The organism is Afipia sp. MLSD5-FHT05B12 (assembly GCF_058793355.1).
Window position 1 is genome coordinate 1 of record NZ_JBXAFS010000028.1, and the last position, 43338, is coordinate 43338.

The window sequence follows — 43338 nt, forward strand, 5'->3', positions numbered from 1 at the left end:
CCGCAGGCCCTGGTCAGGCCCGCGCCGCGCTCCCATGTTCGCATCACGATATGCTCGCGATCGACGATGTGCGCGAGCGTGATGTTGGCGCGCTCCGGGAAAACCGGATGGTTTTCAAGCAGCGGGCCGACCCGTTCGAGGTCATAGGCCTCGATGTCGTCCACCCAGAAGATCGCGTGGGGATTGCCCATGCTGACGACCGACGGCGAATGCAGGATCGGCGCGTCGATCGGCCCGATCTGCAATTCGATGTAACGCGTGTCGCGGAATTCCTCGGCCAGCGGAATGTCCTGCCAGCCGAACTTCGGCACGCCCATGTCGACGGTATAGAGACCGGGCGACGGCCCCTGCCAGCAATTCAACAGGCCCGCACGGGTCTCGAAGGTCAGCGCGGTCTTGCCGGTTTCCTCGAGCACCTGCCGCGCGACACAGCGCATGCCGTTGCCGCAGGCCGCGGCCTCCGAGCCGTCATTGTTGTAAATGCGGATGAAGGCGCTGGTGCCCTGGACGCGCGGCGGATGCAGCACCATCAACTGGTCGTAAGGCACGCCCGCAGGCGACGCGACCGCACGGGCCTCATCGGGCGTGACGGTCGCGGCAGAATCGCGCAGGTCGACAACGACGATCTCGTTGCCGATGCCGTTCATCTTGGCAAAGCCATGGTTGGCGAGTGTGCTCATTGTCCCCGCCTATATGGCGAATGCGGAGCGACTTGACCAGAGCGGCCGCCTGCCTCGCGATTGCCCAGTTTGGAACGCATGCCAGTTCCGAGCGGTTCGTGGTAACCTAGTGTCCTGCATCCGCTGTTCGCTTCATTTTGCGGCACTTCCCGAGCGAACGGCGGATGCGAAAGGACACTGGCAAATCATGATTCTAGTGATCCTTAGGTTCTGACATTCGTAAAAGATGCCTGCTGAGATTAAGATACGAATGTCAGAACCGGATCACTAGGTCGATCCAACAAGATTTACCCCGCTGACGCTTCGGAGACCATGAATGACGAATACCCGCGTTGCCGTTTTGGTCGCCATGGCGCTGGTCGTTGCGGCAGCGGTCTGGATCAAGCTGCCCATGGGGTCGAACTTGGGGTCGAACTTGGGGTCGAACCTGGGATCGAACTCGGGATCGAATGCGGGATCAGCCACCGGGCCGGCCCCGTCGCCGCCGTCCAGCACCACGGCCACGGCGGTCCCGCCTTCGCCCGCACCCGCAGCGCCCGAGACGGCCACTCCGGCCTCGCCCGCTCCGCCAGCCTCAGCGGCAACCCCGGCATCTCCGCCGGCGCCCGCCGCGGAAACACCTGCCACACTTCCGGCAGCACCACCCGCGGCGGAGGCTCCGGCGGCACCGGCCGCGCCAAGCGTGAAAACCGCCGACCCGTTCGGCGAGCAGCAGACCTTGACCGCGAAAAAGGTCGTGATCCTGAAGGGCAGCGCGACCTGGGATAATGCGTTCGAGACGCTGGTTGGATCGCTGAAAACACTGTCGGGCTTTCTCGACAAGCAGGGCGTCAAGCCCGCGGGATCGTCGCTGATCGTCTACACCTCGACCGACGACGCGGGCTTCACCTATCAGGCCGAAATTCCGGTCGAAGGGGATCCGAAGAATCTCGCCAGGGGCATGAGCATCGGCACATCGCCCGAAGGCCCGACACTGAAATTTGTCCATCGCGGCTCGTATGACAACATGGACAATACCTACGAGGCGATCACCAACCACCTCGACGACAAGAAACTGGAAGCCAGGGACACGTTCATCGAGGAATACATCACCGATCCGCTGACGACGACGGAAGACAACCTCGTCATCAACGTGTTCGTCCCGCTCAAGTAGAACCGTCGCTCAAATAAAAACTGGAGTTTCATAAATGCGTGCCCGCACCGCTATCGCCGCGATCGCCATCGCCGCCATGGCATCGTCCGCGTCCGGACAGTCTTTGCCGCCGACGGTCTCGGTCACCGGCGAAGCCTCGATTTCGGTGCCGCCGGATCTGGCGCAGATCGACAGCGGCGTCACCACCGAGGCAAAGACCGCGCGCGAGGCCTCCGAAGCCAACAACAAGGCGATGGGCGTCGTTCTGCAAGCGCTGAAGGGCGCCGGTATCGCCGAGAAGGACATTCAGACCTCGCGCCTGTCGCTGTCGCCGCAGAGTACACCGGGGCGCAACGCCAACGCGCCGTTCCTGATTGTCGGCTACCGCGCCAGCAACCGCGTCACCGTCACCATTCGCGACATCACCAGGGTCGCCGACACCATCGACGTGCTGGTGGGCTCCGGCGCCAACGAGATCAGCGGCATCAGCTTCATGGTGTCGAAGGCCTCGAAATTGCTGGATGACGCACGCGCCGAAGCCATCGCCGACGCGAAGCGCAAGGCTGAGATCTATGCGAAGGCCGCAAACATCTCGCTCGGCGCACCGATCAGCATCTCGGAGGAAACCGCGCCGGGCCCGGTGCCGTATCGCAAGATGGCGGCCGGCATCGCTGCGTCCGCGCCGGTGGCGCAGGGCGAGGAAACGCTGCGCGTCTCGGTGAGCGTGTCCTACGAGCTGAAGCAGAAGGCGCAGTAGTGGTCACCTCTCCCGTGGGGAGAGGGAGCGCATCGCGCCAAACCGCAATGTCTCGCTTCAATCAATCTAAATCTCGAACACCTGGCCGGGCTTGAGCGCCAAAAATCTGTCGCGCGCAACGCCGGCCGCATCGAGCGCCTTTGCGAGATCGTTGACCGGCGCGTCGATGGCCTCGTCGGTCAACTGGAACGTGCCGTGATGATGCGCCAGCGCCATCTCGGCTCCGCAATCCGCCAGCGCCTTCACGGCATCCTCGGGGTTCATGTGCATCTCGCGCATGAACCAGCGCGGCTCATAGGCGCCGATCGGCAGGATCGCCGCCCGCAGCGGGCCGTGCGTTTCGCGGACGCGCCGGAAATGCGCGCCGGTGCCGTAGCCTGAATCGGCGACGAGATAGAGTTTCCCGGCCGGCGTCTCCAGCACGAAACTCGCCCACAGCGCCTTGTTGCGATCGAACAGCCCGCGCGCGGTCCAGTGACGCGTCGCCACCAGCGTGACCGCGACGCCGTTGCCGATCTCGACCCGCTCATTCCAGTCGAACGCTTCGGCGCGGATCGCCGCGTCGTTCGATGCCATCGTCACATCGTTGCCAAGCGGCGTGATGATACGCGGCGAAAACTTCGCGGCGAGTTTCGACAAGGTTCGCGCATCGAGATGATCGTAATGTCCGTGCGACACCAGCACCACGTCGATCGGCGGCAGCGCCTCGAAGGCGATACCGGGATCGTTGACGCGCCTCGGTCCCGCGAAGCTCACCGGCGAGGCGCGTTCCGACCACACCGGATCGACCAGGATATTGAGCCCCGCGGTCTGGATCAGCCAGCTTGCGTGCCCGACATAGGAAAACCGCGCCTTGCCGCCGTTCACTTGCGGCGGCGGCGTATCGGCGTAGGGGCTCGGCGCGCGCTCCGGCCATTTGGCCGCCGTCTTGGTGATCTGCCAGCGCAGCACCTCCCACAGCTTCTTGGGCGGCGAGCCGTCGGGGTCGAAGAAATAGGTACCGTCGAAATGATCGGACAACGGGCCGGCATAGGTTTTCATGCGGGACATCCAGGCAGACGGCACGCCCAAGGCGACCGTGGCGCCGGCGAGCAGACCGAGAAGGCGGCGACGGGTGACGTTCATGGGGTCCAAAAGGCCGGAAATGGCCTGCCGGGGCAACAGTTAGGTTCCCCGGAGGCATTGCGCAACCCGGCCCAGAATCAGCATTTTTCGGTCTTTTCTTGACTTTTCGGGCGATGGGCGGTTTAACCCCGGCACTTCTCGGAAAGACGTTCTTTTCGACCCGCCGCCCGGCACCGGATGCCGGAGGCCAACGCCCGACAGCGCTGTGCGCCCTCGGGCGTAAAAGTGTTTGGGTTTGACCTCACAAACCCACGGTCGTCATGCCCGGACTTGTTCCGGGCATCCACGACTTACCCTGCGCTGAGGATGAAGACGTGGATGGCCGGGACACGCCCGGCCATGACGAAAACAGGATCAGAACGTGTTCGACAATCTGTCGGAAAAGCTTGGAGGCATTCTCGATCGGCTGACGCGGCGCGGTGCGCTGTCGGAAGCCGATGTCGATGCCGCCATGCGCGAGGTGCGCCGCGCGCTGCTCGAGGCCGACGTCGCGCTCGACGTGGTGCGCTCGTTCACCGACAGGGTGCGCGAGCAGGCGATCGGCGCCACCGTCGTCAAGTCGGTGACGCCGGGCCAGATGGTCGTGAAGATCGTTCACGACGAACTGGTCGCGACGCTTGGTTCGGACGGACAGAGCATCGATCTCAACGCACCCGCCCCGATCGCGATCATGATGGTCGGCCTGCAAGGCTCCGGCAAAACCACCACCACCGCGAAGCTGGCGCGCCGCCTCACCCAGCGCGACAAGAAAAAAGTTCTGATGGCGTCGCTCGACGTCTATCGCCCGGCCGCGCAGGAACAGCTCGCCGTACTCGGCCGCGACCTGTCGGTTGAAACGCTGCCCATCGTGGCTGGACAGAAGCCGGTGCAGATCGCCCAGCGCGCGCTGCAAGCTGGCAAGCTCGGCGGCTATGACATTGTGCTGCTCGACACCGCGGGCCGCACCACCCTCGACGAAGAGATGATGAGCGAAGCCGCGGAGGTGAAAACCGCCGCGAAGCCGCATGAAGTTCTTCTGGTCGCGGACTCGCTGACCGGCCAGGACGCTGTCAATCTGGCGCGCGCGTTCGATCAGCGCGTCGGCCTCACCGGCATCGTGCTGACGCGCGTGGACGGCGACGGACGCGGCGGCGCCGCGCTCTCGATGCGCGCGGTCACCGGCAAGCCGATCAAGCTGATCGGCACCGGCGAAAAGACCGATGCGCTGGAAGACTTCCATCCCTCGCGGATCGCGGGCCGCATCCTCGGCATGGGCGACGTCGTCTCCCTCGTCGAGAAGGCGGCTGCGCATATCGACGCGGAGAAAGCCGCGCGCGTCGCCGAGAAGATGCGCAAGGGCAAGTTCGATCTTGCCGACCTGCGCGATCAGCTGCAGCAGATGCAGACCATGGGCGGCCTCGGCGGCCTGATGGGCATGATGCCCGGCATCGCCAAGATGAAGAACCAGATCGCCGCCGCCAACCTCGACGACAAGGTCGTGAAGCGTCAGATGGCGGTGATCGATTCGATGACGCGCGAGGAGCGCAAGAACCCCGACATCCTCAAGGCCAGCCGCAAGAAGCGCATTGCTGCCGGCGCAGGCCTCAAGGTCGAGGAAGTCAACAAGCTGCTCAAGATGCACCGGAACATGGCCGACATGATGAAGGCCATGGGTCAGGGCAAGCGCGGCCCGCTGGCGGGCATGGCGCAGGCGATGGGCTTTGGCGGCAATGGAATGCCGTCAGCCGACGCGATGAAGGAACTGGCTGCGAAGATGCCCGGCGGAATTCCGCAAGGCGCGCCGTCGCTGCCGAAAGACTTTCCGGGCCTGCCGGGTCTTGGAAAACCGACACTGCCGGGACTTGGGAAACCAGGCCTCGGCGGATTTCCGGGGATCGGCAAGAAGAAATAGCCGAAACAGTTTTCACGAAATTCGAACACACCAACGGAGAAGAGAATGTCAGTCGTTATCCGCCTTGCTCGCGCAGGCACCAAGAAGCGCCCGGTCTATCACGTCGTCGTCGCCGACTCGCGCTTTCCGCGCGATGGCCGCTTCATCGAGCGTCTCGGCCACTTCAATCCGCTGCTCCCGAAGGACAGCGACCTGCGCCTCAAGCTCGACATGGAGAAGGTGAAGTCCTGGCTCGCCAAGGGCGCGCAGCCGTCGGACCGCGTGATGCGCTTCCTCGACGCCGCCGGCGTCAAGAAGCGTGAGCCGCGCAAGAACCCCGAGAAGGCCGTGCCGCGCAAGGAGCGCAAGGCCAACGCTGAAGCCGCCGCCAAGGCTTAAGCGCTCAGTGTGGCGGTTTACAAGTCCGCATCGTTCACGCAGCACGTCTCGTTTGCGGACTTGTAAACCAAAGCCACACTGGAATTATATTTGGCTAGTGTCCTTTCGCATCCGAAGTTCGCTGGGAGAGTGCCGCACATGAGGCGAACTTCGGATGCGGGACACTAGCGTGACAAAAGCAGCGCTGATCTGCGTTGCGAGAATCGGCGCCGCGCACGGTGTGCGCGGCGAAGTGCGGCTGTGGCCGTTCACCGAAGACCCGATGGCCGTGATCGACTACGGTCCGCTATCGACCAAGGACGGCGCGCGCCGGTTTGAAGTGGTCCGTGCCCGCGTCGCCAAGGATCATCTGGTCGCGGTCATCAAAGGCATCACGACCCGCGAAGATGCCGAGCGCATCAACGGCCTTGAGCTTTATATTTCCCGCGACAGGCTGCCCGAGACCGACGAAGGCGAATACTATCATGCCGACCTGATCGGACTGCGCGCGCTCGATCCCGCGGGTGTTGCGATCGGCAAGGTGCTCGCGGTCCATAATTTCGGCGCCGGCGACATCATCGAAATCGCGCCGCCGCAGGGCCCGACCTTGCTGCTGCCGTTTACCGACGCGGTGGTGCCGACGGTCGATCTCGCCGGCGGCCATGTGGTGATCGTGATGCCGCAGGAGATCGAAGGCGAGGATGCAGGCGAAAGTTAAAATGCCGGTACAATACTTATCCATGCCCTCTTGCTGAGTTTATTTTGATTTTTGCCGCATTTTTGACACAAAACTCGTATTAAGCTGAGTTTATTAAGACGATTTCAATCTTCTTTGACCCCCAATCCGAAGATACACAGCAAAGGGATTCCCAGAATGGAAATCAAATTGCGCGGCTGGAGTCGAGATATGGGCACCAAAACATTGGTAGCTCATGATCTTTCTCAATTTCGTATTAGCGATGATCGAAACAAGTCTATCCGTTGGACCTCCCCTGGATTGTTTGCTCGCTATGGGGAGATAACGGTGTCTTGGGGACAAGATCTCAAGCATCAAGGATCGTATCGGATGGATCTCACGTTCACAGAGGGAGACATTTTCAAGCTCTTCAAGGCGTCCTATGGCCGCGAGCTTGATGTAGACCTTTTGGAGCAGGGCTTCACCATTTCGGAAGATCTTAAGAAGCGCATCCTCGGCGAGATAAAATTGGCCGACCTAACGATCGGCGACCTTGCAAAGCTCGGAGCCGATACTGCGGCGCCAGCAACAAAGGAACAGCCTGTGGTGAAACCATTCCGCCGCATCTAATCCGGTTGAGCATTAACGAGATGCAGCTTCTGCCTCTGGATGGCTGGGACGATCCCAGCCACCACAACTATCGAGGCATAGGTTGTCGATGACTTGGCGCGCGACCGTGCTCACGCTGTTTCCGGAGATGTTTCCTGGGCCCCTCGGCATCAGCCTTGCGGGCAAGGCGCTGGCGTCCGGCGTCTGGGCGCTGGAGGCCCGCGATATTCGCGACGCCGCCACCGACAGGCACCGCAGCGTGGACGACACCCCGGCCGGCGGCGGACCCGGCATGGTGCTGCGTGCCGATGTGCTGGCGGCGGCGATCGATGCTGCCAAAATCACTCCCGATCGCCCACGCCTGCTGATGAGCCCGCGCGGGACGCCCCTGACCCAGAAACGGGTGATGGAACTCGCCACTGGCCCCGGTCCATTGATCGTTTGCGGTCGGTTCGAAGGCATCGACCAGCGGGCTATCGAGGCCCGTGGGCTCGAGGAAATCTCCCTCGGGGACTATGTGCTGTCAGGCGGCGAAATCGCAGCCCTGGCCCTGATAGACGCCTGCGTGCGGCTTCTGCCGGGCGTCATGGGGAAGCTAAGCTCCGGAGCCGACGAGAGTTTCTCGGACGGACTACTGGAATACCCTCAATATACCCGCCCGCAGGATTTCGAGGGCCGGACCATCCCGGACGTGCTGGTGTCCGGCGACCACGCCCGGATCGAGGCCTGGCGGCGGGCGGAGGCCGAAGCCCTGACCAGGGCCCGGCGGCCGGACCTCTGGGCGGCCAAAAAAGCCCCAAACACCGCCTTGCGCCCGCGAAAAGACACGACAAAAGGGTGACAAGGGGACGGCTTTGGCGTATACGACCGCCCAATCCGTGCATGTGCTGGATACGAATTTCCGCGCAGCCCCTTCCGGGCGCGCCGCCGATGGAGTTTTGCGATGGACCTCATTCAAGAGCTCGACAAAGAGCAGCTGGAAAAGCTTTCCGCGGGAAAGACGATTCCGGATTTCGGACCGGGCGATACCGTCATCGTCAACGTCAAGGTTGTCGAAGGCGAGCGTTCGCGCGTGCAGGCCTATGAAGGCGTCTGCATCGGCCGCAACGGCGGCGGCATCCACGAGAGCTTCACCGTCCGCAAGATTTCCTACGGCGAAGGCGTGGAGCGCGTGTTTCCGATCTACTCGCCGATGATCGACTCGATCAAGCTCGTGCGCCGCGGCAAGGTGCGTCGCGCCAAGCTGTATTACCTGCGCGGTCTGCGCGGCAAGTCGGCGCGCATTGTCGAGAAGCAGGACAACCGCGAAAAAGAAACGCTGAAGGCCGCTTCGGGCGCGTAAGCGCGCAACGCCCGATGATTTAAGAAAAAGCGCGGTGCATCACCGCGCTTTTTTGTTTTCGGCAATGGGATTCGGCGGCGCCTACTTCTGTGTCAGCGGCCCGTTCATGATCCAGCGGTGGCCGAACGGATCGCGCAGGATCGCGGTTCGCGTGCCCCAGAACGAATAGGTCGGCGTCACCTCGCCTTTCGCACCAAGTTTGGTGGCGCGCGCGAACACGGCGTCCACTTCGTCGGCCGTTGCGAATTCGAGACTGACCGACATGGTCACCGGCTCGCCCGGCAGCGGCGTGCGCGCGGTCCCGAATTCGGGAAACGCGTCGGACAGAAACAGCGCGCCGCCGTTGATCTCGAGTTCGCAGTGCAGGATGCGCAGGCCGTCCATCGCGGGCATCAGCGCTTTCTGCCGCGCATCGAACGCTGCGGTATAAAACGCAATCGCTCCGGCGGCGGGCGAAACAGTGAGATACGGAGCAACCGGCGGGCGTGCGGTCATTGTGCGATCCTGCATAGGCTATTATGTGGCTGGTGTGGGGTTCGCAAGTCCGCATCATTTTCTCGGCACGTTCATTTGCGGACTTGCGAACCAAAACCACACCAGAATTGTAATTTCTGATGTCCTTTTGAATTCGAAGTTCGCTATGAAGCGCGCTACAAAAAGAGGCGAACTTCGAATTCAGGACACCAGGATACTTTCCCCTGTCCTGTTAAGCGAGTAAAAAGGGCGGAAGCGATTACCAGCGGCCCCAGAGGCCCGCAAACACCAATTCGGACAACCTAAAATGGCCAAAGCGACGACTCTCTACGACAAGATCTGGAACGACCATCTGGTTGATGAGCAGCCCGACGGCACCTGTCTGCTCTACATCGACCGCCATCTTGTCCATGAAGTCACTTCGCCGCAGGCGTTCGAGGGATTGCGGACCAGCGGACGCAAGGTCCGCGCGCCGAAGAAGACGCTCGCCGTGGTGGATCACAACGTCCCGACCACCGACCGCTCGAAACCCAATCCCGATCCGGAAAGCGCCGAGCAGATCGCGACGCTGGCCGAGAACGCGCGCGAGTTCGGCGTCGAGTACTTCAACGAACACGACAAGCGCCAGGGCATCGTGCATGTGATCGGCCCCGAGCAGGGCTTCACGCTGCCGGGGACCACTATTGTTTGCGGCGACAGCCACACCTCGACGCACGGCGCGTTCGGCGCGCTGGCGCATGGCATCGGCACGTCGGAGGTGGAGCATGTCCTCGCGACGCAGACGCTGATCCAGAAGAAGGCCAAGAACATGCGCGCCACCGTCGACGGCGCATTGCCCGACGGCGTGACCGCGAAGGACATCATCCTCGCCATCATCGGCGAGATCGGCACCGCGGGCGGCACCGGCTACGTGCTGGAATACGCCGGCGACGCGATCCGTTCGCTGTCGATGGAAGGCCGCATGACGGTCTGCAACATGTCGATCGAAGGCGGCGCGCGCGCCGGTCTCATCGCGCCCGACGAGAAGGCCTACGAATTCCTCAAGGGCCGTCCGATGGCGCCGACCGGCGAAGCGTGGGAAGCCGGTCTGCGTTACTGGGATACGCTGCGCACCGACCAGGGCGCGCACTTCGATCACGAGATCCGCCTCGATGCCGCGAAGCTGCCGCCGATCGTGACCTGGGGCACCTCACCCGAGGACGTCGTGTCGATCTCGGGCTTTGTGCCGGATCCCGCCAAGATCGAGGACGAGGCCAAGCGTCTGTCGAAGCAGCGCGCGCTCGACTACATGGGTCTGAAGGCCGGTACCAAGATCACCGACATCAAGCTCGACCGCATCTTCATCGGCTCCTGCACCAACGGACGCATCGAGGATCTGCGCGCCGCCGCGAAAGTCGTCGCCGGTCACACCGTCAACGGCAATCTCAATGCGATGATCGTGCCGGGCTCGGGCCTTGTGAAGGAACAGGCCGAAGCCGAAGGGCTCGACAAGATTTTCATCAAGGCCGGTTTCGAATGGCGCGAGCCGGGCTGCTCGATGTGCCTTGCGATGAATCCCGACAAGCTGTCGCCGGAAGAGCGCTGCGCGTCGACCTCGAACCGCAACTTCGAGGGCCGTCAGGGCTTCAAGGGCCGCACCCATCTGGTGTCGCCCGCCATGGCCGCAGCCGCGGCCATCGCCGGACACTTTGTCGACATCCGCGAATGGCATTCGGCCTGAGACGCTTCAGATCCTCGCGGTAAAAAAAAACAGGCGCTCAAACGAGCGCCTGTTCTGTTTTCACACTGTCCCAGCGTTACCAGCCGAAGCCGATGCTGAGGCCGGGCCCGTAGAAACGCGGACCGTAGCCGTAGCCGCCGTAGTACGGATAGCCGTAAGGCCGATAGTAGGCTGGCCGGTAATAGTAGGGGCGATAGCCATAACCGTAGCCGTAATACGGCCTGTAGTAGGATCGGTAATATGGTCGATAGTACGGTCTGTAATAACGCGGGCCGTAATAGCCATACCGCCGGTAATAGCGGCGGCGGGCGCTGACATCGGTCGGCTGGGCCTGTGCCGGGCGCGCGTCACGCGACACCGCTGGGGCCGATGATGCAGCGCTCGCAGGCGCGAGCGACATCCAGCCGGCAATTGAAAGAGCGGCAGCAACCGCCGCGGCTCCCACAAGCTTTCTCATTGCAATTCTCCTCCAATCGTTGCTCGACACGTTAAAGATAACGCGCATCACCGATTTCCGTTCATCCGTCCGACGACGGCCTCCGTTGGCCTCGCGAACCGGGCGGGGCCATAGCGGCGGCCCCGCCTGAAACTAAAATAAGGATGACGTCGGATTTGCAGCAAGATCATGACGCGCGGATTTGATCAATTTTGTTCAAACCGCATCATGAACGAAGCCTAACTCAATACCAGTGATGGCGGCGGTGATGCCGCCAGCCATGGCGATGGTGCCAGCCGTGATGGCCGCGCCAGCCGTGATCGTGATGACGGCGCCAATGAACCTCGGTTGTGATGGACCCGGATGCCTGCTTCGCGGACGAACTCGCAGCCGGATTCATCAGCGATAAGGCCTGCGCGCCGCCCGTGGGCACCGCAACCGCCAGCAGTCCGGCGACGGCTGCGAGACCAAACATCGTTCTGACATTCATCTTCATGAGCATTCTCTCCTCGTATGAGCCTTGAACGAATTCCGGTGCGTGGTTTTCATCCGAAGTCCGTTTGCATGAAGCTAGGAAGAATGACGTGAATGCGTGCTGAATATCCGCGCCGCATTGATGAACGGATCGGCGCGTGGACCGCGATGGCATTGCTGACCATGGATGATGTGCGCTGGCGCGCCCGGCACGCTCAGAAAAAGCTGAACCGCCGGCCGAACATCAGCCGCTCCAGTAGCAGTTCATGCGCGGCACGATGACCGTTCCGCTCGGGCGGTATTCCTGCTCGTAGTACGCATTGCAGACGCGCTTGGAGTTCGGACCGGGATAGCTGGAACCGCGATAGATCCGGACGCGGCGCGGCGTGCGGCGAATGACCTCGCGGCTTTGCGCGGAAAATTCCTCGGCGGTCAGCCCGTGATGGACGGTGGCCGAAGCGGACTGAGCCTGCACGGCATCCGGCAGCGCCAGAACAATCAGGCCTGCGAAGAAGCCCATGAGAATGGCCGAAGTCCCTGCCCGCGTCATGAAGCGCCGCCCCGTATAATTCAAGTCAAACGATGGCGGCAACGTCTCCGATTGAGGCGGACACGTCAACACCATGAAGGCGCAAAATGGAGGTTTCAGCCCACGCTGAACCCCTGAAACCCTTTTGAACTCTTGGCCCCCGCGGCCAAGCCCTCTAAACAGGACCGATGTGGCCGACCGCGAAATCCCCCACCCTTGAAGACATGGAAGCGATCGCGCATGGCGCGTTCGCGCGGCTGCCGAAGCATTTCCGCGACCTCTGCGAGGGGCTGATCATCCAGATCGACGACTTCCCGTCGGAGGACGTTCTCGAGGAGATGAAGGCCGAGAGCGAATTCGATCTGCTCGGTCTGTTCCAGGGCATCGGCCTGCCGTTTCGCTCAAGCGGCGATATTGCTCCCATGCCGAACATGATCTGGCTCTACCGCCGTCCGATCCTCGATTACTGGGCCGAACACGACGAAACCCTGGGTCATGTCGTGACGCATGTTCTGGTGCATGAGATCGGCCACCACTTCGGACTGTCGGACGACGACATGGAAGCGATCGAAGCCGCCGTCACCTGATGCACGGCGCAGGCTTGCGGGACACCAGCGGCTCACGTTCGCAGATGCCGCCCCGGATCACCGCAGCCGACGTGCAGTCCCGCGCCGTAGGGAACACACACACAGGCTTGTCGCTGCCAAAGTCGCGTATGCACCACATCTGGGCGCGGGCATCGTCCCGCGGCATCAGCAGGACCATCATTCCCGCCAGAAAAGCCAGCTTCAGCAGGCGGCCGCAGCGCATGGCGTTCATGATGTGTCCTCCCCCAGCGCATAGCCTTGACGGCGGGGATGATATATTTAGAACACCTCAAACTGTAGCCGGTTCACGGGAACATCATGGACAAGTTTACGACCCTCGAGGGCGTCGCCGCGCCGCTGAAGATCATCAACGTCGATACCGACATGATCATCCCGAAGCAGTATCTCAAGACCATCAAGCGCACCGGTCTCGGCAAGGGCCTGTTCTCCGAGCAGCGTTACAAGGACGACGGCAGCGAGAACCCGGATTTCGTGCTCAACAAGCCGTCCTACCGCAAGGCCAAGATCCTCGTGGCCGGCGACAATTTCGGCTGCGGCTCGAGCCGCGAGCACGCGCCCTGGGCGCTCGGCGACTTCGGCATCCGCTGCGTGATCTCGACCTCGTTCGGCGACATTTTCTACAACAACTGCTTCAAGAACGGCATCCTGCCGATCCGCGTCTCGCAGGACGAACTCGACAAGCTGTTCGACGATGCCGACCGCGGTTCCAATGCCACGCTGACGATCGATCTGGAGAAGCAGGAAATCCGCGGACCCGACGGCGGCACGATCAAGTTCGAGATCGATCCGTTCCGCAAGCACTGCATGCTCAACGGCCTCGACGACATCGGCCTGACCATGGAAAAGGGCAAGTCGATCGACGTGTTCGAGGCGAAGGAAAAAGCCGAGCGGCCGTGGCTGTGATAGTCCGCTCGCTGCCGTAAGCTGAAATCGTTATTGCCAAACACAATGTGTCGTCCCCGCGCAGGTGGGGATCAATAACCACCGCGCGCGACGAATGGATCGTCGTCATCCTGAGGTGCGAGCATTTGCGAGCCTCGAAGGATGATGGCGATACGGTGCATATCCTTCGAGGCTCGCCGCTAACGCGGCTCGCACCTCGGGATGACGCAACACATCGTTATGTTTCGCGAAAGATCATGGGTCCCCGCCTTCGCGGGGACGACCGAATGAAAAATCCGGCGTAAATTTCTAACTTCAACCCGCCTTCAGCGCCGCGATCGCATCCGCGATCGCAATCGTGCGTTTCGCCATCCCGACATGGAGCCGCTCGACCATCTGGCCGTCGAGCTGAACGACGCCCTTGTTCGCGTTCTCCGGCAGATCGAACACACCCATGATCTTGCGCGCGCGGGCAATCTCTTCCGCAGGCGGCGTGTAGGCCGCATTGGCGGCGTCGATCTGGCCCGGATGGATCAGCGTCTTTCCGTCGAAGCCCATGTCGCGGCCCTGCGCGCACTCCTTCGCGAAGCCTGCGACGTCGCTGATGTCGTTGTAGGGGCCGTCGAGAATCTCAAGGCCATAGGCCCGCGCGGCGAGGATGCAATGCGCGAACAACGGCAGCATGGCTGCCCGTCCCGGCAGCATCCGCATCCGGGTCTCGCGCGCGATGTCGTTCGGCCCCATGATGAAGCCGGCAAGACGCTTGTCGCCTTCGCGCGCCGTCGCCGCGATCGGCTGCGCGGAGAGCACCCCCAGCGGCGTTTCGATCATCGCCCAGAGGGAGATCGCGGGATCGGCCTTGAGCGCGCGCAGATGTTCCTCGAGCTTTTTCACATCATCCGGGCTTGAGACTTTCGGCACCAGAATGCCGCCGGGCCGCGCCGCGGCGGCCATCGCCAGATCATCCCGCCACCACGGCGATTCCAGATTGTTGATGCGGATGATGATCTCGCGCTTGCCGAAGCCCCCGGCGGCGACGGCTTGCGCGATCTGATCGCGCGCCATCGGCTTGGCGTCGGGCGCAACCGAGTCCTCAAGATCGAGGATGACGCCGTCGCAGGGAAGGTTCCGCGCCTTGTCGAGCGCCCGGGCATTCGAGCCCGGCATGAACAGAACACTGCGGCGCGGATGGATCATGATCTGGTATCCACTGGTGTCGTAGCTCGCAAGTCCGCATCATTACCCATGACGTTCCGAAGGTCGCGGAAGGCCGTGCTGAGATGGATCACGAACTTCGGAAAGCGGGTCCTGGCGAAGCAGCCTGAGTAGCATTTCCATCCCGCGCCCGAAAGGCTTGTTCCGATTGCTCTCCTGGGTTAGCCAACCGGCGCGTGCCCTGCTGGGACAATTTTGCGAGGCCTCCCATGTCACCGTTTCCTGAACGCCTGCTCGCCGGCTACCAGACCTTCGTCACCCAGCGCCTGCCCACCGAACAGTCGCGCTACCGCGAGCTGTCGCAAGTCGGCCAGTCGCCGGAAGTCATGGTGATCGGCTGCTGCGATTCCCGCGTCTCGCCGGAAGTGATTTTCGACGCCGGGCCGGGCGAACTGTTCGTCGTGCGCAACGTCGCCAACCTGGTGCCGGTCTTCCAGCCCGACGGCAACGCGCATGGCGTCTCGGCCGCGCTGGAATATGCGATTCAGGTCCTCAAGGTGAAACACATCGTCGTGCTGGGCCACGCGCAATGCGGCGGCATTCGCGCCTTCGTGGACGACAGCGCGCCGTTGTCGCCCGGCGACTTCATCGGCAAGTGGATGTCGATGTTCGTCAAGCCGGGGGAAAAGGTCGCGCAGCGCGACCACGAAACGATGCAGCAATTCGTCACGCGGATCGAGAAGGCCGCGGTTCTGCGCAGCCTGGAAAACCTCGGCACGTTTCCGTTCGTGAAAAATCTCGTCGACAGCGGTCAACTGCGACTGCACGGCGCCTATTTCGGCGTGGCCGAAGGCTCGCTGTCCATCGTCGATCAGGCCACGAACGAATTCAGCCGCGTCTACCAGCCGTCCCTGACCGGGTAGCGATCGGTTGGCCGGCTAATGCCCGGCCTTGTTCGATGCCCCGTGGCCGCCGAGCTTGTCCGACCACACGATCAGCAGTGTCGAGACGACAAACACGAGATGAATCCCGGCGAGCCAGGCGAGCTTCTGGGCGTCGAACGCCACATCGATGTTCATGAAAGCCTTCAGCACCTGGATCGCCGAGATCGCGACGATCGATGCCAGCAGCTTCTGCTTCAGCCCGGCGAAATCAACCTTGGTCATCCATTCCGGCCAGTCGGGATGGCCGCGCGGATCGATGCGTGAGACGAAATTCTCGTAACCCGAGAACACCACGATCAGAACCAGATTGCCGGTCAGCGACAGGTCGATCAGCGACAGCACGCCGAGAATGATGTCGGATTCCTTTGCGAAGGCGGCATGACCGATAAACTCGACCAGCAGCGCGACAAACTTAAACAGCAACACGAGGAGACTGATGACAAGGCCGAGATAGAATGGCGCCATCAGCCAGCGGCTGTTGAACAGCACGGATTCGAATGCATGTTCAACGCGCTTGAGCGCCGGATTCGGCTGATAGCCCCCAGCGGCAGGCCGGTGTTCAGATGGCTCGCTTGTCATCCTTAAGTCCCGGCCCCGTTTTCCTGCCCGCATCAGGCGGCTCAGGCCGCCTTCTTTTTCGGCTGCAACAGCTTGCGGTTGACCAGGCATTCCGCGATCTGAACCGCGTTCAGCGCGGCGCCCTTGCGCAGGTTGTCCGACACACACCACAGCACCAGACCGTTCTCCACTGTCGCGTCCTCGCGGATGCGGCTGATGTAGGTGGCGTCCTCGCCAGCGGATTCGTATGGCGTGACGTAGCCGCCCGGCTCGCGCTTGTCGATCACGAGGCAGCCCGGCGCGGTGCGCAGGATGTTGCGTGCTTCATCGGCGGAGATCGGATTCTCGAACTCGATATTCACCGCCTCGGAATGGCCGACGAACACCGGCACGCGCACGCAGGTCGCGGTCAGCTTGATTTTGGGATCAAGAATCTTCTTGGTCTCCGCCATCATCTTCCACTCTTCCTTCGTGAAGCCATCCTCCATGAACACATCGATTTCCGGGATCACGTTGAACGCGATCCGCTTCGGAAACTTCTTATTGATGAGCTCATCGTTGGTGTAGACCGCCTTGGTCTGCGAGAACAGTTCGTCCATCGCATCCTTGCCCGCGCCGGACACCGACTGATAGGTCGAGACCACGACCCGCTTGATGGTCGCCGCGTCGTGCAGCGGCTTCAGCGCGACGACGAGCTGCGCGGTCGAGCAGTTCGGATTGGCGATGATGCCCTTCTTGCGGAAATCATTGACCGCATCCGCGTTCACTTCCGGCACGATCAGCGGCACGTCCGGGTCCATCCGCCAGGTCGACGAATTGTCGATCACGACAGCGCCCGCTGCTGCGATCTTCGGCGACCATTCCTTGGACACGGCGCCGCCGGCCGACATCAGGCAGATATCGACATCGCTAAAATCGTAATGTTCGAGCGCTTTGCATTTCAGGGTGTGGTCGCCATAGGACACTTCGACGCCCATGCTGCGGCGGGAGGCCAAAGCGACCACCTCGTCAGCCGGAAAACTGCGTTCGTCCAGGATGTTGAGCATCTCCCGGCCTACGTTGCCGGTCGCTCCAACTAGCGCAACCTTGTAACCCATCGTTGACTCTCCGAAGAAAAATGCCTCGCCCTCGCTGTCTGTAGAAAGGGAAGAGGCAGCGCTTCTATGCGAAAAACGGCCCAAATACAACGCAGAAGCAACTGCGGGGGCAGGTCTGACGTCAAGCGGCGGGAGTTCTCAAGTCCGCGGCCGCGGCAGAGGGTCGTTCCCGTTCACGACCGGAACAGAACGTCCGCCAAGAGCCATATATGAACCCGATCCAGCTTGATCAGCCCGTGCTGAATGCCTCCGGCATCCATCCGGCGTTGCGCAGCTTTGCCGACGAATGCAGCGCGGTCGCGGTGCGTATCATGGCCTATGTCTGCGGCCTGGCGGTGCTCGCGGTTATTGCCGTGGATCTGGTGTCCACCGGGCCGGGCGCGGCCGAGGCCGGACTTCCCGCGTTGCCGCGCTGGACACAAGCCAGTCGGCCGCACCCGGCTTTTGCCATCAGCAAGCTGGATTTATCCGATAAAACAAATGCTTATGAGATCCTGCGGCACCCCGAAGGCGGCCGCAAGGACATCCTGCGCTGGGCCGCGCATACTGGCGAGGCCCCTACCGCCGAGATCGAAATTTACCGCCCCGGCGGCGAACTGGACGCGTTTGCAGCGGCCGACGCCGACGTCGCGGCCCGGATGGCCGGCGGACGCGCCGCCGAGGTCGAGCCCGCGGGCTTCGTGGACACCAAATTCGGCCGCGTCATCCTGCTTCGTTTCAGCGGGGCTGCCCTGCCTGCCAAGCGGGACTGCCTTGGCTTTGTGAAAACCTTTTCAAACCCAAGTGTCAGGATGAGCGGATGGTCCTGTCAGGCGGATTCGCTGGCCGCGCAGCGGACATTTCTCGGCTGCACGCTGAACCGGCTGACCCTGCTGTCGGCGGGCAACGATCCGAAGATGGCCGAACTGTTCGCGCATGCCGAACTCAGGCGCGACACCTGCACCACAACGGCAACCACCATCTCCGCGAACTGGATCGTCTCCGGCGGCGCTCCGCAATTGCGCGGCCCGCTCACACAGGATTGAGACGATCAATCAGGAATTTTGCACCTCAGGAATTCTGGAATGCCCTTCGATCACAGCCATCTCTCAACCGTCAGCAGTTACGCCGGAAAGGCGGTACGCTATTCCTTTTACGCAGTGGCGACCGTTGTGCTGGCCCTCATCGGCATTGTGGTTGTACGCGTCACGAGCTTCTTCGATCAGCCATCCCGCGTGAGCAGCAAGGCATCGTTCCAGATCAGCGCGCCCGAACTCACGCGATTGTCGCCGACGGCCAACTCGGCGCGATTCAACGCGGGCTGGCAGGAAATCCTGCAATATGGCCAGGTTTACGATCGCAACACCGACTTCACGCTTGTGATCAACATGCCATCCAATCCGGATACGCCGGTGGTCCGCGACTACTCCTACGAGATGTCCAGCCTGAGGCCATTGCTGCGCACGGCCTATATCGGCTCCAGCACCTACTACGATCTCCAGACCCGCTTTGGCCCGATCCGTGCCGCGAACTTCCAGATCAATTCCGATGGGCAGATCAAGCTCTGCGTGTCCTATCTCAGCCGCTTCGACACCACGGCGGTGTATCTCAAGGGCTGGTACTGCGAAGCCAGCGGCGCGCGCCCGAATTTCCATACGCTGGCCTGCATGCTCGACCGCATTACGCTGAAGGGTGTGCTGCCCACACCGGCGGCGCAGACGTTCTTCGAGGAACGAATGAAGCGTTCGGCGCGTTGCAGTGCCGAGCCGGTCTCGCAAACCACCGACACCCGGCCGCCGCGCCCGCCCCGCCGGCTCTGAAGGCTGGAATCACGCCTTTCCCGCCCTATCTGAGCAACGGAGCGACGATCCTCCGGCAAGTGTGGCCCATTGGTCCTTGTGGGGGACCGATGGAAACGGGTATGGTGCGACGCAATTGGGAATGTGACGAGGATTCAATGGCTTTGAAGTACCCGGGCGCGAAAACACTGGCGATATTGCTGGCGGCGGCCGCGATTGCGACCGCCGGATTCGGCGCGACCGCAGCCGATGCCCAGACCCGGAAGCGCGTCGTTGTGAATGATCCTACCTATGACGGTGCGCCGCGCAGGGCGGAGAACCGCGTCTATCAGCGCGGCCGGACCCGCGTGTACGTGACGCGCCGCTCGTGGCTCGATGCCGGTACCGAGGTGGTGCCCGGCGAGCGCAAGTTCACCGACTACGCCTTCCCGCCCGGCTACTCCTACGGCCAGCAGATCGACCGGCTCTACACCAGCCGCCGCCCGCTCGGCGACCAGTGGGATACCGGCACGCCGTTCCCGTTCCCGCTCTACTGATTTTTCGGCGGCCGTTTTTCAATCGGGCATGACCTGATCCGAAAGCCGGTTTCCACTTTTCGGGGTCACGCCCCAACAAAAATGCCCGGCCATGAGCCGGGCATTTTTTATGGAGATTTGCGCAAGGCGAACTTCGCCCCAAGGGGCGAAATGGTGTCACGCCGTCAGCGCATCCAGTTCCTTCACAATCGCCTCGCCCATCTGCGAGGTAGAGACCACGGTTGAGCCTTCCGACTTGATATCGCCGGTGCGCAGTCCCTTCGCCAGGGTCGCTGCGATGGCCTGATCGATCAGGTCTGCTTCCTTCGACATGTCGAACGAATAACGCAGCGCCATGCCGAACGAGGTCAGCATCGCAACCGGATTGGCCAGGCCCTTGCCCGCGATGTCCGGCGCCGAACCATGCACCGGCTCATACAGCGCCTTGCGCTTCTGGGTTTTCGGATCGACTTCGCCCAGCGACGCCGACGGCAACATGCCGAGCGAGCCGGTCAGCATCGCCGCGATGTCGGAGAGAATGTCGCCGAACAGATTGTCGGTGACGATAACGTCGAACTGCTTCGGCCAGCGCACCAGCTGCATCGCGCCGGAATCCGCGAGTTGATGCTCAAGCTCGACATCCTTGTATTCGCGGGCATGCACCTGCGTCACGACTTCCTTCCAGAGCACACCGCTCTTCATGACGTTGTGCTTTTCCATCGACGTCATCTTGTTGCGGCGCTTGCGTGCCAGCTCGAAGGCGACACGCGTGATGCGCTCGATCTCGTAGGTGTCATAGACCTGGGTATCGACGGCGCGCTTCTGGCCGTTGCCGAGATCGGTGATGGTCTTCGGCTCGCCGAAGTAAACGCCGCCGGTCAGTTCGCGCACGATCATGATGTCGAGGCCCTCGACGACCTCTTTCTTGAGGCTCGAGGATTCCGCCAGCGCCGGATAGCAGATCGCCGGACGCAGGTTGGCGAACAGCGCCATGTCCTTGCGCAGCCGCAGCAGGCCAGCCTCAGGGCGCGCCTCATAAGGAACGTCCGCCCACTTCGGCCCGCCGACCGCGCCGAAGATCACGGCGTCCGCAGCCTGCGCGCGCGCCATAGTCGCATCGGTGATCGCAACCTTGTCGGCGTCATAGCTCGATCCGCCGACCAGCCCCTGCTCGGTCTCGAACTTCGCAATACCCCGCTTGCCGAACCAGTCGATGACGCGCGTCACCTCCGCCATCACTTCGGTGCCGATACCGTCGCCGGGAAGAAGCAGGAGTTTGTGCGATGCCATGATGATTGCCTCGATCAGAGTTACTCGTCATGGCCGGGCCTGTCCCGGCCATCCACGTCTGCCTACGAAGTTTCAGAAAGACGTGGATGCCCGGCACAAGGCCGGGCATGACGGAAGATAGAATTTGCGCCGACTTGCTAAAACGCCCTTGCACAATTGGCAAGACACCATTGCCGCGATGCGGTTGGTCAAATCCGGCCGAAACTGCCAATCTGGTGTCCCGCATCTGACGTTCGCTTCACTTTGCAGCACTTTCCGGGCGAACGCCGGATGCGAAAGGACACTAGCAAGCTGTGATTCCAGTGATCCTTTGGTTCTGACATTCGTAACTGAGCGCAAGCCGAGAAGCGGTACGAATGTCAGAACCGGATCACTAGTCCTGCCGGAGCCATCCCGTGACATCCCCCGAATCCGCCCCGCTCGCGCACCCGATGCGCATGATCCTGATCCTTGCGCTGGCGCCCGCCGTCGGCCTCGGCATCGGCCGCTTCGGCTACACGCTGGTGCTGCCGGACATGCGCGACTCGCTCGGCTGGTCGTATTCGACCGCGGGCTTCATGAACACGATCAACGCCATCGGCTATCTCGCCGGCGCGCTCGGCGCAGCCGCCTTCATCCGCCGCTTTGGGGTGTTCCGCTCGGTCTGGATCGGCGCGCTGGCCTGCGTGGCGTCACTCGGAATCTGCGCGCTGTCGGGCAACGTCCTCGTATTCGGTTTCGGACGCCTGCTGTCGGGCCTCGGCGCCGCGGCGACCTTCGTCGGCGGCGGCACGCTGGCAGCGACCATCGCGCAATCGCGGCCGATGAAATCCGCGCTGCTGCTCAATTTGTTCTACACCGGCCCCGGCACCGGCCTGATCGTCTCGGGCCTGGCCGCGCCGTTTCTGTTGCAGCACTTCGGTCACGGCTCGTGGTGGATCGTGTGGGTGGTGCTGACCATCATCTCTGGCTTGATGATGATCCCGCTGATGCTCAATCCGATCGACGTTGCCGCAACCAAAGCGTCGGCCGCGGTACCTGCGGTTTCATTGCGTCCGATCGCCTTCTATCTTGCGGGCTATTTCCTGTTCGGCGCCGGCTACATCGCCTACATGACGTTCATGATCGCCTATGTCCGCGACGGCGGCGGCGGCGCAGCGGCGCAGAGCGCGTTCTGGTGCCTGATCGGATTGATGTCGTTCGCGGGATCGTGGCTGTGGCGCGGCGTGATGGCGCGCGGCAACAGCGGCACCACCATCGCGATCATGATCGCGGTGACATGTCTCGGCACCTTCATCGCGCAGTTGGGCACGTCGCCAGTGCTGCTGATGGCGTCGGCGTTCGTGTTCGGCCTGTCGTTCTTTCCGGTCGTGGCCGCCACCACCGTGTTCACGCGGCTGAACTATCCGCCGGAGGCCTGGGCCAGGGTGATCGGCATCATGACCATCACCTTCGGTCTCGGTCAGACGCTCGGCCCGTTCGTCACCGGCGCCATCACCGACGTGATGGGCCTGTCCTATGCGCTGCGGATCTCCACCGCCGCGCTGGCGCTCGGCGCGGTGCTGTGTGCGTTCCAGCAGCCGTTAAAAACGTAATCAGCTTTCAAAAATCAGGCACGTTGTCGTGCCGTGAACGAGCAGGCGCCCCTTGCTGTCCGTGACGCGTCCATCCGCGATGCCGATCCGCCGGCCCCGATTGATCACGGTGCCTTCAGCCTTGATGGTGCCTGTCTCCGGCGTGATCGGCCGGACGAACGAAATCTTGAATTCAAGCGTGGTGGAGCCGGTGCCCTTGTCGAGCGTCGACTGGATCGCGAGGCCCATGCAACTGTCGAGCATAGTCGCCGCGAGACCGCCATGCACCGTCCCTGCCGGATTGAGGTGAATGTCCTTCGGCTCGGCTGTCACCACGACACGGCCGTTTTCCGCCTCGGTGATGTCGTAACCCAAAGTCCCGGCCATCGTATTGAGCGGCAGCGTCCCGTCGGCGAGGCCCTGGACGAACGCCAGACCGCTCATCTCCCGCTGCCTGTCGGCGGCAACGGTCCCATAAGTCTTGGTTGTCGAACGGCCCGTCATCGTTTTCTCCGGTTGAACTGCACATGCTCGCGATACCATAGAATTCGCGCTGCGGTTTCGCTCGCCGGATTCGGACATCATCGTTACGCGACGCTCGCTCAATCCGCATGAGTTGCTAGACTGAATCGATGACGCTTCATTTTGCTGAGTGCGACCGGGCGCGTCTGGCGCGCGATCCGAGCTATGACGGGCGGTTTTTCACCGCGGTCCGCACCACGGGAATCTATTGCCGGCCGGTGTGCCCGGCGCAGCCCCGATCCGTAAACGTCAGCTACTTTCCATCCGCCGCCGCTGCCGAGCATGCAGGTTTCCGGCCCTGTCTTCGCTGCCGGCCCGAGACCGCGCCCTTCAGCCCGGCGTGGGAGGGCACCCGCGCGATCGTCGGCAGGGCGCTGCGGCTGATCGTGGATGAGGGCGCGCTCGACGGGGAAAACGCCTGCGTCGAGCATCTGGCGGAGCGAGTGGGACTCGGCGCGCGCCAACTGTCGCGGCTGTTTGCGCGCCATCTGAATGCGTCGCCGGTTCAGGTGGCAAAGACGGCGCGCATTCAACGCGCGAAGCGTTTGCTCGACTCCACCGAACTGCCGATGACCGACGTCGCCCTGCGATCAGGCTTCCGCAGCCTTCGCCGGTTCAACGCCGTCTTCATTGAGGTTTACCGCAGATCGCCGACCGAGGTCAGACGATCCGCGCGGTCGTCACGAGTGCGATCAACCACCCCACCCGACTGACCTTCGGTCAGCCACCCTCCCCATCGAGGGGAGGGATAAGAGATGCAGCACGCACGATGGTTTCTTCTCCCTCCCCCCTGCGGGGAGGGTCGGCGCGCAGCGCCGGGGTGGGGGTCAACACCCTGCGCGATCGCTCCTCTTACGAGGCGGACGACTGAGTCCGCTCGCGGCGGAACATACCAGTCAGCCGCTCCAGCTTCGATCCCTTCGCAGGTGCGGCCTCGCCGTCGCGCTCATTGTTCGAGAAGAACTTCGTCACCGCGACAAAGAACACCGGCACCATCAGCAGCGCCAGCACAACGACTGCGATCATGCCGCCCATCACCGTGGTGCCGAGCGCCTGCTGGCTCTTCGCACCGGCGCCGGAGGCGATCACCATCGGCAGCACGCCGCAAACGAACGCAAGGCCCGTCATCAGAATGGGCCGGAAGCGCAGGTGACACGCCTCGAGCGTTGCCTGCATCAGCGGCGTGCCTTTCGCGCGCAGATCCCTGGCGAACTCGATAATCAGGATAGCGTCCTTCGCGGCGAGGCCGATGATCGTGATCAGCGCCACCGTGAAATAGACGTCGTTCGACAGGCTGCGCGACATCGCCGCCACCACCGCGCCGAGAATGCCGAGCGGCACCGTCATCAGAACGGCAAGCGGAATGCTCCAGCTTTCATAAAGCGCGGCAAGACACAGGAACACGATCAGCGCCGAGAGCGCGAGCAGGAACGGCGCCTGCGAGCCCGAGAGCTTTTCCTGCAACGACTGTCCGGTCCACTCGAAGCCGAAACCGCGCGGCAGTTTCGCGGTGAGCCGCTCCATCTCCGCGATCGCGTCGCCCGAGGTGTAGCCGGGCCTGGCTTCGCCCGAGATACGCACCGACGGATAGTAATTGAAGCCGACGATCTGGGTCGGGCCGACCATCCACTTGATGGTCGCGAACGACGCCAGCGGCACCAGATCGCCGCGGCTGTTCTTGACGTTGTACTTCAGAATGTCCTGCGCATTCATGCGGCCGATGCTGTCCGCCTGCACGATCACGCGCTGCATGCGGCCACGGTTCGGGAAGTCGTTGACATAGGCCGAGCCGAGATTGGTCGAGATCGTGCTGTTGATGTCGGCGAAGGTGACGCCCTGCGCCGCCGCCTGTTCGCGGTCGATCACAAGCTGCACCTGCGGCGCTTCCGGCAAGCCTTCGGCATAGACATTCTGCAACACCGGGCTCTGCTTGGCGGCGGCGAGCAACTGCTCCTTCGCCTGCATCAGCGCGGCATAGCCCTTCTGCCCGCGATCCTGCAGACGGAACGAGAAGCCGGAGGAGTTGCCGAGATTGTCGATCGGCGGCGGCTGCAACGCGGACACCTTCGCGTCGCGGATCGAACGCAGCGAACTGTTGATGTCCGCAACGATGGCGGCGGCGGAATCATTCGGCCCGCGCTCCGACCAGTCCTTCAGGGTGACGAACGCCTGCGCGGTGTTCTGGCCCTGACCTAAGAAGCTGAAGCCGGTGAGGAAGGTCACGTCCTCGATGCCTGAGCGCTTCTGCAAGTACTGCTCGACCTTCTCCACCGCAGCCTGGGTGCGGTTGAACGAGGATTCCGGCGGGGTCTGAACGTCCACCGTGATGAAGCCCTGATCGTCCACCGGCAGGAAACCGCCGGGCAGGCGCGAGAATCCGAACACGAGACCGCCGAGCAGCGCCGCGTACAGGATCAGCAGGCGCCCGGTGCGCTGGATCGACCAGCCGACCACGCGGCCGTAGCCGTCCTTGGCGTGATCGAGGCGCTTGTTGAACCAGCCAAATACGCCGGTCTTCGCATGGGCATGCCCCGCTTTCACCGGCTTGAGCAGCGTCGCGCACAGCGCCGGGGTCAGCGACAGCGCCATCAGCGCCGAGAACGAGATCGCGGCCACGATGGTCACCGAGAACTGGCGATAGATGATGCCGACCGAGCCCGGAAAGAACGCCATCGGCACGAACACCGCGACCAGCACCAGCGTGATGCCGATGATGGCGCTGGTGATCTGCGACATCGCCTTGCGCGTCGCTTCCTTCGGCGACAGCCCTTCCTCCGACATGATGCGCTCGACGTTCTCGACCACCACGATGGCGTCGTCCACCAGAATGCCGATGGCGAGCACCATGCCGAACATGGTCAGCATGTTGATGGAGTATCCGAACATGTACAGCGCGGTGCAGGTGCCGAGCAGCGCGATCGGCACCACGATGGTTGGGATCAGCGTGTAGCGGAAATTCTGTAGAAACAGGAACATCACGATGAAGACGAGGACCACGGCCTCGATCAGCGTCTGCACCACCTTGGAGATCGACGCCTTGACCACCGGCGTGATGTTGTAGGGAATGTCGTAGGTGATGTTGGACGGGAAGAACTTCGACAGTTCATCCATCTTCGCCTGCGCGGCGCTGGCGGTGGCGAGCGCGTTGCCGGTCGGCGCGAGCAGCACCGACAGACCGGCAATGGCCTTGCCGTCCTGCCGCGTGGTGAACTGATAGCCCATGCCGCCGATCTCGATGCGCGCGACGTCGCGCAGGCGCACCGTCGAGCCGTCCGGATTGGCACGCAGCACGATGGCGCCGAATTCGTCGGCGGAGGTGAGCTGACCCTTGACCAGAATCAGCGCCGAGATCGACTGATCCTTGCGGCTCGGCTCCGCGCCAACGCTGCCGGAGGCGACCTGCGCGTTCTGCGCGGTGATCGCGCGGGTCACGTCGTCGGCAGTCAGGTTGTAGCCGACCAGCTTGACCGGATCGGTCCAGATGCGCAGCGAGCGTTCGGTCGAATACAGCGTGGCACGGCCGACGCCGGGAATGCGGCGGATTTCGCCGAGTACGTTGCGGATCATGAAGTCGCCGAGGCCGACTTCATCGAGGCTGCCGTCGGTGGATTTCAGCGTGATGATCTGGAGCACCGCGCTGGAGGCTTCCTCGACAAGGATACCCTGCTGGATCACCGCGCGCGGCAGCCGCGCCTCGACGCGTTTGATGCGATTCTGCACTTCGACCGAGGCAAGATTGGAATCGGTGCCCGGAACGAAGTTGGCGATGATTTCGACCTGGCCTAGCGAGTCGCTGGTGGATTCGAAATTGAGAATGCCGGACGCGCCGTTCAGCTCTTCCTCGATCAGCCGCGTGGTCGAGTTATAAAGTTCCTCGGGCGATGCGCCCGGATAGCTGGTCGAGATCGAGATCGAGGGCGGCGCGATGATCGGATACTGCGCGATCGCCAGGAACGGAATCGAGATCAGCCCGATCAGACAAATGAACAGCGCAACCACCCAGGCGAAGATCGGGCGGTCGATAAAAAAGGCGGGCATGGGTGGTCCTCGAAATGTTGCGACGTCAACGAACGAAGCGCAGCTAAGCGTCCTGAAATCTCCTGGCATCGTCGTGGCCGGGCCACGACGCCTCCCTGTTGTGATCTCACAAAGACGCGGATGCCCGGGACAAGCCCGGGCATGACGGACTTCTTAAAGAGTGCGATCTCACCTGATCCGAGATGGCTCGGAGACGCTGGCGGCCGCCGATTTGTCGAGATGACGGCCGGTTTCGCCGGACACCCGCCAGTCGCTGGCCTTGACGGCGTCGCCGACCACGAACTTCTGGAAGCCTTCGACCACCACGCGCTGGCCGGGCTTGAGCCCTTCGGTAATCAGCCACTGGCCGTCGATGAGACCGCCGGTGCGGACCGGCTGCGCGACGATGCGGCTATCATCCTTCACCACGAACACTTCGCTGGCGCCGGACGAATTGCGCTGGATCGCCTGCGGCGGCACCACGATGGCGTCGGGGTCGCGGCCCTGCTCGATCAGCACGCGCACGAACATGCCGGGCAGCAATTCGCGGCCCGGATTCTTGAACTCGCCGCGCAGCGTCACCTGACCCGTGCCGGCATCGACCTTGGTGTCGGAGAACAACAGCTTGCCGGCCAGCGGATAGGCGGCGCCCTCGTCGAGCACGAGGCGAACCCTGGCCGCGTCTTCCGAGACGCGATCGAGATCGCCGCGTTCGAAATCGCGGCGCAGCCGGTTCATGTCGTTCACCGACTGGGTGAAGTCGGCGTAGACGGAATTGAGCTGCTGGATCGTCGCCAGCGCATGGGTTTCGTTCTGCACAACGAGAACGCCTTCGCTGAGCAGCGCGGCGCCGATGATGCCGCTGATCGGCGCACGGATCGTGGCGTAGCCGAGGTTGAGGCGCGCGCGCGACACGTCGGCGGTGCGTGCGCCGACTTCAGCCTTGGCCTGCGCCAGATTTGCGATCGCGACTTCATTGGAGGCGGTTGAGGCCGCCTGACTCTTGGTCAGAGTTTCGATGCGCACGGCGTGCTGCGATGCCTGCTGCAGCACCGCCTCGGCCTTGGCGAGCGCGGCTTCCGCCGCCTGCAATTCGACTTCAAAAGGTTTCGGATCGATCTGGTACAACGCGTCGCCGGCTTTCACCTCGCTGCCCTGCTCGAACAGGCGCTCGACAATGATGCCGGACACCCGCGGGCGAACGTCGGCGACCCGCAGCGGCGCGATGCGGCCCGGAAGTTCGCGGATGATGGCCTGCGGCGATGCCTTGACGGTGACAATGCTGACTTCGGGGGGCTCGGGCGGCTGGACGGAAGCGACGCTCTGATCGTTACAGCCGGAGAGGAGAACCGCGGCCCCAAAAAGCAGGGCCATTGAAGTCATCGCGTGAGAACGCGGGTGCATGTCGTATCCTTCTTATTTTCGCATAACCGAAAACCAGAACGACCGGGACCAGCCGCTCAAACGCGACCTGATTCACGATCCTTGGCCTAGTCCTCAGCATGAATCGTGCCGGTGTGCATCGCAACATCCTTACGGGGTGACCCGATGTCGCGGACCATTTAAGTGATTGTTATTACAGAGGTTAACAGCCGTTAAGACTGCTCACAATTACGTCAGAGCCTTGTGAGCGCCTGACTGCTTTTGAGGCAAAAGTATGCAGGTACGGCAAATGCCTGCTTTGGCAGCAGGTGCGATTCAGGGATGCGCTAGGCGCATGGATCAGGATAAGGAGAGCAACAGGATCGCAAAAAAAGCATATCGCTGAGGGCTTTAGGAGCCTGCCGGACGGTGCGCTTGGATCGGAAGTTAACTTCCCGGCCCGGGATTGTCGGGAGGGGGACCGCCAAAGCAACCCCACCCGTCAGCGTTGCTCCTGTCAGGCTTCACCTTCGAGCCTTGACGAAATGCGAAGCCGATAAATCCAGCGATCAAGCAGAAGCCAAGGAGAGGCAAAAGCCAACTCGGCATCGTTCAATCCTCTAGCTGCCGCTGAACGAGTTGTAGCCCTGGTCTTCCCAGTAGCCGCCCTTGTAGTCGTTGGTGACTTCCATCGAGACCACGTATTTCGGGTTCTTGAACCCGAGCTTGGTCGGCACCCGGATCTTCATCGGGTAGCCGTAGGCCCGCGGCAGAATCTCGTTGTCGAACCTGAACGTCATCTGGGTCTGCGGATGCAGCGCGGTCGGCATGTCCAGCGGCGAGTTGTAGCCGTCCATGTCGGCGCAGTTGAACCAGACATATTTCGCGCGCATGTCGGCGCCGATCAGTTGCAGGAAGTGCCGCAGCGGCGTGCCGGTCCAGCTTCCGATCGCGCTCCAGCCCTCGACGCAGATGTGGCGCGTGATCTGCTTTTCCTGCGGCAGTTTATAGAGTTCATCAAGTGTCCACGGCTTCTTGTTCTCGACAAGGCCACGCACCTCGAGCTTCCAGGTGCTGCCGTCAACATTGGGCGCATCGTCGAGCGCATAGTAGGCATTGAACGGGAACGGCCGTGTGATCGCGCTTTCCGGGAACGTCGGCGCCAGCGTGTTGGGATTGAACAGCTTGGCCTGCACCGCGTCGTTGAACTTCGAGATCTGCGTCAGCATCGATTCGGCGGAGAAGCTGTCGGTGACATCGCAGCCGGTCAGCAGCGTCAGCGCGCCGAGGCTGGCGCCTCCGGCGATGAAACGCCGCCGCGAGAGATCCGGCATCACCTTCAAGGCGTCCCTGACCAGCAACTGCTTGTCGACGCCGGGGATCAGAAGTTTGCGCATGCGTCCCATGATGCGTCTCCCTTACTTGCCGATAATCATCGCGCGCAGGCTTTTCGGCACCAGCAGCGCCAGCGCGACATGGATCACAAGGAATCCGACAATCGCCGCCATGCAGAAGAAGTGGACATAACGCGCCACGTCGTAGCCGCCGAACAGCGCGGTCAGCCATTGCAGTTGCACCGGCTTCCAGATCGCCAGCCCCGACAGCACGATCAGGATGCCAACCACGATGATGCCGGCATAGAGCAGCTTCTGCACATAGTTGTAGGTGGTGAGATCGGCGTGCGAGAGCTTGCCGGTCAGCGCAGCCCGCGTGTCGCCGACAACGCCATCGACCGTGATCGGGAGCAGCTTCCTGCGGAAGCGTCCTGTGACAAGGCCGAGCGAGAGATACACAAGTCCGTTGACCATGAGCAGCCACATCGCCGCAAAATGCCATTGCAGCGCGCCGCCGAGCCAGCCGCCCAGCGTGATCGAATGCGAGAAGGTCAGGAAGCTGAACAGCGGCGAAGCGTTGTAGATCTGCCAGCCGGACATGATCATCAGAATCATCGCCACCGCGTTGATCCAGTGGACGATCCGCACCCAGGCGGGCTGAATGGTTTTCGAGGCCGCCGCCTGTTCGGCCGGACGATCTGTGGTGGCGATGCTGGACATGAGCGTTTCCGGTTTCACGATGTCACAAACACCATACGGGGCATTCTAGTCCGTGTTACGCCCCGCATCGCAAAATTCGCGGTTCAGGGCAGCGGCGAACACCTCGATGGCCGTTCACAAAGCCGCGAGGCAAGTCTTTGCCACCCGGCTATTCGATGATGCGGAACCAGGTGGCCGGCGGCCGGCTGTCCGGTTCATTGCCGGACGGAGCCTCAACGCCATCCGCCGACAATCTTTCGATTTGACTGGTCACATCCGCGATCAGCAACTCGGTTCCGGCGAGCGCCTGACGGGCGCACTCGTCCGAGTGAGCATCAACCGGATTCTCTAGAAGCTTCTCGAACTTTTCCCTGTCCCGGATCAATCGCGCGAGGATCTCACCGAGAACCTCCAGCTGTTCGCCCATCTGCGGCTTCGCATCGCTGTGACCAGAGAATCAACGCGATGCCGATCATGCCCGTTCCATAGCTCGAAAGAACTATGCTCCGGATTCGGCTGCAACTCCCTCTCCCCGCTTGCGGGGAGAGGCAGAAGCGTTGCGTGGCTTACGACGCCGGCATCAGCACCGTATCGACGACGTGGATCACGCCGTTCGACTGGTTGACGTCGGCGATGGTCACGGACGACTTGCCGCCCTTGGCATCGATCAGCCAGACCTTCTTGCCGTCGAGCTTCACGGTGAGAGTTTCGCCTTCCACCGTGGTCAGCTTCTTTCCGTCGGCCAGATCGGCGGCGTTCAGCTTGCCGGGAACCACGTGGTAGGTGAGGATCCTGGTCAGCGTCGCCTTGCTCTCAGGCTTCACCAGAGTTTCGACGGTGCCGGCCGGCAGCTTGCCGAACGCAGCGTTGGTCGGCGCGAACACGGTGAACGGGCCCTTGCTGGAGAGCGTATCGACCAGACCCGCGGCCTTCACGGCGGCCACCAGCGTGGTGTGATCCCTGGAATTGATGGCGTTCTGGACGATGTTCTTCGAAGGGAACATCGCGGCGCCGCCGACCATCACGGTCTTCTCGCCGGACATTTCACTCTTCATCATCTTGTCCTGCGCCTGAACCGGCGCGGTCACGGCGGCAGTCAAAGTCAGCGCGCCGATTGCGGCGGCGGACAACAGGGCGATACGGGTTGAGTTGATCTTGAACATGTGTCGTCTCCCGATGAATTGGAAAGTTTCGCCGGACATCCGGCGGAACGAACGACAGAGCTGATCGACAGGGATTGCAGATCATTGCGCCGTCGCTGGCCGAGCTACGGCGGCTTTCGCGGCGCGTTTCAGAAAATAAATTTTCGGGAATTTGAAACTTTTGGAGGCGGGATACGTGGAGCGGCGGCATTGCGCCGGGAAAGGCATAGTGTTCCTCGTCGTCCCGGCGAAGGCCGGGACGACGCAGAGATAGAATGCGCCTCTCCTCGTAACCTGGGAGAGGCAAACCACTAAAGCATCGTCGGCGTCACAAAGCCGCGGTTATATGTCGGCGAGATCAGGATCTCGTTGATGCAGGCATGCGGCGGCATGCTGGCGACAAACGCGATGGTGCGGCCGAGATCTTCCGGCTGCAACATCTTCGCCATGTCCTCGGCCGACGGCGGCACCGGACGCAGCTTCAGGATCGGCGTTGCGACCTCGCCGGGTGAGAGACAGCACGCCCGCAGGCCGTTCTTGAATTCATCCATGTTGAACGAATGGGTCAGCGCCAGCACCGCATGCTTGGTCGTGGTGTAGGCGGGGCCGGTCATCTTCGAGACATGACGCCCCGCCCATGACGCGACGTTGATGATGACGCCGTCCTTCTGCGCGCGCATCGCGGGCAACACGGCGCGCATGCAATACATCACGCCGGACAGATTGATATCGACCAGCTTGTCCCAGCCCTCAAGGGTGATGTCGTCCCAGCTCCGCTTCGGCACGTTGACGCCGGCGCTGTTGACCAGAAGATCGATCCGTCCGTGTTTGGCGACGATCTCCTTGGCCACCTTCTCGGCATCCGCCGCATTGCTGACGTCCAGCACCATCGCCTCGATCTTGCCGCCCGATTTGGCGATACTCGCGACAGCCTCGTCGAGCACGTCCTTGCGGCGGCCCGAGATCACGACGGTCCATCCCTCCCTGGCCAGTTCTTGGGCACCGGCGAGACCGATGCCGCTTCCCCCGCCCGTAATCCAGGCCACACGTTTCTTGTTATTGCTCATGCCGGTTGTCTCCGTTGCTGCGAGTTGTGGTTTTGGTGTACTCAAAACCGGAAAAATCCGATCTCTCGATGGAAATGTTGCATGAACGCCAGCGCGAACGCCAACCTGTTTTCTCGCCTGTTTGACGGGCTTGCGGACACCAGCAGGCTCGCCATCGAAACAGCGGGCGGAACGCGCATCAGCTATGCCGATCTGATCGCGCAAGCGGGACGCACGGCGAACTACCTCGTCTCCCGCGGCGTCAAGCCCGGCGACCGTGTTGCAGCGCAAACGGAAAAATCGGTCGAGGCGCTGGTGCTGTATCTGGCGACCGTGCGCGCCGGCGCGGTGTTCCTGCCGCTGAACACCGCCTACACGCTCAACGAGCTTGACTACTTCATCGGCGACGCCGAGCCGTCGCTGATCGTGTGCGATCCGTCGAAGGCCGACGGCATCGGCAAGCTTGCTGCCAAGTCCGGCGCGACTGTCGAAACGCTCGATGCCGGCGGCAAGGGTTCGCTGAGCGATGGTGCTGCGAAGTCCGCTCCAGATTTCAAGACTGTCGCGCGCGCGGGCGACGACCTCGCCGCCATTCTCTACACCTCGGGGACCACCGGCCGTTCCAAGGGCGCGATGCTGACCCACGACAATCTGGCGTCGAACTCGCACAGCCTTGTCGGCTACTGGCGTTTCACACAGGACGACGTGCTGATCCACGCGCTGCCGATCTATCACACCCATGGATTGTTCGTGGCGAGCAATGTCACGCTGTTCGCGCGCGCCTCGATGATCTTCCTGCCGAAGCTCGATCCCGAACTCATCATCAAGCTCATGCAGCGCGCCACCGTGCTGATGGGCGTGCCGACGTTCTATACGCGGCTGCTGCAAAGCCCGAACCTGACCAGAGAGTCCACGTCGCACATGCGGCTGTTCATCTCGGGCTCCGCGCCGCTGCTGGCCGAAACCCATCGCGAATGGTCGGCGCGCACCGGGCATGCGGTGCTTGAGCGCTACGGCATGACCGAGACCAACATGAACACGTCGAACCCCTACGACGGCGACCGGGTGCCGGGCGCGGTGGGCTTTCCGCTGCCGGGCGTCTCCGTGCGCGTGACCAATCCCGAGACCGGCGCGGAACTCGCGCGCGAAGAAATCGGCATGATCGAGGTCAAGGGCCCGAACGTGTTCAAGGGCTACTGGCGGATGCCGGAGAAGACCAAGGAAGAGCTGCGCGCCGACGGCTTCTTCATCACCGGAGATCTCGGCAAGATCGACGATCGCGGCTACGTCCACATCATCGGACGCGGCAAGGATCTGGTGATCTCCGGCGGCTTCAACGTCTATCCGAAGGAAGTCGAGAACGAAATCGACGCCATTCCCGGCGTCACCGAGTCGGCCGTGATCGGTGTGCCGCATACCGATTTCGGCGAAGGCGTTACCGCTGTTGTGGTCGGCGACAAGAAAACGCCACTCGATGAAGCCAGGGTACTGCACGCGCTCGACGGACGGCTGGCGAAGTTCAAGATGCCCAAGCGGGTGATCTTCGTCGACGACCTGCCACGCAACACCATGGGCAAGGTGCAGAAGAATGTGCTGCGCGACACCTATGCCGGGATCTACAAGAAATGACGCGTTTACAGGACATGGTCCGGGCCGCCGCGCGCCACATCATAGGCGCTGATGCGGTCATGCCGATCGTGCTTCGTCCGGCGCGCAACGAGGACTTCGCCTTTTGCGTCAAGCTTTATCTCTCCGCGATGGCGAACATCATCCGGGACCTGAAGCTGGATGCGACGCGGCAGGAGGAAAACCTGCGCCATCTCTGGCAGGCCGATCAGGTGCAGATCGTCACGCTTGATGGCGCTGACGTCGGCTGGATACAGAGCGCGATGCAGGACGCCACGCTCCACCTGGAGCAGATTTTCGTCGACGCCCCGTTCCGGGGACGCGGCATCGGCACCAGGCTGATTACCGATCTGATCGACGAGGCCACGCGCAATGGCCAGCCGATGACGCTTGCCGTCGTGAGACGAAATCCCGCGATGAAGCTCTATGAGCGGCTCGGCTTCTGCATCATCGATGAGGATGACCGCAAGTTCTACATGAAGCGCGAACCGGACTAGTCATCCCGGCCGTCCCGGGATTGTCGTCACCGGGCTTGTCCCGGTGATCTCGATTGGTCACAGGGACTGTACTCATGGGGCCGGGATGCCCGGAACACGTCCGGGCATGACGAACCGGGGATCGCGCGGAGAACTCAATACCGTCGCGAGGCTGACGACGAAGCGCGAGCTGACAACCAGCCGACAAATTCCGAACGCGATTTCAAGTTTTCGCCTGGTCATGAAATGCGCCACGCGCACGCCGAGCAACGCGGCCAGGAGGCTGGCCGGTCACCACCAGCAACAGAACAAGTTCAAGCAGTTGGGAGGTATTCAGGCCGGCGATCATGCAGCGACCTCGCGTGAAGGGATGCCAAGGTGCTTGTATCCGCGACATGACAGGAGCTGAATCACGCTTCAGATGTGGCGGCCAGCCTGCGTGGTATACGAGAAACAGGTATGCCAGAAGGACAAACGCGCAAATCTAAAAATGGCTTCCGATTCATAGCTTGATCGATTCTGCGTTGCGCTCGTTCCGCCGACTCCGTAAATAGAAGCCCTCTAATAACCCGGTCCCGCATAAAAAGACGGCAACTTCCTTCTGCCGCAAACCATTAAAGTCGCGCATGGCACCCAGGATCGACCGTCCGCTTTCACCCTTCATGACCTATCGCTGGACGCTGACGATGGCGATGTCCATCGTCCATCGCATCACCGGCATCGGCCTTTATGCCGGAACGCTGCTGATGGCGTGGTGGCTGATCGCCACGGCGTCCGGCCCCGGCGCCTACGCAAACATCCAGGGCTTCACATCGAGCTGGATCGGGCGCGTCATCGTGTTCGGATACACGTGGGCGCTGATGCATCACCTGTTCAGCGGCATTCGTCATCTGGTCTGGGATCTCGGCTACGGCTTCTCGCCGACCGAGCGTGAATCCCTGACCTGGGCGGCATTGATCGCAGGCATTGCCGCGACGGTGCTGATCTGGATCATCGCCTACGTCGTGGGAGGCGGACGATGAGCGCACAGGGTCACTCGAATACATCGATCCGCACCGCGCTCAAGCGCGTCCGCGGTCTCGGCTCGGCCAAGGGCGGAACCTCCGATTTCTTCCGTCAGCGCGTCAGCGCGATCGCGCTGGTGCTGCTGATCGTACCGGTGATCATCGTCATCATGTCGCTGCTGGGCCGCAATCAGGCCGGCGCCGCGCAGATTCTCGGCTCGCCGCTGATCGCGATCATCATGATCCTCTTCATCATCGCCAGCGTCTGGCACATGAAGATCGGCATGCAGGTGGTGCTGGAAGATTACGTCACCGACGAGAAGCTCAAGCTGGTGGCGATCATCGCCAACACCTTCTTCTGCATCGCCGTCGGCCTCGCCTCGATCTACGCTATTTTCAAATTGTCCTCTGGAGTCTGACGCATGGCCGCGAACGGCAAGAGCGCGCCCGGCGCGAACGGTCAAGCCTATCCGATCGAAGACCACACCTTTGACGTGATCGTTGTCGGCGCCGGCGGCGCCGGGCTGCGCGCGGTGGTCGGCTGCTCGGAGGCGGGGCTGCGCACCGCCTGCATCACCAAGGTTTTCCCGACGCGCTCGCACACGGTGGCGGCGCAGGGCGGCATCTCCGCCTCGCTCGGCAACATGCACAAGGATGACTGGCGCTGGCACATGTACGACACCGTCAAGGGGTCGGACTGGCTGGGAGATCAGGACTCCATCGAATACATGGTGCGCCACGCGCCCGACGCGGTCTACGAGCTGGAGCACTGGGGCGTGCCGTTCTCGCGCACCGAGGACGGCAAGATCTACCAGCGCCCGTTCGGCGGCATGACGCTGGACTACGGCAAGGGCCAGGCCCAGCGCACCTGCGCCGCCGCCGACCGCACCGGCCACGCCATGCTGCACACCATGTACGGCCAGGCGCTGCGCCATTCGGCGGAGTTCTTCATCGAGTTCTTCGCCATCGACCTCATCATGGACGATCAGGGCGTCTGCCGCGGCGTGATCGCGATGAAGCTCGACGACGGCACGATTCACCGCTTCCGGGCGCAGACCACCATTCTCGCCACCGGCGGCTACGGACGCATCTATTATTCCTGCACCGGCGCCCACACCCAGACCGGTGACGGCAGCGCGATGGCGCTGCGCGCCGGCCTGCCGCTGCAGGACATGGAGTTCGTCCAGTTCCATCCGACCGGCATCTACGGCGCCGGCTGCCTCGTCACCGAGGGCGCGCGCGGCGAAGGCGGCTATCTCGTCAACTCCGAGGGCGAACGCTTCATGGAGCGCTATGCGCCCTCCGCGAAGGATCTCGCCTCGCGCGACGTGGTCTCCCGCGCCATGACCATTGAAATCCGCGAGGGCCGCGGCGTCGGCAAGAACAAGGATCACATCTTCCTTCATCTCGACCACCTCGATCCGAAGATGCTGCACGAGCGCCTGCCGGGCATTTCGGAATCGGCGAAAATCTTCGCCAGCGTCGATGTGACCCGCGAGCCGATCCCGATCGTGCCGACGGCGCATTACAACATGGGCGGCATTCCGACCAACTTCCACGGCGAAGTGGTCACCAAGAAGGGCGGCGACGACAACGCGGTGGTGCCTGGCCTGATGGCGGTGGGCGAAGCCGCCTGCGTGTCGGTGCATGGCGCCAACCGGCTCGGCTCCAACTCGCTGATCGACCTCGTGGTGTTCGGCCGCGCCGCGGCGCTGCGCTGCGCCGAGAAGCTGACGCCGAACGCCTCGCAGCCCGACCTGCCGGCCAACTCCGCCGACATGTCGCTCGGCCGCCTCGACAGATATCGCTACGCCTCCGGCGGCACCCCGACCGCGAAGCTGCGCGACAACATGCAGCGCGTGATGCAGAACAACTGCGCGGTGTTCCGTACCGGCGACGTGCTCAAGGAAGGCCAGGAGCTGATCCACAAGGTCCACGGCGGCCTCGGCGACATCGCCGTCACCGACCATTCGCTGGTGTGGAACTCGGACCTGATGGAAACCCTCGAATACGACAACCTGATCGTACAGGCGGTGGTGACGATGGATTCCGCGGCCAACCGCACCGAGAGCCGCGGCGCGCACGCCCGCGAGGATTTCGCCGAGCGCGACGACAAGAACTGGATGAAGCACACCCTGGCGTGGCTTGACGACAAGGGCAACACGACCCTCGATTACCGTCCGGTGCATGACTACACCATGACCAACGACGTGCAGTACATTCCGCCGAAGGCGCGCGTGTATTGATAAAAGATTTTCCCCGGACGCGGCGCGGCACGCAGTGCCGCTCCGCTGATCCAGGGCCGTAACGGTCCCGGTTCTGCGCCCGGGACAAGGATGCAGGGAAAAGCAATGGTTCAGTTCACACTGCCGAAGAATTCCACCATCAGCGGCGGCAAGGAATGGCCGAAACCGGCCGGCGCGACCGAGCTGCGTGAGTTCAAGGTCTATCGCTGGAATCCGGACGACGGCAAAAACCCCGGCATCGATACGTATTACGTGAACACCCACGATTGCGGGCCGATGATTCTCGACGCGCTGATCTGGATCAAGAACAACGTCGACCCGACGCTGACCTTCCGCCGCTCCTGCCGCGAAGGCGTCTGCGGTTCCTGCGCCATGAACATCGACGGCCAGAACACGCTGGCCTGCACCCGCGCCATGGACGAGGTCGAGGCCGGTCCGATCAAGGTCAATCCGCTGCCGCATCAGCCGGTGGTGAAGGATCTCGTGCCGGATCTGACCAACTTTTATGCGCAGTACGCCTCGATCGAGCCGTGGCTGCACACCACGACCGCGACCCCGCAGAAGGAATGGCGGCAGTCGCCGGAAGACCGCGCCAAGCTCGACGGTCTCTACGAGTGCATTCTGTGCGCCTGCTGCTCGACCTCGTGCCCGAGCTACTGGTGGAACAGCGATCGCTTCCTCGGCCCGGCTGCGCTGTTGGCCGCCGACCGCTGGGTGAAGGATTCGCGCGACGAGGCCACCGGCGAGCGCCTCGACAATCTGGAAGATCCGTTCCGGCTCTATCGCTGCCACACCATCATGAACTGCGCCAAGGCGTGCCCGAAGGGTCTCAACCCGTCGGAAGCCATCGCCGATCTCAAGGCCAAGATGGTTGAACGGCAGGTCTGAGCCTGACGGTTCATCTCCACTAAACCTGGACTGAAGCGCCCGCGTCATGCGGGCGTTTTTATGTGCCAACTCGCATATTTTGTATTTATCTGAATTGACGCATAAAGTTATTTTATGCGATAACTCCGATATTGATAAATTATCGGAGTTGGCGCATAATATCGCGTCTGGAGGATGCCGATGACCGATGTTGCGCGCACACCGAACCAGCTTGGCAGTGTCATCCGCCGTGCCCGCAAGAAGCGCGGGCTGAATCAATCGCAACTCGGGGACCTTGCCGACCTCCGTCAGGAGACCATCTCGCTGATTGAGATGGGGTATCCGGCCGCCAAGCTGGAGACCTTGCTGTCCATTCTGGCCGCGCTCGATCTCGAACTTCGGGTCGCGCCGCGCGGCAAGGACAGCGAACTGGATCTTGAGGACATCTTCTGATGCCCCGGCGGCCCAGCCATCCACCGCTGCGTGTCCTGTTGAATAACCGCCTCGTCGGCCACCTGCGCAAGGACGCAGGCGGCGCGATCACCTTCCGTTACGATCAGGGCTGGCTGGACTGGGAGCATGTGCTGCCGATATCGCTCTCCATGCCTTTGCGCGAGGACAGCTTCCGCGGCGCGACCGTTGCTGCCGTGTTCGACAATCTGCTGCCGGATTCTGACGCGATCCGCAGACGCGTCGCCGAGAAAGTCGGCGCGGCCGGCACGGATGCTTACAGCCTGCTCTCCGCCATCGGCCATGATTGCGTCGGCGCCCTGCAATTCATCGCGCATGACAGCGAGCCGGACAACAACAAGCCCGCCGCCGCGCTCACCGGAGAAGATGTGGATGACGAGGCCATTGAAAAGCTGCTCAAGGGTCTCATCCAGGCTCCCCTCGGCCTCTCCCGCGACGACGGCTTCCGGATTTCCGTCGCGGGCGCGCAGGAGAAAACCGCCCTCCTTCGACACAACGACAAATGGCTCAAACCGCATGGCACCACGCCCACCACGCATATTCTGAAGCCGCGGATCGGCGAATTGCCGAACGGAATCGATCTCTCCAACAGTATCGAGAACGAGTTCTACTGCCTCAGACTGGCTGCCGCCTTCGGCCTGCCGGTCAACACGGCCACGATCACAACATTCGGCGGCACCAAGGCCCTCGTGATCGAGCGCTTCGACCGGCGGTGGACGCGCGATGGACGGCTGCTCCGCGTGCCGCAGGAAGATTGCTGTCAGGCACTGTCCATTCCCCCGACCCGGAAATACCAGAGCGACGGAGGACCGGACCTCAAATCCCTGCTGAATCTGCTCAAGGGCAGTGACGATCCCGCCGCCGATCGCGCCACTCTCTTCAAGGCGCAGATCCTGTTCTGGCTGATCGGCGCGACCGATGGGCACGGCAAGAATTTCAGCATCTTTCTCGGCCCGGGCGGACGTTATCGCCTGACGCCGCTCTACGATATCCTGACCGCGCAACCCAGCCTCGATGCCGGACAGATCCAGCTCAAGCAGATGAAGCTTGCGATGTCCGTCGGCAACAAGAATCACTACCGGATCGACGAGATCGCCGGGCGTCACTTCGTGCAGACCGGAGAAGCCGCGGACCTGCCGAAATCTCTCATGCGCAATTGCGTTGAGACCATGATCGGCAACACCGTTCATGCCTTGAACCGCGTGGAAAGCGAACTGCCGCCGGATTTCCCGGACGCGATCCATCAATCCGTCAAGACCGCGATCACGAAACGACTTGAGACACTGAAGGCTTCGATGCCGGACTTAAGCTGAAGAACGGCACGTCCTTTTCAATCGACGCAACTGCGACCTTCCGGTGTTGCCTCGATGTCAGGTCAACGATCTGCCGCCCTTCCTGAAAAGCCTGAAATAGCTCAGGAAAGAGATCCCGCCGGATCGGCCTTGAAACGGCGGAACAGGTGCGCGATGACTGGCGCATGAGCGACGATCAGAAGCCTTTCGGCACCTATGCCCCCAACGCCCTGCAACGCGCGGTGATCGCCGCCGCCCACGGCTCCGGGCTCAAACGCGGCGCGTTCCGGCCATGGCTGTCGCGCATTGTCCATCTGCTCGGCTCCGGGCCGATTGATACCACCTATCAGGGCGCGTCGTTCCGGCTGCATCATCTGGCGAGCGGCACCGAACGCGGCGCGCTGTTCAATCCCGATTACAATTTGCCGGAACTGGATTTCCTGCGCGAACACGCACGCTCCGGCTGCACCTTCGTCGATGTCGGCGCCAATGTCGGCACCTATGCGGTGGCGCTGGCAAAGTATGTCGGCGCAAATGGCCGCGTCATCGCCATCGAGCCGCATCCGGTGAGCAATGCGCGGCTCGCCTTCAACGCGAGCGCCTCGAAGCTGACCAATCTCACGCTGGTGAAAGCCGCCGCCGGCGACACCGAAGGAGAACTGATGATCGAGACCGATGGCGACAATCTCGGTGCCAGCCATATTTCCGAGACCGGCGGCACCAAGGTCGCCGCGCATCGGCTGCTCACCATCCTGCGCGACGCCGGCGTGACGCAGATCGACGCACTCAAGATCGACGTCGAAGGTTATGAGGACCGCGTGCTGACGCCGTTCTTCCGTGAAGCACCGGAATCGCTGTGGCCGCGCGCCGTTGCCATCGAGCATCTCGAGCGCAAGGAATGGCTGCACGATTGCATCAAGGACATGACCGGCCTCGGCTACGGCATCGCCGGCAAGACGCGCAGCAATACACTGCTGGTGCGGAGATAATTGCAAAAATCCTTCGAGCCTCCCCGCGGAAGAGGGGCTGGATTCGACAGGCCAACCGTCGTTATTTGAACGCGGGCAGCACGAAGATCCCGATACTAACCGCCATCGCCGCGGCGAACGCCATTGAGCGTGCGGCAGGCTGATTGAAGATGTACAACAGCGCGTGCGCGATCCGCAGCACGATGTAGAGCACCGCGAGCACGTTCACCATATACACCGGCGCGCCCATGGTGAGCGCGATCACCACCGCGACCGCGAAGAACGGGAATGTTTCGAGCGCGTTCAGATGCGCGGCGTAGGCCCGCCGGTTTCTCGGCGGAAAGTTATCGTAATCCTCGCGCGGATAACGGTTGTCGCTCTCGACACCGGACTTGGCGTATTTGCCCAGCGCATAGGGCAGCAGCGCGGCGATCAGGACGCACCAGTAGGCGAGCGGCATCGGAAGTCCCCCGGACATTTGTTCCGGCAATCTCCGTGGCTTCACGTCCCGCTGTCAATATGCGGAACTCGCCACGTCCGCGCTGTCCGCAACGGAACATCGTTTTCCTCCGATCGTTGCCTCGAACAACGCGACGAGCTGCGGATCGGCGCTCGCGGCGAAAATCGTCGGAGAAATCGTCGTTGTCATGCTGCCGACATGGAACGAACGGACGCGGCACGCCGCCGTGACTGTGATCGTCCTGACATTGGCGAGAACCGAAAGGCCGCGATGTGATGCAAGATCAAATTCCCGGCGAGCCGGAAGAGATCCCACCGCCGACGCCACGGACGCCGACCGAACCTCCGGCAGAAAATCCGCCCGGCAATCCACGCCCCGAAGTGCCGCCGCCGATGCACGATCCGGTGGAGCCGGACCCGCCGCGCGAACTCCCTCCGAACGCGCCCGACGAAGCACCGGTGCGAACGCCGCGGCGATGATCCGCGGCGATGCGTATGATGCACCGCACCTGCGCCTGGCACATACGCGTTTTGCAGCGGCAGATTCGCAGCGTATCTTAACGTCCATTCATTCTCGGCGAACCGATTCGCCGTGCGACATGAAATAGTTCATCCTGTTTTGGCTTCGCCACATTACCGCCTAATCACTATCCACTGATCGCAGTTCACTTCGTTGCGACGGGCGACAGCTTTACCGCTGCTTCACTTTCTTCACACCCCAGAGGCACCATGAAGAACATTCGACTCATTCTGCTGACGACGACGGCGATCGCTGCCATTCAGCTTTCGCAAGCACCGGCTCACGCCGAAGCGTCGTCATTCGTCGTCGCGCAGGCGCAAGCTCCCGAGGACGGGAAGGCTCCGCCGAAAGCTCCGCCAAAGGCCGCACCGCCCGCGCCTCCGAAGGCTGCACCAGCACCGCCGCCTGCGCCTCCGAGAGCTGCGCCGCCTCCGCCACCTGCACCACCGAAGGCCGCTCCACCTCCGCCACCCGCTCCGCCGCGAGCAGCTCCACCTCCGCCGCCGGCACCACCACGCGCCGCACCTCCGCCACCGCCTGCGCCGCCGAAGGCTGCACCGCCTCCACCACCCGCACCACCGAAGGCAGCGCCTCCACCGCCTCCTCCGGCTGCACCCAAGGCTGCGCCTCCGCCGCCACCCGCGGCACCGAAAGCTGCGCCTCCTCCGCCGCCACCTGCGGCAGCTCCGAAGGCCGCGCCGACAC

General features: G+C 62.6%; 47 protein-coding genes and 1 pseudogene. 27 read left to right on the forward strand and 21 right to left on the reverse strand.

Going from position 1 to position 43338, the window contains the following annotated elements:
- Positions 1 to 680: diaminopimelate epimerase (dapF, locus tag AC1Q6J_RS21670; protein WP_492281216.1), on the reverse strand; the 680-nt coding region annotated here is incomplete at its 3' end.
- Positions 681 to 996: 316 nt separating this feature from the next.
- Between dapF and AC1Q6J_RS21675 the strand changes: the two genes are divergently transcribed.
- Complete coding sequence (locus tag AC1Q6J_RS21675; RefSeq protein ID WP_492281217.1) at positions 997 to 1833, forward strand: GyrI-like domain-containing protein; 837 nt, start codon at positions 997 to 999, stop codon at positions 1831 to 1833.
- 34 nt (positions 1834 to 1867) lie between these two features.
- Entirely contained in the window at positions 1868 to 2569 is a 702-nt protein-coding gene (locus tag AC1Q6J_RS21680) for an SIMPL domain-containing protein (protein WP_492281218.1), read from the forward strand.
- Positions 2570 to 2635: 66 nt separating this feature from the next.
- Here the strand turns inward: AC1Q6J_RS21680 and AC1Q6J_RS21685 are convergent, their stop codons facing one another.
- On the reverse strand, positions 2636 to 3694 hold the full coding sequence (locus AC1Q6J_RS21685) for an MBL fold metallo-hydrolase (protein ID WP_492281219.1): 1059 nt from the start codon (positions 3692 to 3694) through the stop codon (positions 2636 to 2638).
- A 361-nt stretch (positions 3695 to 4055) separates the two neighbouring features.
- Between AC1Q6J_RS21685 and ffh the strand changes: the two genes are divergently transcribed.
- The 6 genes from ffh (at position 4056) to rplS (ending at position 8569) form a co-directional block, all read left to right on the forward strand.
- Complete coding sequence (gene ffh / locus AC1Q6J_RS21690) at positions 4056 to 5585, forward strand: signal recognition particle protein (protein WP_492281220.1); 1530 nt, start codon at positions 4056 to 4058, stop codon at positions 5583 to 5585.
- 45 nt (positions 5586 to 5630) lie between these two features.
- Entirely contained in the window at positions 5631 to 5963 is a 333-nt protein-coding gene (gene rpsP, locus AC1Q6J_RS21695) for a 30S ribosomal protein S16 (RefSeq protein ID WP_492281221.1), read from the forward strand.
- 169 nt (positions 5964 to 6132) lie between these two features.
- Positions 6133 to 6660: a ribosome maturation factor RimM gene (gene rimM, locus AC1Q6J_RS21700; protein ID WP_492281222.1), complete on the forward strand. Its 528-nt coding sequence runs from the start codon at positions 6133 to 6135 to the stop codon at positions 6658 to 6660.
- A 156-nt stretch (positions 6661 to 6816) separates the two neighbouring features.
- Positions 6817 to 7248 (forward strand): hypothetical protein, encoded by a 432-nt coding sequence (locus AC1Q6J_RS21705; RefSeq protein ID WP_492281223.1) that lies wholly within the window; start codon positions 6817 to 6819, stop codon positions 7246 to 7248.
- Between the two features lie 88 nt (positions 7249 to 7336).
- Entirely contained in the window at positions 7337 to 8068 is a 732-nt protein-coding gene (gene trmD, locus AC1Q6J_RS21710; RefSeq protein WP_492281259.1) for a tRNA (guanosine(37)-N1)-methyltransferase TrmD, read from the forward strand.
- Positions 8069 to 8170: 102 nt separating this feature from the next.
- Entirely contained in the window at positions 8171 to 8569 is a 399-nt protein-coding gene (rplS, locus tag AC1Q6J_RS21715; RefSeq protein ID WP_492281224.1) for a 50S ribosomal protein L19, read from the forward strand.
- 81 nt (positions 8570 to 8650) lie between these two features.
- Here the strand turns inward: rplS and AC1Q6J_RS21720 are convergent, their stop codons facing one another.
- Positions 8651 to 9064 (reverse strand): VOC family protein, encoded by a 414-nt coding sequence (locus AC1Q6J_RS21720; protein ID WP_492281225.1) that lies wholly within the window; start codon positions 9062 to 9064, stop codon positions 8651 to 8653.
- Positions 9065 to 9350: 286 nt separating this feature from the next.
- On the opposite strand from AC1Q6J_RS21720, the gene leuC reads away from it, so the two are divergent.
- Positions 9351 to 10763 carry a 3-isopropylmalate dehydratase large subunit gene (gene leuC, locus AC1Q6J_RS21725; protein ID WP_492281226.1) on the forward strand — a complete coding sequence of 471 codons (1413 nt, stop codon included), beginning with the start codon at positions 9351 to 9353 and terminating at the stop codon, positions 10761 to 10763.
- A gap of 76 nt (positions 10764 to 10839) precedes the next feature.
- Here the strand turns inward: leuC and AC1Q6J_RS21730 are convergent, their stop codons facing one another.
- The 3 genes from AC1Q6J_RS21730 to AC1Q6J_RS21740 form a co-directional block, all read right to left on the reverse strand.
- Positions 10840 to 11220 (reverse strand): hypothetical protein, encoded by a 381-nt coding sequence (locus AC1Q6J_RS21730; RefSeq protein WP_492281227.1) that lies wholly within the window; start codon positions 11218 to 11220, stop codon positions 10840 to 10842.
- A 223-nt stretch (positions 11221 to 11443) separates the two neighbouring features.
- The gene (locus AC1Q6J_RS21735) at positions 11444 to 11695 is read right to left on the reverse strand and encodes a hypothetical protein (protein ID WP_492281228.1); all 252 of its coding nucleotides are present in this window, start codon (positions 11693 to 11695) and stop codon (positions 11444 to 11446) included.
- Positions 11696 to 11917: 222 nt separating this feature from the next.
- Complete coding sequence (locus AC1Q6J_RS21740; protein ID WP_492281229.1) at positions 11918 to 12223, reverse strand: hypothetical protein; 306 nt, start codon at positions 12221 to 12223, stop codon at positions 11918 to 11920.
- Positions 12224 to 12390: 167 nt separating this feature from the next.
- Here AC1Q6J_RS21740 and AC1Q6J_RS21745 point away from each other — a divergent pair, with 167 nt between their 5' ends.
- Complete coding sequence (locus tag AC1Q6J_RS21745) at positions 12391 to 12789, forward strand: metallopeptidase family protein (RefSeq protein ID WP_492281230.1); 399 nt, start codon at positions 12391 to 12393, stop codon at positions 12787 to 12789.
- Here AC1Q6J_RS21745 and AC1Q6J_RS21750 read toward each other — a convergent pair.
- Entirely contained in the window at positions 12782 to 13021 is a 240-nt protein-coding gene (locus AC1Q6J_RS21750) for a hypothetical protein (protein ID WP_492281231.1), read from the reverse strand. The genes AC1Q6J_RS21745 and AC1Q6J_RS21750 overlap by 8 nt on opposite strands.
- Positions 13022 to 13107: 86 nt before the next feature.
- On the opposite strand from AC1Q6J_RS21750, the gene leuD reads away from it, so the two are divergent.
- Entirely contained in the window at positions 13108 to 13713 is a 606-nt protein-coding gene (gene leuD, locus AC1Q6J_RS21755; RefSeq protein WP_492281232.1) for a 3-isopropylmalate dehydratase small subunit, read from the forward strand.
- A 294-nt stretch (positions 13714 to 14007) separates the two neighbouring features.
- Here the strand turns inward: leuD and AC1Q6J_RS21760 are convergent, their stop codons facing one another.
- Positions 14008 to 14889, reverse strand: a complete 882-nt coding sequence (locus AC1Q6J_RS21760; protein ID WP_492281233.1) for an HpcH/HpaI aldolase/citrate lyase family protein — start codon at positions 14887 to 14889, stop codon at positions 14008 to 14010.
- 227 nt (positions 14890 to 15116) lie between these two features.
- Between AC1Q6J_RS21760 and AC1Q6J_RS21765 the strand changes: the two genes are divergently transcribed.
- Complete coding sequence (locus AC1Q6J_RS21765) at positions 15117 to 15770, forward strand: carbonic anhydrase (RefSeq protein WP_492281234.1); 654 nt, start codon at positions 15117 to 15119, stop codon at positions 15768 to 15770.
- A gap of 15 nt (positions 15771 to 15785) precedes the next feature.
- Here AC1Q6J_RS21765 and AC1Q6J_RS21770 read toward each other — a convergent pair whose 3' ends face one another.
- Both AC1Q6J_RS21770 and AC1Q6J_RS21775 read right to left on the reverse strand, forming a co-directional pair.
- The gene (locus tag AC1Q6J_RS21770) at positions 15786 to 16370 is read right to left on the reverse strand and encodes a TIGR00645 family protein (RefSeq protein ID WP_492281235.1); all 585 of its coding nucleotides are present in this window, start codon (positions 16368 to 16370) and stop codon (positions 15786 to 15788) included.
- A gap of 41 nt (positions 16371 to 16411) precedes the next feature.
- Entirely contained in the window at positions 16412 to 17446 is a 1035-nt protein-coding gene (locus tag AC1Q6J_RS21775; RefSeq protein ID WP_492281236.1) for an aspartate-semialdehyde dehydrogenase, read from the reverse strand.
- A gap of 209 nt (positions 17447 to 17655) precedes the next feature.
- On the opposite strand from AC1Q6J_RS21775, the gene AC1Q6J_RS21780 reads away from it, so the two are divergent.
- From AC1Q6J_RS21780 to AC1Q6J_RS21790, 3 genes are all read left to right on the forward strand, one after another.
- The gene (locus tag AC1Q6J_RS21780) at positions 17656 to 18471 is read left to right on the forward strand and encodes a hypothetical protein (RefSeq protein ID WP_492281237.1); all 816 of its coding nucleotides are present in this window, start codon (positions 17656 to 17658) and stop codon (positions 18469 to 18471) included.
- Positions 18472 to 18510: 39 nt separating this feature from the next.
- A complete protein-coding gene (locus AC1Q6J_RS21785) occupies positions 18511 to 19245 on the forward strand; it encodes a hypothetical protein (RefSeq protein WP_492281238.1) in 735 nt (244 codons plus the stop codon).
- Positions 19246 to 19382: 137 nt separating this feature from the next.
- On the forward strand, positions 19383 to 19760 hold the full coding sequence (locus AC1Q6J_RS21790; protein ID WP_492281239.1) for a hypothetical protein: 378 nt from the start codon (positions 19383 to 19385) through the stop codon (positions 19758 to 19760).
- A gap of 156 nt (positions 19761 to 19916) precedes the next feature.
- Here AC1Q6J_RS21790 and leuB read toward each other — a convergent pair whose 3' ends face one another.
- Positions 19917 to 21029 (reverse strand): 3-isopropylmalate dehydrogenase, encoded by a 1113-nt coding sequence (gene leuB, locus AC1Q6J_RS21795; protein WP_492281240.1) that lies wholly within the window; start codon positions 21027 to 21029, stop codon positions 19917 to 19919.
- 431 nt (positions 21030 to 21460) lie between these two features.
- Between leuB and AC1Q6J_RS21800 the strand changes: the two genes are divergently transcribed.
- Positions 21461 to 22603, forward strand: a complete 1143-nt coding sequence (locus AC1Q6J_RS21800; protein ID WP_492281260.1) for a YbfB/YjiJ family MFS transporter — start codon at positions 21461 to 21463, stop codon at positions 22601 to 22603.
- Here the strand turns inward: AC1Q6J_RS21800 and AC1Q6J_RS21805 are convergent, their stop codons facing one another.
- Complete coding sequence (locus AC1Q6J_RS21805) at positions 22604 to 23086, reverse strand: PaaI family thioesterase (protein WP_492281241.1); 483 nt, start codon at positions 23084 to 23086, stop codon at positions 22604 to 22606.
- Between the two features lie 128 nt (positions 23087 to 23214).
- Here AC1Q6J_RS21805 and AC1Q6J_RS21810 point away from each other — a divergent pair, with 128 nt between their 5' ends.
- Entirely contained in the window at positions 23215 to 23817 is a 603-nt protein-coding gene (locus AC1Q6J_RS21810; RefSeq protein WP_492281242.1) for a bifunctional transcriptional activator/DNA repair enzyme AdaA, read from the forward strand.
- A 139-nt stretch (positions 23818 to 23956) separates the two neighbouring features.
- Here the strand turns inward: AC1Q6J_RS21810 and AC1Q6J_RS21815 are convergent, their stop codons facing one another.
- The 7 genes from AC1Q6J_RS21815 to AC1Q6J_RS21845 form a co-directional block, all read right to left on the reverse strand.
- On the reverse strand, positions 23957 to 27142 hold the full coding sequence (locus AC1Q6J_RS21815; RefSeq protein ID WP_492281243.1) for a multidrug efflux RND transporter permease subunit: 3186 nt from the start codon (positions 27140 to 27142) through the stop codon (positions 23957 to 23959).
- A 168-nt stretch (positions 27143 to 27310) separates the two neighbouring features.
- Complete coding sequence (locus AC1Q6J_RS21820; RefSeq protein ID WP_492281244.1) at positions 27311 to 28525, reverse strand: efflux RND transporter periplasmic adaptor subunit; 1215 nt, start codon at positions 28523 to 28525, stop codon at positions 27311 to 27313.
- Between the two features lie 578 nt (positions 28526 to 29103).
- Positions 29104 to 29889: a molybdopterin-dependent oxidoreductase gene (locus AC1Q6J_RS21825; RefSeq protein WP_492281245.1), complete on the reverse strand. Its 786-nt coding sequence runs from the start codon at positions 29887 to 29889 to the stop codon at positions 29104 to 29106.
- A 12-nt stretch (positions 29890 to 29901) separates the two neighbouring features.
- Positions 29902 to 30537 (reverse strand): cytochrome b/b6 domain-containing protein, encoded by a 636-nt coding sequence (locus AC1Q6J_RS21830; protein WP_492281246.1) that lies wholly within the window; start codon positions 30535 to 30537, stop codon positions 29902 to 29904.
- Between the two features lie 148 nt (positions 30538 to 30685).
- Positions 30686 to 30943 carry a hypothetical protein gene (locus tag AC1Q6J_RS21835; RefSeq protein ID WP_492281247.1) on the reverse strand — a complete coding sequence of 86 codons (258 nt, stop codon included), beginning with the start codon at positions 30941 to 30943 and terminating at the stop codon, positions 30686 to 30688.
- Between the two features lie 139 nt (positions 30944 to 31082).
- On the reverse strand, positions 31083 to 31679 hold the full coding sequence (locus AC1Q6J_RS21840; protein WP_492281248.1) for a fasciclin domain-containing protein: 597 nt from the start codon (positions 31677 to 31679) through the stop codon (positions 31083 to 31085).
- Between the two features lie 290 nt (positions 31680 to 31969).
- On the reverse strand, positions 31970 to 32725 hold the full coding sequence (locus AC1Q6J_RS21845) for an SDR family oxidoreductase (protein WP_492281249.1): 756 nt from the start codon (positions 32723 to 32725) through the stop codon (positions 31970 to 31972).
- Between the two features lie 81 nt (positions 32726 to 32806).
- On the opposite strand from AC1Q6J_RS21845, the gene AC1Q6J_RS21850 reads away from it, so the two are divergent.
- The 9 genes from AC1Q6J_RS21850 to AC1Q6J_RS21890 all read left to right on the forward strand — a co-directional run bounded on the left by AC1Q6J_RS21850 (position 32807) and on the right by AC1Q6J_RS21890 (position 41675).
- Entirely contained in the window at positions 32807 to 34333 is a 1527-nt protein-coding gene (locus AC1Q6J_RS21850; RefSeq protein WP_492281250.1) for a malonate--CoA ligase, read from the forward strand.
- Positions 34330 to 34827 carry a GNAT family N-acetyltransferase gene (locus AC1Q6J_RS21855; RefSeq protein ID WP_492281251.1) on the forward strand — a complete coding sequence of 166 codons (498 nt, stop codon included), beginning with the start codon at positions 34330 to 34332 and terminating at the stop codon, positions 34825 to 34827. The genes AC1Q6J_RS21850 and AC1Q6J_RS21855 overlap by 4 nt, the downstream gene beginning before the upstream one ends.
- A 605-nt stretch (positions 34828 to 35432) precedes the next feature.
- On the forward strand, positions 35433 to 35828 hold the full coding sequence (gene sdhC / locus AC1Q6J_RS21860) for a succinate dehydrogenase, cytochrome b556 subunit (RefSeq protein WP_492281252.1): 396 nt from the start codon (positions 35433 to 35435) through the stop codon (positions 35826 to 35828).
- Positions 35825 to 36229 carry a succinate dehydrogenase, hydrophobic membrane anchor protein gene (sdhD, locus tag AC1Q6J_RS21865; RefSeq protein WP_492281253.1) on the forward strand — a complete coding sequence of 135 codons (405 nt, stop codon included), beginning with the start codon at positions 35825 to 35827 and terminating at the stop codon, positions 36227 to 36229. The genes sdhC and sdhD overlap by 4 nt, the downstream gene beginning before the upstream one ends.
- A gap of 3 nt (positions 36230 to 36232) precedes the next feature.
- Positions 36233 to 38056: a succinate dehydrogenase flavoprotein subunit gene (gene sdhA, locus AC1Q6J_RS21870; RefSeq protein ID WP_492281254.1), complete on the forward strand. Its 1824-nt coding sequence runs from the start codon at positions 36233 to 36235 to the stop codon at positions 38054 to 38056.
- 105 nt (positions 38057 to 38161) lie between these two features.
- Positions 38162 to 38944: a succinate dehydrogenase iron-sulfur subunit gene (locus tag AC1Q6J_RS21875; RefSeq protein ID WP_006023450.1), complete on the forward strand. Its 783-nt coding sequence runs from the start codon at positions 38162 to 38164 to the stop codon at positions 38942 to 38944.
- Positions 38945 to 39124: 180 nt separating this feature from the next.
- Entirely contained in the window at positions 39125 to 39376 is a 252-nt protein-coding gene (locus AC1Q6J_RS21880) for a helix-turn-helix domain-containing protein (protein WP_492281255.1), read from the forward strand.
- Positions 39376 to 40707 (forward strand): type II toxin-antitoxin system HipA family toxin, encoded by a 1332-nt coding sequence (locus AC1Q6J_RS21885; RefSeq protein ID WP_492281256.1) that lies wholly within the window; start codon positions 39376 to 39378, stop codon positions 40705 to 40707. The genes AC1Q6J_RS21880 and AC1Q6J_RS21885 overlap by 1 nt, the downstream gene beginning before the upstream one ends.
- Before the next feature lie 164 nt (positions 40708 to 40871).
- A complete protein-coding gene (locus AC1Q6J_RS21890) occupies positions 40872 to 41675 on the forward strand; it encodes an FkbM family methyltransferase (RefSeq protein ID WP_492281257.1) in 804 nt (267 codons plus the stop codon).
- A gap of 61 nt (positions 41676 to 41736) precedes the next feature.
- Here AC1Q6J_RS21890 and AC1Q6J_RS21895 read toward each other — a convergent pair whose 3' ends face one another.
- A complete protein-coding gene (locus AC1Q6J_RS21895) occupies positions 41737 to 42114 on the reverse strand; it encodes an MAPEG family protein (RefSeq protein WP_492281261.1) in 378 nt (125 codons plus the stop codon).
- 275 nt (positions 42115 to 42389) lie between these two features.
- On the opposite strand from AC1Q6J_RS21895, the gene AC1Q6J_RS21900 reads away from it, so the two are divergent.
- Entirely contained in the window at positions 42390 to 42593 is a 204-nt protein-coding gene (locus AC1Q6J_RS21900; RefSeq protein WP_492281258.1) for a hypothetical protein, read from the forward strand.
- A 265-nt stretch (positions 42594 to 42858) separates the two neighbouring features.
- Here AC1Q6J_RS21900 and AC1Q6J_RS21905 read toward each other — a convergent pair.
- Positions 42859 to 43338 (reverse strand): annotated as a pseudogene (locus AC1Q6J_RS21905) (hypothetical protein); the annotation flags it as partial.

Coding starts and splice junctions, on each gene's coding strand:
- AC1Q6J_RS21675 (WP_492281217.1), top strand. CDS start 997: ATGACGAATACCCGCGTTGCCGTTTTGGTCGCCATGGCGCTGGTCGTT.
- AC1Q6J_RS21680 (WP_492281218.1), top strand. CDS start 1,868: ATGCGTGCCCGCACCGCTATCGCCGCGATCGCCATCGCCGCCATGGCA.
- AC1Q6J_RS21685 (WP_492281219.1), bottom strand. CDS start 3,694: ATGAACGTCACCCGTCGCCGCCTTCTCGGTCTGCTCGCCGGCGCCACG.
- rpsP (WP_492281221.1), top strand. CDS start 5,631: ATGTCAGTCGTTATCCGCCTTGCTCGCGCAGGCACCAAGAAGCGCCCG.
- AC1Q6J_RS21705 (WP_492281223.1), top strand. CDS start 6,817: ATGGAAATCAAATTGCGCGGCTGGAGTCGAGATATGGGCACCAAAACA.
- trmD (WP_492281259.1), top strand. CDS start 7,337: ATGACTTGGCGCGCGACCGTGCTCACGCTGTTTCCGGAGATGTTTCCT.
- rplS (WP_492281224.1), top strand. CDS start 8,171: ATGGACCTCATTCAAGAGCTCGACAAAGAGCAGCTGGAAAAGCTTTCC.
- AC1Q6J_RS21720 (WP_492281225.1), bottom strand. CDS start 9,064: ATGACCGCACGCCCGCCGGTTGCTCCGTATCTCACTGTTTCGCCCGCC.
- leuC (WP_492281226.1), top strand. CDS start 9,351: ATGGCCAAAGCGACGACTCTCTACGACAAGATCTGGAACGACCATCTG.
- AC1Q6J_RS21730 (WP_492281227.1), bottom strand. CDS start 11,220: ATGAGAAAGCTTGTGGGAGCCGCGGCGGTTGCTGCCGCTCTTTCAATT.
- AC1Q6J_RS21735 (WP_492281228.1), bottom strand. CDS start 11,695: ATGAAGATGAATGTCAGAACGATGTTTGGTCTCGCAGCCGTCGCCGGA.
- AC1Q6J_RS21740 (WP_492281229.1), bottom strand. CDS start 12,223: ATGACGCGGGCAGGGACTTCGGCCATTCTCATGGGCTTCTTCGCAGGC.
- AC1Q6J_RS21745 (WP_492281230.1), top strand. CDS start 12,391: ATGTGGCCGACCGCGAAATCCCCCACCCTTGAAGACATGGAAGCGATC.
- AC1Q6J_RS21750 (WP_492281231.1), bottom strand. CDS start 13,021: ATGAACGCCATGCGCTGCGGCCGCCTGCTGAAGCTGGCTTTTCTGGCG.
- leuD (WP_492281232.1), top strand. CDS start 13,108: ATGGACAAGTTTACGACCCTCGAGGGCGTCGCCGCGCCGCTGAAGATC.
- AC1Q6J_RS21760 (WP_492281233.1), bottom strand. CDS start 14,889: ATGATCCATCCGCGCCGCAGTGTTCTGTTCATGCCGGGCTCGAATGCC.
- AC1Q6J_RS21765 (WP_492281234.1), top strand. CDS start 15,117: ATGTCACCGTTTCCTGAACGCCTGCTCGCCGGCTACCAGACCTTCGTC.
- AC1Q6J_RS21770 (WP_492281235.1), bottom strand. CDS start 16,370: ATGACAAGCGAGCCATCTGAACACCGGCCTGCCGCTGGGGGCTATCAG.
- AC1Q6J_RS21775 (WP_492281236.1), bottom strand. CDS start 17,446: ATGGGTTACAAGGTTGCGCTAGTTGGAGCGACCGGCAACGTAGGCCGG.
- AC1Q6J_RS21780 (WP_492281237.1), top strand. CDS start 17,656: ATGAACCCGATCCAGCTTGATCAGCCCGTGCTGAATGCCTCCGGCATC.
- AC1Q6J_RS21785 (WP_492281238.1), top strand. CDS start 18,511: ATGCCCTTCGATCACAGCCATCTCTCAACCGTCAGCAGTTACGCCGGA.
- AC1Q6J_RS21790 (WP_492281239.1), top strand. CDS start 19,383: ATGGCTTTGAAGTACCCGGGCGCGAAAACACTGGCGATATTGCTGGCG.
- leuB (WP_492281240.1), bottom strand. CDS start 21,029: ATGGCATCGCACAAACTCCTGCTTCTTCCCGGCGACGGTATCGGCACC.
- AC1Q6J_RS21800 (WP_492281260.1), top strand. CDS start 21,461: ATGCGCATGATCCTGATCCTTGCGCTGGCGCCCGCCGTCGGCCTCGGC.
- AC1Q6J_RS21805 (WP_492281241.1), bottom strand. CDS start 23,086: ATGACGGGCCGTTCGACAACCAAGACTTATGGGACCGTTGCCGCCGAC.
- AC1Q6J_RS21810 (WP_492281242.1), top strand. CDS start 23,215: ATGACGCTTCATTTTGCTGAGTGCGACCGGGCGCGTCTGGCGCGCGAT.
- AC1Q6J_RS21815 (WP_492281243.1), bottom strand. CDS start 27,142: ATGCCCGCCTTTTTTATCGACCGCCCGATCTTCGCCTGGGTGGTTGCG.
- AC1Q6J_RS21820 (WP_492281244.1), bottom strand. CDS start 28,525: ATGCACCCGCGTTCTCACGCGATGACTTCAATGGCCCTGCTTTTTGGG.
- AC1Q6J_RS21825 (WP_492281245.1), bottom strand. CDS start 29,889: ATGGGACGCATGCGCAAACTTCTGATCCCCGGCGTCGACAAGCAGTTG.
- AC1Q6J_RS21830 (WP_492281246.1), bottom strand. CDS start 30,537: ATGTCCAGCATCGCCACCACAGATCGTCCGGCCGAACAGGCGGCGGCC.
- AC1Q6J_RS21835 (WP_492281247.1), bottom strand. CDS start 30,943: ATGGGCGAACAGCTGGAGGTTCTCGGTGAGATCCTCGCGCGATTGATC.
- AC1Q6J_RS21840 (WP_492281248.1), bottom strand. CDS start 31,679: ATGTTCAAGATCAACTCAACCCGTATCGCCCTGTTGTCCGCCGCCGCA.
- AC1Q6J_RS21845 (WP_492281249.1), bottom strand. CDS start 32,725: ATGAGCAATAACAAGAAACGTGTGGCCTGGATTACGGGCGGGGGAAGC.
- AC1Q6J_RS21850 (WP_492281250.1), top strand. CDS start 32,807: ATGAACGCCAGCGCGAACGCCAACCTGTTTTCTCGCCTGTTTGACGGG.
- AC1Q6J_RS21855 (WP_492281251.1), top strand. CDS start 34,330: ATGACGCGTTTACAGGACATGGTCCGGGCCGCCGCGCGCCACATCATA.
- sdhC (WP_492281252.1), top strand. CDS start 35,433: ATGGCACCCAGGATCGACCGTCCGCTTTCACCCTTCATGACCTATCGC.
- sdhD (WP_492281253.1), top strand. CDS start 35,825: ATGAGCGCACAGGGTCACTCGAATACATCGATCCGCACCGCGCTCAAG.
- sdhA (WP_492281254.1), top strand. CDS start 36,233: ATGGCCGCGAACGGCAAGAGCGCGCCCGGCGCGAACGGTCAAGCCTAT.
- AC1Q6J_RS21875 (WP_006023450.1), top strand. CDS start 38,162: ATGGTTCAGTTCACACTGCCGAAGAATTCCACCATCAGCGGCGGCAAG.
- AC1Q6J_RS21880 (WP_492281255.1), top strand. CDS start 39,125: ATGACCGATGTTGCGCGCACACCGAACCAGCTTGGCAGTGTCATCCGC.
- AC1Q6J_RS21885 (WP_492281256.1), top strand. CDS start 39,376: ATGCCCCGGCGGCCCAGCCATCCACCGCTGCGTGTCCTGTTGAATAAC.
- AC1Q6J_RS21890 (WP_492281257.1), top strand. CDS start 40,872: ATGAGCGACGATCAGAAGCCTTTCGGCACCTATGCCCCCAACGCCCTG.
- AC1Q6J_RS21895 (WP_492281261.1), bottom strand. CDS start 42,114: ATGCCGCTCGCCTACTGGTGCGTCCTGATCGCCGCGCTGCTGCCCTAT.
- AC1Q6J_RS21900 (WP_492281258.1), top strand. CDS start 42,390: ATGCAAGATCAAATTCCCGGCGAGCCGGAAGAGATCCCACCGCCGACG.